The sequence below is a fragment of the Streptomyces sp. NPDC051907 genome, assembly GCF_040681075.1.
Taxonomy (GTDB): Bacteria; Actinomycetota; Actinomycetes; order Streptomycetales; family Streptomycetaceae; genus Streptomyces.
The window spans coordinates 1-57671 of record NZ_JBFAYB010000034.1 but is presented as its reverse complement, the minus strand read 5'-3'; the positions used below and the strand labels follow the sequence as shown (position 1 = coordinate 57671).

Annotated in this window: 44 protein-coding genes and 2 pseudogenes; 31 read left to right on the top strand and 15 right to left on the bottom strand. The window is 72.4% G+C overall.

Going from position 1 to position 57671, the window contains the following annotated elements:
• The first annotated feature begins 543 nt into the window (after positions 1-543).
• The 3 genes and pseudogenes from AB0M39_RS19595 to AB0M39_RS19585 form a co-directional block, all read left to right on the top strand.
• Positions 544-1200 carry a transglycosylase family protein gene (locus tag AB0M39_RS19595; RefSeq protein WP_365365926.1) on the top strand — a complete coding sequence of 219 codons (657 nt, stop codon included), beginning with the start codon at positions 544-546 and terminating at the stop codon, positions 1198-1200.
• Between the two features lie 230 nt (positions 1201-1430).
• Positions 1431-1526, top strand: a pseudogene (locus tag AB0M39_RS19590) (transglycosylase family protein); the annotation flags it as partial.
• Positions 1483-1647: pseudogene (locus AB0M39_RS19585) on the top strand (transglycosylase family protein); the annotation flags it as partial. The pseudogenes AB0M39_RS19590 and AB0M39_RS19585, both read left to right, overlap by 44 nt.
• A gap of 108 nt (positions 1648-1755) precedes the next feature.
• Here the strand turns inward: AB0M39_RS19585 and AB0M39_RS19580 are convergent.
• The 3 genes from AB0M39_RS19580 to AB0M39_RS19570 are packed head-to-tail and all read right to left on the bottom strand — an operon-like array spanning position 1756 to position 5506.
• Positions 1756-2439 (bottom strand): ATP-binding cassette domain-containing protein, encoded by a 684-nt coding sequence (locus AB0M39_RS19580; RefSeq protein WP_365365924.1) that lies wholly within the window; start codon positions 2437-2439, stop codon positions 1756-1758.
• Complete coding sequence (locus tag AB0M39_RS19575) at positions 2436-5069, bottom strand: ATP-binding cassette domain-containing protein (protein WP_365365922.1); 2634 nt, start codon at positions 5067-5069, stop codon at positions 2436-2438. Before AB0M39_RS19575 ends, AB0M39_RS19580 begins: the two co-directional genes overlap by 4 nt.
• On the bottom strand, positions 5057-5506 hold the full coding sequence (locus AB0M39_RS19570) for a hypothetical protein (protein WP_365365920.1): 450 nt from the start codon (positions 5504-5506) through the stop codon (positions 5057-5059). The genes AB0M39_RS19575 and AB0M39_RS19570 overlap by 13 nt, the downstream gene beginning before the upstream one ends.
• 93 nt (positions 5507-5599) lie before the next feature.
• On the opposite strand from AB0M39_RS19570, the gene AB0M39_RS19565 reads away from it, so the two are divergent.
• From AB0M39_RS19565 to AB0M39_RS19545, 5 genes are read left to right on the top strand one after another with little or no spacing between them, the layout of a single operon-like run.
• Positions 5600-6136: a hypothetical protein gene (locus AB0M39_RS19565; RefSeq protein ID WP_365365918.1), complete on the top strand. Its 537-nt coding sequence runs from the start codon at positions 5600-5602 to the stop codon at positions 6134-6136.
• Complete coding sequence (locus AB0M39_RS19560) at positions 6114-7466, top strand: ABC transporter substrate-binding protein (protein ID WP_365365916.1); 1353 nt, start codon at positions 6114-6116, stop codon at positions 7464-7466. Before AB0M39_RS19565 ends, AB0M39_RS19560 begins: the two co-directional genes overlap by 23 nt.
• 56 nt (positions 7467-7522) lie before the next feature.
• Positions 7523-8806 carry a glycosyltransferase family 4 protein gene (locus AB0M39_RS19555; protein ID WP_365365914.1) on the top strand — a complete coding sequence of 428 codons (1284 nt, stop codon included), beginning with the start codon at positions 7523-7525 and terminating at the stop codon, positions 8804-8806.
• Positions 8806-9597 carry a hypothetical protein gene (locus AB0M39_RS19550; RefSeq protein ID WP_365365912.1) on the top strand — a complete coding sequence of 264 codons (792 nt, stop codon included), beginning with the start codon at positions 8806-8808 and terminating at the stop codon, positions 9595-9597. Before AB0M39_RS19555 ends, AB0M39_RS19550 begins: the two co-directional genes overlap by 1 nt.
• A 56-nt stretch (positions 9598-9653) precedes the next feature.
• Positions 9654-10610 (top strand): YafY family protein, encoded by a 957-nt coding sequence (locus tag AB0M39_RS19545; protein ID WP_365365910.1) that lies wholly within the window; start codon positions 9654-9656, stop codon positions 10608-10610.
• On the opposite strand, the gene ctaD is transcribed toward AB0M39_RS19545, so the two are convergent.
• On the bottom strand, positions 10570-12279 hold the full coding sequence (gene ctaD / locus AB0M39_RS19540) for a cytochrome c oxidase subunit I (protein ID WP_365365908.1): 1710 nt from the start codon (positions 12277-12279) through the stop codon (positions 10570-10572). The two genes, AB0M39_RS19545 and ctaD, sit on opposite strands and share 41 nt — an antisense overlap.
• Before the next feature lie 451 nt (positions 12280-12730).
• On the opposite strand from ctaD, the gene AB0M39_RS19535 reads away from it, so the two are divergent.
• Positions 12731-12946: an I78 family peptidase inhibitor gene (locus AB0M39_RS19535; protein ID WP_365365906.1), complete on the top strand. Its 216-nt coding sequence runs from the start codon at positions 12731-12733 to the stop codon at positions 12944-12946.
• Positions 12947-13151: 205 nt separating this feature from the next.
• Here AB0M39_RS19535 and AB0M39_RS19530 read toward each other — a convergent pair whose 3' ends face one another.
• Entirely contained in the window at positions 13152-14135 is a 984-nt protein-coding gene (locus AB0M39_RS19530) for a phosphatase PAP2 family protein (RefSeq protein WP_365365904.1), read from the bottom strand.
• 458 nt (positions 14136-14593) lie between these two features.
• Between AB0M39_RS19530 and AB0M39_RS19525 the strand changes: the two genes are divergently transcribed.
• Both AB0M39_RS19525 and AB0M39_RS19520 read left to right on the top strand, forming a co-directional pair.
• Positions 14594-16297 carry an MFS transporter gene (locus AB0M39_RS19525; protein WP_365365902.1) on the top strand — a complete coding sequence of 568 codons (1704 nt, stop codon included), beginning with the start codon at positions 14594-14596 and terminating at the stop codon, positions 16295-16297.
• Positions 16298-16376: 79 nt separating this feature from the next.
• Positions 16377-17570: an acyl-CoA dehydrogenase family protein gene (locus AB0M39_RS19520; RefSeq protein WP_365365900.1), complete on the top strand. Its 1194-nt coding sequence runs from the start codon at positions 16377-16379 to the stop codon at positions 17568-17570.
• A 62-nt stretch (positions 17571-17632) separates the two neighbouring features.
• On the opposite strand, the gene AB0M39_RS19515 is transcribed toward AB0M39_RS19520, so the two are convergent.
• Positions 17633-18067, bottom strand: coding sequence for a cell division protein SepF (locus AB0M39_RS19515; RefSeq protein ID WP_365365898.1), 435 nt, complete (start codon positions 18065-18067; stop codon positions 17633-17635).
• A gap of 288 nt (positions 18068-18355) precedes the next feature.
• Between AB0M39_RS19515 and AB0M39_RS19510 the strand changes: the two genes are divergently transcribed.
• The 8 genes from AB0M39_RS19510 to AB0M39_RS19475 all read left to right on the top strand — a co-directional run bounded on the left by AB0M39_RS19510 (position 18356) and on the right by AB0M39_RS19475 (position 27156).
• Positions 18356-19567 carry a DUF5685 family protein gene (locus AB0M39_RS19510; protein WP_365365896.1) on the top strand — a complete coding sequence of 404 codons (1212 nt, stop codon included), beginning with the start codon at positions 18356-18358 and terminating at the stop codon, positions 19565-19567.
• A 638-nt stretch (positions 19568-20205) separates the two neighbouring features.
• Positions 20206-20379, top strand: coding sequence for a hypothetical protein (locus tag AB0M39_RS19505; protein WP_365365894.1), 174 nt, complete (start codon positions 20206-20208; stop codon positions 20377-20379).
• On the top strand, positions 20376-22145 hold the full coding sequence (locus AB0M39_RS19500) for an FAD/NAD(P)-binding protein (protein ID WP_365365892.1): 1770 nt from the start codon (positions 20376-20378) through the stop codon (positions 22143-22145). The genes AB0M39_RS19505 and AB0M39_RS19500 overlap by 4 nt, the downstream gene beginning before the upstream one ends.
• 344 nt (positions 22146-22489) lie before the next feature.
• Positions 22490-23560, top strand: coding sequence for an LLM class flavin-dependent oxidoreductase (locus AB0M39_RS19495; RefSeq protein ID WP_365365890.1), 1071 nt, complete (start codon positions 22490-22492; stop codon positions 23558-23560).
• The gene (locus AB0M39_RS19490; RefSeq protein WP_365365888.1) at positions 23557-24885 is read left to right on the top strand and encodes an NtaA/DmoA family FMN-dependent monooxygenase; all 1329 of its coding nucleotides are present in this window, start codon (positions 23557-23559) and stop codon (positions 24883-24885) included. The genes AB0M39_RS19495 and AB0M39_RS19490 overlap by 4 nt, the downstream gene beginning before the upstream one ends.
• 33 nt (positions 24886-24918) lie before the next feature.
• Positions 24919-25311: a hypothetical protein gene (locus AB0M39_RS19485; protein WP_365365886.1), complete on the top strand. Its 393-nt coding sequence runs from the start codon at positions 24919-24921 to the stop codon at positions 25309-25311.
• A gap of 297 nt (positions 25312-25608) precedes the next feature.
• Complete coding sequence (locus tag AB0M39_RS19480) at positions 25609-26508, top strand: S1 family peptidase (protein ID WP_365365884.1); 900 nt, start codon at positions 25609-25611, stop codon at positions 26506-26508.
• A gap of 168 nt (positions 26509-26676) precedes the next feature.
• The gene (locus AB0M39_RS19475; protein ID WP_365365882.1) at positions 26677-27156 is read left to right on the top strand and encodes a hypothetical protein; all 480 of its coding nucleotides are present in this window, start codon (positions 26677-26679) and stop codon (positions 27154-27156) included.
• A gap of 46 nt (positions 27157-27202) precedes the next feature.
• Here AB0M39_RS19475 and AB0M39_RS19470 read toward each other — a convergent pair whose 3' ends face one another.
• Complete coding sequence (locus tag AB0M39_RS19470) at positions 27203-28105, bottom strand: DUF4231 domain-containing protein (RefSeq protein ID WP_365365972.1); 903 nt, start codon at positions 28103-28105, stop codon at positions 27203-27205.
• A gap of 242 nt (positions 28106-28347) precedes the next feature.
• Between AB0M39_RS19470 and fxsA the strand changes: the two genes are divergently transcribed.
• From fxsA to fxsT, 5 genes are all read left to right on the top strand, one after another.
• Positions 28348-28512, top strand: coding sequence for an FxSxx-COOH cyclophane-containing RiPP peptide (fxsA, locus tag AB0M39_RS19465; protein WP_365365880.1), 165 nt, complete (start codon positions 28348-28350; stop codon positions 28510-28512).
• 9 nt (positions 28513-28521) lie between these two features.
• On the top strand, positions 28522-30981 hold the full coding sequence (fxsB, locus tag AB0M39_RS19460) for a radical SAM/SPASM protein FxsB, inactivated metallohydrolase extension form (protein ID WP_365365878.1): 2460 nt from the start codon (positions 28522-28524) through the stop codon (positions 30979-30981).
• A 58-nt stretch (positions 30982-31039) separates the two neighbouring features.
• Positions 31040-31750, top strand: coding sequence for an AAC(3) family N-acetyltransferase (locus AB0M39_RS19455; protein ID WP_365365970.1), 711 nt, complete (start codon positions 31040-31042; stop codon positions 31748-31750).
• Between the two features lie 112 nt (positions 31751-31862).
• Complete coding sequence (locus tag AB0M39_RS19450; RefSeq protein WP_365365876.1) at positions 31863-33197, top strand: TIR-like protein FxsC; 1335 nt, start codon at positions 31863-31865, stop codon at positions 33195-33197.
• Positions 33181-37122, top strand: coding sequence for an FxSxx-COOH system tetratricopeptide repeat protein (gene fxsT, locus AB0M39_RS19445; RefSeq protein ID WP_365365874.1), 3942 nt, complete (start codon positions 33181-33183; stop codon positions 37120-37122). The genes AB0M39_RS19450 and fxsT overlap by 17 nt, the downstream gene beginning before the upstream one ends.
• 51 nt (positions 37123-37173) lie before the next feature.
• Here the strand turns inward: fxsT and AB0M39_RS19440 are convergent, their stop codons facing one another.
• Complete coding sequence (locus tag AB0M39_RS19440; protein WP_365365968.1) at positions 37174-38028, bottom strand: alpha/beta fold hydrolase; 855 nt, start codon at positions 38026-38028, stop codon at positions 37174-37176.
• A 576-nt stretch (positions 38029-38604) separates the two neighbouring features.
• Between AB0M39_RS19440 and AB0M39_RS19435 the strand changes: the two genes are divergently transcribed.
• Positions 38605-39690: a S1 family peptidase gene (locus AB0M39_RS19435; protein ID WP_365365872.1), complete on the top strand. Its 1086-nt coding sequence runs from the start codon at positions 38605-38607 to the stop codon at positions 39688-39690.
• Between the two features lie 160 nt (positions 39691-39850).
• Here the strand turns inward: AB0M39_RS19435 and AB0M39_RS19430 are convergent, their stop codons facing one another.
• Complete coding sequence (locus tag AB0M39_RS19430) at positions 39851-40276, bottom strand: subtilase-type protease inhibitor (protein ID WP_365365870.1); 426 nt, start codon at positions 40274-40276, stop codon at positions 39851-39853.
• A 436-nt stretch (positions 40277-40712) separates the two neighbouring features.
• Positions 40713-41846 carry a DUF3533 domain-containing protein gene (locus tag AB0M39_RS19425; protein WP_365365868.1) on the bottom strand — a complete coding sequence of 378 codons (1134 nt, stop codon included), beginning with the start codon at positions 41844-41846 and terminating at the stop codon, positions 40713-40715.
• Positions 41847-42190: 344 nt separating this feature from the next.
• On the opposite strand from AB0M39_RS19425, the gene dnaE reads away from it, so the two are divergent.
• Positions 42191-45646: a DNA polymerase III subunit alpha gene (gene dnaE, locus AB0M39_RS19420; RefSeq protein ID WP_365365866.1), complete on the top strand. Its 3456-nt coding sequence runs from the start codon at positions 42191-42193 to the stop codon at positions 45644-45646.
• On the top strand, positions 45643-46674 hold the full coding sequence (locus AB0M39_RS19415) for an ImpB/MucB/SamB family protein (protein WP_365365864.1): 1032 nt from the start codon (positions 45643-45645) through the stop codon (positions 46672-46674). The genes dnaE and AB0M39_RS19415 overlap by 4 nt, the downstream gene beginning before the upstream one ends.
• A gap of 330 nt (positions 46675-47004) precedes the next feature.
• Here the strand turns inward: AB0M39_RS19415 and AB0M39_RS19410 are convergent, their stop codons facing one another.
• The 3 genes from AB0M39_RS19410 to AB0M39_RS19400 form a co-directional block, all read right to left on the bottom strand.
• Entirely contained in the window at positions 47005-47277 is a 273-nt protein-coding gene (locus AB0M39_RS19410) for an SHOCT domain-containing protein (protein WP_365365862.1), read from the bottom strand.
• Positions 47278-47361: 84 nt separating this feature from the next.
• Complete coding sequence (locus AB0M39_RS19405) at positions 47362-47835, bottom strand: DUF6325 family protein (protein WP_365365860.1); 474 nt, start codon at positions 47833-47835, stop codon at positions 47362-47364.
• A gap of 229 nt (positions 47836-48064) precedes the next feature.
• Entirely contained in the window at positions 48065-48859 is a 795-nt protein-coding gene (locus AB0M39_RS19400; RefSeq protein WP_365365858.1) for a GAP family protein, read from the bottom strand.
• A gap of 295 nt (positions 48860-49154) precedes the next feature.
• Between AB0M39_RS19400 and AB0M39_RS19395 the strand changes: the two genes are divergently transcribed.
• Positions 49155-50780: an MFS transporter gene (locus AB0M39_RS19395; RefSeq protein ID WP_365365856.1), complete on the top strand. Its 1626-nt coding sequence runs from the start codon at positions 49155-49157 to the stop codon at positions 50778-50780.
• Positions 50781-50789: 9 nt separating this feature from the next.
• Here the strand turns inward: AB0M39_RS19395 and AB0M39_RS19390 are convergent, their stop codons facing one another.
• Positions 50790-52202, bottom strand: a complete 1413-nt coding sequence (locus AB0M39_RS19390; protein ID WP_365365854.1) for a hypothetical protein — start codon at positions 52200-52202, stop codon at positions 50790-50792.
• Positions 52203-52434: 232 nt separating this feature from the next.
• Here AB0M39_RS19390 and AB0M39_RS19385 point away from each other — a divergent pair, with 232 nt between their 5' ends.
• Positions 52435-52833: an SHOCT domain-containing protein gene (locus tag AB0M39_RS19385; protein ID WP_365365852.1), complete on the top strand. Its 399-nt coding sequence runs from the start codon at positions 52435-52437 to the stop codon at positions 52831-52833.
• Between the two features lie 869 nt (positions 52834-53702).
• Here the strand turns inward: AB0M39_RS19385 and AB0M39_RS19380 are convergent.
• Positions 53703-55160, bottom strand: a complete 1458-nt coding sequence (locus tag AB0M39_RS19380) for a DUF2252 domain-containing protein (RefSeq protein ID WP_365365850.1) — start codon at positions 55158-55160, stop codon at positions 53703-53705.
• Positions 55161-55595: 435 nt separating this feature from the next.
• On the opposite strand from AB0M39_RS19380, the gene AB0M39_RS19375 reads away from it, so the two are divergent.
• Entirely contained in the window at positions 55596-56471 is an 876-nt protein-coding gene (locus AB0M39_RS19375) for a hypothetical protein (RefSeq protein ID WP_365365848.1), read from the top strand.
• A 264-nt stretch (positions 56472-56735) separates the two neighbouring features.
• Positions 56736-57623: an alpha/beta fold hydrolase gene (locus tag AB0M39_RS19370; protein WP_365365845.1), complete on the top strand. Its 888-nt coding sequence runs from the start codon at positions 56736-56738 to the stop codon at positions 57621-57623.
• Positions 57624-57671: the final 48 nt, after the last annotated feature.

The window sequence follows — 57671 nt, the reverse complement described above, 5'->3', positions numbered from 1 at the left end:
TGCGTTCGCCGGGCGGGTCCCGGCTGGCAAAGAGTTCAACGGGCGACCTGTGGCGGTAGTCACGCGCGAAGGGGAACGGAATCGAACCGGCCGACGCGAGGGGTGAGACGGGACTCGAAATCGGTAACTCTCTGTCAGTAAGTGCGCAGTGCACGGAAGTTGACGCGGTGAACCGGGTCACAGATCGCGTGAGCGTCAGGTCGACAAATCAGGAAATCAGCGAATCAAGTGGGTGGCCGGAATTGGTCGCTACTGCGAGTAACGGGCAACTGGCCTGGAACGACAGGGGATTGGTCGGTGTCAGCTGGTGTCAGGGGGGTGCGCTCCATAGATTCCTCCGTCGTGTGCACAGAGCACCGCCCGGGACAGCCCGCCCGGGTCGTACGGCGGCGTCATCGCCGTACGGCGGGACAACGAGCACGACGGCCCTGTGACGGGGCCGGCACCACCACCTCAGGCGGGCGGGGCGGAGCGGACGGAGGCGCCGGATGCGCCGATGTCCGCACCGCGGCGAGGGACCCCGGGTCCTTCGAGAGGGATTCGATGTTCACGACCCGTTCTCAGCGCAGGCGTGACACCGCAGCGCTCGTCGGGGCCGCACTGGTGGCCCCGCTGGCTCTGCTCACGGCGACCACGGGCGAGGCCCGGGCAGCCGGCAGCGAGGTATGGGACCGCATCGCCCAGTGCGAGAGCGGCGGCAACTGGCACATCAACACAGGCAACGGCTACTACGGCGGGCTCCAGTTCTCGGGCAGCACGTGGCGTGCCTACGGCGGCGGGGCGTACGCCTCGACCGCCGACAAGGCCTCCAAGGCGCAGCAGATCGCCGTGGCCACCAAGGTCCAGCAGTCCCAGGGGTGGGGCGCGTGGCCGACCTGCTCGGCACGGGCAGGGGCCGCCGGCAGCGCGCCGAAGACGGAGGCGCCCGCGGCGAAGGCCAAGCCCGCGAAGCCGGCCAAGCCCGCCGCGAAGACCCGGGCCGCGAAGCCCGCGGCGCCCGCGAAGGCCCCCGAGCGCGCCTCCGGGCACACCCAGCGGGGCGCCGCGCGCGGCGACGACTACACCGTCCGCTCCGGCGACACCCTCAGCGGCATCGCCGCGGCCCACGGCGCGGACTGGCGAGGCGTCTACGCCGCGAACAAGGCCGTCATCGGCGACGACCCGAATCTCATCGTGCCCGGACAGCGGCTCGCTCTCTGAGGCCATGCCCGCGGCTCCGCCCGGGACGACCGGGTGGGGCCGCGGGCCAGCGTGACGCGATGCCGAAGACCGGCTTCCGGTCGCCGGCCTCCGCCCTCGCTGGGGCGCCGGTGCCCGCAACTGCTGCGGCCCCGACGCCCGTCGGCGCCCACGTGCCTGCCCCAGGCGGCTGAGGCTCCCACCGCGTCGCCGCAGCCGACTGCACGACGAGCGGGTGGCCCTGGAGCCGCATCGCCCAGTGCGACACCGGCGAAGACCGGCGCCTCGACACCGGCAACGGCCATTGCCGCGGACTCCAGTTCCGGCAGAGCACCTGGGCAGCAGTTCCCGCAGAGCACATATGCGGCGTCCGGCGGACTCGCCCACGCGCCGCGCGCGGGCCTCGCCACCCGCGAGCAGCAGACCGCGGTCGCGAGGGAGGTCCTGCGGACCCAGGGCTGGGAGGAGCGGCCCGCCTGCCCCCAGCCCTGCGGGCTCAACGGGCGCGTCCCACCATCCAGCCCGGCGACAGGCTCGCCTCGATCGCCCGACGGCGACGGGACTTGCCGGACCGGCTCACAGCGGCGTCGATTCCGGCCCCCTCGGCGGCCGGAGCTCGGAGGGCTCCCCGCTGAAGACGACGGAGCCCCGCCGCAGCTCATGGACGATCACCGGGGAGCGGCCGCGCCACAGGCTCGGCGGCAGTCTCTGCTCCGCGATCACGACGGCCGCGTCGAGACCGCGCAGCAGGTCGTACGTACGGGCCGCGACGTCGGGGGACATGCCCTGCGTGGGCTCGTCGACGAGGACGACGCGGGCGGGGGAGAGCAGCGCCCGGGAGAGGGCGAGCATGCGCCGTTCGCCTCCGGACAGGGCGCCCGCGCGGCGGGCGAGCAGCGGGCGCAGGGCGGGATAGCCGTCCAGGGCGCGGCCGAACTCCCCGTCCACGGCGGCCAGCTCGAGGTTCTCGGCGACGGTGAGGGCGCCGTACACGGCCCGTAGATCCGGTACGAAGCACAGTCCGCGGCGGGCCCGTTCGTAGGCGTGCAGGCCGCTCACGTCCACGCCGCGCCACACGACGCGCCCGCCGTGCAGCGGCACGGCGCCGGCGAGCGCGCGCAGGGCGGTGGTGCGGCCGGCGCCGTTGCGGCCGAGGAGCACGGTGAGGGCGGCGGCGGGCACGGGGAGCCAGACGCCGTGCAGGGCCTCCAGGGGGCCGTACCGCACGCGGGCGGCGCGGAGCTCGATCTCGACGCTCATCGCAGGATCCGCCCCGCTTCCATCACATGCACGGTGTGCGCGACGCGGGCGACGAGGTCGAGGTCGTGCTCGACGACGAGCACGGCCATCCCGTCCGCGGCGAGCGCGCCGAGGATCCGGGCCAGCGCCTCGGCCTCCACGGCGTCGAGCCCGGCCGCCGGCTCGTCGAGCAGCAGCGTGTGCGGGCCCCCGGCGAGCGCCCGCCCCAACTCGACGCGCCGCAGCGCCCCCGTGGAGAGCCCGGCGGCGGGCGAGAGCCGGACGGGCCCGTCGAGCCCGAGCAGCCGCAGGACGGGCTCGACGGCGGCAAGGTCCCGTCCGCGCCCCTGCTCGGCCCCGATCCGTACGTTCTCCTCCACGGTCAACGAGGGGAAGACCGCGAGCTGCTGAAAGGTCCTCGCGATCCCCATCCTGGTCCGCGTGTGGGCCGGCCGCCGGGTGATGTCGACGCCGTCGAGCTCCACGCGCCCGGCGTCGGGCCGCAGGGTGCCGCACAGGCAGTGGAACAGCGTGGTCTTGCCGGCGCCGTTGGCTCCGACGAGGGCCGTGACCTGGCCGGCGGGCAGGTCGATGTCGACGCCGTCGAGGGCGGTGAAGGCGCCGAACCGCAGCCGCACGGACCGCGCGACGAGCAGGTGCGGGCGGTCGCGGCGAGAGCCGGGCAGCGAGCGCGCGGCGCTCTTGCCGACGACCGCGCGCGCCGGGCTCCGCGCCGTCGCCGACGGCCCGCCCGCCCGCACTGCGTCCTCGCCGCCGCCCCCGTCCTCCCCAGGAGCGGAACCGGCACCCGCGCCGAGTCCCGCCGCGACAGGCCGCGGACGACCGCCGTCCCCCTCCCGCGTGCCGCGCACGCCCAGCGCGGCCAGCGTGCGCTCCAGCGCGTCCGGGAAACGGCCGATCAAGATCGCGAGCAGGCCGATCACCGCCGCCGCCACCCCGCCCCTGGCTCCCGCGTCCAGGCCCACCAGGAGCGCAGCCCCGACCAGCGGCCCCAGGAGGTTGTCGGCGCCCAGCACCACGACCGCCGCGAACCAGAGCAGGCCGCGGACCGGGTCGTACGCCCCCGGGTCGAAGGCGCGCAGGCCCATGCCGAGCAGACCGCCGCCCAGGGCCGCCAGAGCCGCGCCGGTCACGAAGGCCAGCAGCTTGAGCGCGGGGACCGCGACGCCCGCGGCCTGCGCCCCCGCCTCGTGGTCGCGCAGAGCGGCCAGCGCACGCCCCGTACGGCCCCGGCGCAGCGCCGCCACCGCGGCCAGGGCGCAGGCCAGCACCGCCAGTTCCAGCAGATAGAACGCGCGGTCGCCGGTGAGGCCCGCCGGACGGGAGAGCGAGAGCCCTGCCGTCGCGTACGGCTGCGCGAACACGAAACGGCTCACCGCGACCCCCACCGCCAGCGTCGCCAGAGCCAGCGCCAGCCCCTGCCGGCCGATCGCCGGCCATCCCGTGAGCAGGCCCAACGGCGCCACCAGCAGCACCGCGACCGCCAGCGCGGCCAGCTCCGGCAGCCGGGGCAGTCCCGGGAAGCGCCCCGCCGCCAGCAGCGCGGTGAACAGCGCGCCGAGCCCCGCGTACGCCGCCTGCCCCAGCGAGATCTGGCCGCCCCGGCCGGTCACCACGACCAGCGACAGCAGGATCAGAGCCAGCGCCGGCACCTGGATCGACGTATGCAGGTCCGAGCCCGCGAAGCCGAGGGGCAGCAGGAAGAGGATCGCCGCGACCGCCCACGCCCCCAGCGGGATCCGCACCGCCGGGGTCGCCGTCCGCGCGAGCGTGTCCCGCGTCCCCACCCCCGGCAGCACCAGCGCCGCGATCAGCAGCGCCACCACGAACAGATTCGCGCCCACGGCCTGGAGCAGCGGCTCGCCCCACCCGGACGGGTGCAGCCGGGTCAGCTGCGCCTGCGCCACGCCGATCGCCAGCGCGGCGGCCACCGCGACCGCCAGGCTCCGCATCCGGGCGACTACCGCCACCGCGATCACCTCGACGACCAGCAGGGGCAGGCCGTACGGGTCGAGCCGTACGTACGGCGCCAGCAGCACGCCCGTCAGCCCCGCCGTGAACGAGCCGAACGCCCAGCCCGCCGCCGACACCCGGTCCGCGTCGATCCCGCCCAGCGCCGCCAGCGCCCGGTTGTCGACCACCGCGCGCAGCTCCCGCCCGAACCGCGTCCACCGGGTGACCGCGGTGACCAGCGCGGCCAGCGCCAGCACCGCGCCCAGCTGCGCCCAGGGATCGTCCGGCAGCAGCGCCGGTGCGTCCGAGCGCGCCCCGCTGCCCCACACCAGCGCCGCGCCCCCGACCAGCAGCACGAACACCCCGATCGAGGCGACCAGCGCCCGCGTGGGATCCACGTCGCCCACCGCCAGCGGGCGGAAGACCAGCCGGTCGAGGAGCAGCCCGATCGCCGGCGCGACGAGCAGCAGCGTCACCGCCGCGGCGAGCGGCAGCGGCCAGCCCCACTCCACCGCGAACTGCCGCAGCACATAGGCGCAGACCATGGCGATGGCGCCGTGCGCCAGGTTCAGCACCCCCGTCGCCCGGTAGGTGACGATCAGTCCGATCCCGGTGAGCGCGGCGGCGCTGCCGACGGCCAGCCCGGCGAGGGCGAGGTCGTACGTCAGGGACGCCACGGCTCACACACCGGGCAGGGCGCCAGCTCCTCGTCGCCGACGGGCACGGCCTCCGGCTTGCCCGCCACCAGCGGGCAGTCCGGCCGGTGCGCCAGCGTCCCGCCGGGCGTCCGCAGCGGCGGCTCCTGCGAGGAAGGGGCGTTCCAGGAGACCTCGGGACCGGGCTCGTCGGACGGGCGCGATCCGTCCTGCCCCGCCGCCCGTTCGGCCGAAGCGGCCTCGGCGAGCGTCGCCGCCCGTCCGGCCGAGGCGGCGGCGAGCAGCACGGCGCCCGCCACCAGCAGCGCCGCGCCCGGCACGGTGCAGGAGGCGAGGTACGGGATCTGGCGGGCGGCGAACCGCTCGCCCGACACGCCGTACCAGCCGACGACGCAGAGCACGGCGCCGCAGGCCGCAGTCGCGAGCCCGCCCCACCACAGCACTCGCGACGTCTCCATCAGCGCCCCTCCGGCTCTGGCGGTGTTCGGCGATTTCTTGCACTATGCCCTGAACGGACAGACGCTGGAAGCCGACAACCGGTGGTGAGCCAGATGGTCCCTGTCAGGCAACCCCGAACCACGGCGTGGGCTGCCGCCGCGGTCCTGGTGCTCCTTCCCGCAGCCGCGGCCTGCTCGGACGACGGCGGCTCCGGCTCCGCCTCGTCGCCCACGCCGACCGCGACGGCGCCCGCGACGCCGACGACCGGCGCTGCGCCGACCGGGGACGGCCCCGCCGACCCGGCAGCCGCCGAGCAGGAGGTCCGGGAGAACTGGACGACCTTCTTCGACCCCGATGCGTCCACCGAGGACAAGGTCGCGGTGCTGGAGAAGGGCGAGTCCCTGCGACCGCTGCTCGCCGCGTTCGGCGGCGACCGCAACGCCGCGCAGACCTCGGTCGAGGTCACGGACGTGCAGTTCACCTCGCCGACCCAGGCCACGGTGACGTACGACCTGCTGGTCGGCGGCGCCCCGGCACTGCCCGACTCCAAGGGCGCCGCGATCTTCGAGGACGAGACCTGGAAGGTCTCCGTGAAGTCGCTGTGCGCCCTGGTCAAGCTCAGCGGCGATGCGGCCCCGCCGGGCTGCTGAAGCCCTGCTGCTCGCGGCGGCCCTGGCGGGGGCCGGCGCCTGCGGCAGCCGGCTGCCGGAGAGCGCCTTCGAGAGCGCGGCGCCGTCCGGTCAAGGCGGTGCGCGCGAGCCGATCCGCGTCGGCGTCATCGCCAGCGCCACCAGCCCGGTCGGCGGCGCGGCCTTCACCGGCCCCGGCGACGGCGCCAGGGCCTACTTCGACGCCCTCAACGCCCGAGGCGGCATAGCCGGGCGCCGCGTCGAGGCGATCTCCTGCGACGACGGCGGCAGCGGCGTCGGCAACAACGAATGCGTGCACCGACTCGTCGACGAGAAGAAGGTGTTCGCGCTCGTCGCCACCACCGCGCTGGACTACGCGGGCGCGCCCCGGGTCTCCGAGGCCGGCGTCCCCGACGTCGGCGGCCAGCCCATCGGCCCGGCGTACGACACGTACCCGCATCTGTACGGGATCTACGGCAGCCTCGCCCCGCGCGACGGCGGCAAGCCCGGCTGGAACGGCACGCTCTACGGCGGCACCGAGGTCTACCGCTACTTCAAGCGCGAACAGGGCGCCCGCACCGCCGCCGTCGTCTCCTACAACCAGGCGTCCTCCGCCGCGTACGCCCGGCTGATCACCGAGGGCCTGCGGGCCGAGGGCTACCGCGTCGTGGGCGAGCAGGTCGACTTCGCGCTGCCCAACTTCCGCGCGGTCGCCGCCGACCTGCGCCGGCAGGGCGCGGACCTCGTCTTCGACGCCCTGGACACCCATGGCAACGCCCAGCTCTGCGAGGCCATGGACGCCGTCGGCGTACGCGTCACGGCCAAGGTCACCAACGTCCAGAACTGGTCGTCCTCGGTGCCAAAGGACTTCAAGGACGCCCCTGCCTGCCGCAACGCCCTCTGGGCGACCGGGTCCAGCCGCAACTACGACGACGTCGCCAGCCCCGCCGTGAAGGAGTTCCGCGACGCTATGGAGGGCCGGGAGCTGTCCCAGTGGCAGCTGGAGGGCTGGGCCGCCGCCATGTGGTTCTCCGACGCCGCGGCCTCCTGCGCCAAAGAGGCCGAGGACTCGGCCCAGGGCACGAGGGACACCGACGAGTCGACGAGCGCGGAGGCGGGCGGCGACGGCATCACGCGCGCGTGCGTCGAGCGCTACCTCAACCGCCCGGAGCCGTACACCGCCCGCGGACTGCTCCTCCCCGTCTCGTACGAGAAGCTCGCCGAGCCGCCGGCGACCCGCCGCACCTGTCTGTCCGTCGCCCGCTGGCAGGACGGCAGCGGCTGGGTCGCCCAGGGCGGCGACATGACCGAGAACTGCTTCACCGTGCCCCAGATCCCCTATCGGCCTTAGGAGCCAAGTACAGTCCACTCCTGCAGATTCGAAGATCCAGGGGGACGCGGCGGCGTATGCACATCTCATTCCTGCTCCATAACGCGTACGGCATCGGCGGGACGATCCGGACCACGTTCAACCTCGCCCAGACCCTGGCCGAGCGGCACGACGTAGAGATCGTCTCCGTCTTCCGCCACCGCGACGAGCCGACCATGGGCGCCCCCGCGGGCGTCGTCATGAAGCACCTGGTCGACCTCCGCAAGGACAGCCCCGCCTACGACGGCGACGACCCGCAGCACAAGCGCCCCGCCAAGGTCTTCCCGCGCGGCGACGGCCGGCACAAGCAGTACAGCCGCCTCACCGACGCCCGGATCGCCGCCCATCTGGGGTCCCTCGAGGCCGACGTCGTCGTCGGCACCCGCCCCGGGCTCAACGTCCACATCGCCCGCCAGACCCGGCGCGGCCCGGTCCGCGTCGGCCAGGAGCATCTGACCCTCGACAGCCACGGCTACCGGCTGCGCCGCGAGATCGCCCACCGCTACCTCCTCCTCGACGCGGTCACCACCGTCACCGAGGCCGACGCCGGCTCCTATCGCTCCCAGCTGAAGCTGCCCGGCGTGCACATCGAGGCCGTGCCCAACAGCGTGCCCGCCCCCTCCGTCGACCCCGCCGACTCCACCGCCAAGTGGGTCGTGGCCGCGGGCCGGCTGACCCGGGTCAAGCGGTACGACCTGCTGGTGAAGGCGTTCTCCAAGGTGGCCGCCGCCCGCCCCGACTGGCGGCTGCGGATCTACGGCAGCGGCGACGCGACCGGCAACGAGAAGAACGCCCTGCGCGCCCTGATCGAGGAGCGCCAGCTCCACAACCACGTCTTCCTGATGGGCTCGGCGAACCCGCTGGAGCCGGAGTGGGTCAAGGGCTCGATCGCCGCGGTCACCTCCAGCCTGGAGTCCTTCGGCATGACCATCGTCGAGGCGATGCGCTGCGGTCTGCCCGTCGTCTCCACCGACTGCCCGCACGGTCCCGGCGAGATCATCGAGGACGGCGTGGACGGCAGGCTGGTGAAGGTCGGCGACGTCGACGCCATAGCCGACGCCCTGCTCGCCCTGATCGAGGACGACGATCTGCGCCGGCGCACCGGACAGGCGGCGCTCGCCGCGTCGGCGCGCTTCGACCCGGCCCGGATCGCCGAGCGCCACGAGGCCCTGTTCGCCGAGCTCGTCGCCCGGGGCGAGGCCGGACGTTCGCGCAGCGCCCTGAAGGAGGCCTTGCATCGAGGCCGGGGCGCCGTGTACGACGGGGCGTACTCGCTGCGCTATCTGGCCGCAGGGGTGCTCCGGAAGGGCAAGAACAGCTGATGACGACGTCCACCGAACACAAGACGCCCCGGGCCGACTGCATCGCCGACTCAGCCGGCGGCGTCACCTTCGACGTGGCGGGCGCCGGCGCGCCGGACGCCGTGCTGGTGCTCAAGCGGCGCGGCGGCAAGACCGGCGCGGACGAGCTGAGGCTGCCGCTGACCCCGTCGGGCGACGGCACCTCGCGCGCTGTGCTGCCCAGCACGGTGGAGCTGGCCGAGGGCCGCTGGGACGCGTACACCGATCAGGGCGAGGCGCTCGAGCCCGGCATCAGGGATCTGCGGGCGCTGGTGGACCGCGCCCCCGATCTGGACCGGATCGCCGTGCGCATCCCCTACCCGACGGCGGACGGCCGGCTCGCGGTGCGCTGCTGGGTGCGGGCCCCGCACGCCGAGGCGGGCGACATCGTCCTCGCGGCGGAGCAGGGCGCGATGACCGTCCAGGGGCAGCTGTACGGCGTCGAGCTGGGCGAGGGCGCGGTGGCCGAGGCGAGGCTGCGCTCCGGCGACCGGGTGCACCAGGTGCCGGTGACCGGCGAGGGCAGGGCGTTCGGCTTCACCCTGCCGTACCAGGCGCTGGCCGAGCAGCCGGTGGGCAAGGAGCAGCTGTGGGAGCTGTGGCTGCGCCCGGCGGCGGACGCTGCGGGGATAAAGATCTCCCGCATCCTCGACGACGTCTGGGACCGCAAGAGCATCTTCGTCTACCCGAAGCACACGACGGACACCTGCCGGGCGGCGCCCTGCTACACGGGCGACAACGACCTCTGCGTGCGCCTCACCAAGGCGGGCTGACGAGGCGTTGCACTTGAGGACCGTTCTCGTCCTCAATCGCTGGCAGACTCGACGCCATGTTGGAGACCTCGGCAAGACTGCTGCGCCTGCTCTCGCTGCTGCAGGCCCACCGCGAATGGTCCGGCGCCGATCTGGCCGATCGGCTCGGGGTCACCGCGCGGACCGTGCGACGCGACGTCGACCGGCTGCGCGAGCTGGGCTACCCCGTCAACGCCAGCCCCGGCACGGGCGGCGGCTACCAGCTCGGCGCGGGGGCGGAGCTGCCGCCGCTGCTCCTGGACGACGAGGAGGCCGTGGCCGTCGCCGTCGGCCTGCGCACCGCCGCCGGCAACGGCGTCGAGGGCATCGGCGAGTCCTCCGTACGCGCCCTGGCCAAGCTGGAGCAGGTCCTGCCCAGCCGGCTGCGCCGCCGGGTCAGCGCCCTGAACGCCTTCACCGTGCCGATGCTGCGCGCCCCCCGGGCCCAGGTCGACGCCTCCGTGCTGACCGAGCTGGCCAACGCCTGCCGGGACAGCGAGCGGCTGCGCTTCGAGTACCGCGACCACGGCGGCGCCTCCACCCGTCGTACCGTCGAGCCGCACCGCCTGGTCTGCACCGAGTACCGCTGGTATCTGGTCGCCTGGGACCTCGACCGCGCCGACTGGCGTACGTTCCGGGCCGACCGCGTCGTCCCCAAGCCGCCGCACGGCCCGCGCTTCGCCCCGCGCACCCCGCCGGCCGAGGACCTCGCCGCCTATGTCTCCCAGGGCGTGTCCGTCCGCGCCTACGCCGCCGAGGCCGTCGTCCGGCTGAGGACCTCGGCCGAGCAGGCCGCCCAGATCGTCGGCCCCTCCGACGGCGTCCTGGAGCCGATCGACGACACGAGCTGTCTGCTGCGCACCCGAGCCGCGAGCCTGGACGTGATAGTCGTTCACGTCATGCTCATGGGCGTGGACTTCGAGGTGGTCGAGCCGCGGGAGCTGACCGAGCACGTCAGGACGGTCCGGGACCGGCTCTCCCGGGCTCTGGGGTGACCGGCCCCGCGCCGTCCGCCGTCTCCAGCCGCGCCGCGAACTCCGGATGGTGCAGATCGAAGGCGGGCGACTCGGAGCGGATGCGCGGGATGGTGGTGAAGTTGTGGCGCGGCGGCGGACACGATGTCGCCCATTCCAGCGAACGTCCGAAGCCCCAGGGATCGTCCATGTCGACCTTCTCGCCGTACTTCCAGGTCTTCCAGACGTTGTAGAGGAACGGCAGCGTCGACAGTCCCAGAAGGAAGGAGCCGATGGTCGACACGGTGTTCAGCGCCGTGAATCCGTCGGCCGCCAGATAGTCCGCGTACCGCCTCGGCATTCCCTCCGCGCCCAGCCAGTGCTGGACCAGGAACGTGGTGTGGAAGCCGATGAAGAGCGTCCAGAACTGGATCTTGCCGAGCCGTTCGTCGAGCATCTTCCCGGTGAACTTCGGCCACCAGAAGAAGAAGCCGGCGAAGGTCGCGAAGACGACGGTGCCGAAGACGACGTAGTGGAAGTGCGCGACGACGAAGTACGAGTCGGTGACGTGGAAGTCCATCGGCGGCGAGGCCAGGATCACTCCGGTCAGCCCGCCGAACAGGAAGGACACCAGGAAGCCGATCGCCCACAGCATGGGCGTCTCGAAGGAGAGCGAGCCCTTGAGCATCGTCCCGGTCCAGTTGAAGAACTTCACCCCGGTCGGGACCGCGATCAGGAAGGACATGAAGGAGAAGAAGGGCAGCAGCACCGCGCCGGTGGCGAACATATGGTGCGCCCACACGACCACCGACAGCCCGGTGATGGCCATCGTCGCGCCCACCAGCGTCAGATACCCGAAGATCGGCTTCCGGGAGAAGACCGGCAGGATCTCCGTCACGATGCCGAAGAACGGCAGCGCGATGATGTAGACCTCGGGATGGCCGAAGAACCAGAACAGGTGCTGCCACAGCAGCGCCCCGCCGTTCTCCGGCGCGAAGACCACCGAGCCGAACTGCCGGTCGGCCTCCAGCACCAGCAGCGCCGCCGCGAGCACCGGGAAGGCGAACAGCACCAGGATCGATGTGAAGAGCACGTTCCAGGTGAAGACGGGCAGCCGGAACATGGTCATCCCCGGCGCGCGCATTCCGATGATCGTGGTGATGAAGTTGACCGCGCCGAGGATCGTGCCGAAGCCGGAGAGGGCGAGCCCCATGATCCACATGTCGGCGCCGATGCCGGGGGAGCGATCCAGCGAGTTGAGCGGGGCGTACGCGAACCAGCCGAAGCTGGCCGGACCGCTGGGCACGAGCAGCGAGCCCAGCACGATCAGGCCGCCGAAGAGGTAGAGCCAGTACGAGAGCATGTTCAGCCGCGGGAAGGCCACGTCCGGCGAGCCGATCTGCAACGGCATGATCTCGTTGGCGAAGCCGGCGAAGGCCGGGGTCGCGAAGAGCAGCAGCATGATCGTGCCGTGCAGGGTGAAGGCCTGGTTGAACTGGTCGTTGCTGATCAGCTGGAGCCCGGGGCGGGCCAGCTCGGCCCGCATCAGCATGGCCAGCAGACCGGCGACGAGGAAGAAGCCGAACGACGTGATCAGATAGAGATGCCCGATCTTCTTGTGGTCGGTCGTCGTCAGCCAGTCCACGACCACCTGCCCCGGGCTGCGCTCCCGCACCGGGTGGGCCGTCGCCTCCGCGGTCTCCGTACCCATCGCTGCCCCCTCGCTGTCCGCGGCTCGGGCTTCGGTCATCGGGCTTCGGTCATTCGGATCGGGCTCCAGACATGATGCTCGCCGCGGGTCCCCTCCGACAGAGCGCCTTCCCACCGCAGGGGCGAGGGGCCGAGAGTGTGTACGAAGACGCGGGCGGATCCTGTAAGGAACCCGTAAATCTATCGACGTCCCGTCAATTGGCGCGCGGTAACTTCCTGGGACATTTCAGTCGGGAATTGAGCATGTTAGCCATAGCTCTGTACGGCTCTGCGCAATTACCGTGCAGACGAGCGTGAACTGCACGTTCGAGTGACGCGGATCGGGCTAAACGAGTGTCGAGATCCTGTGACAGAAGCGTGACCGGTGAGGTACTCGGGGCTGCTGTCGCATCGTCTTCTTCCGTCGCCGATGTTGCTTCCGTCACGGTCCGCCGCCGCTTACGGTGGGTGGCATGCCTCCCATACCGACACCCCCCGCACAGCCCGACGACGCCCCCGAGTCGTACGTCGGCCTCGTCGCCGACGACGCCGAGCGCCAAGCCCGCGAGCGCGGCTGGACGACCGTCAGAGCGCTGCCGGCGGGCGCGATCATCACCATGGAGTACCTGTCGGGCAGGCTCAACTTCGAGGTCGAGGGCGGCAAGGTCATCCGCTGCTGGCTCGGCTGATGACCTGCTGGGCGCGCGCAGCCGAGGACGGCGTACGCACCCAAAGTCCAGGCATAGGCGCCCTAGGCCCGGATACACGCACTCAAAGCCTGGATATACGACGAAGGCCCCGACACGCTCCGTGTCGGGGCCTTCGTCGTACTTCGTCCCGCTATGCCGTCCGGGGATCGGCCGTCAGGCCGGTCGGTCGCCGGTCAGCCGCCCCTCAGCCACCCGTCACCGGCCGCGAGTGCGGCGGACGGCGGCTGCCGGAGGGAGTGACCGGCGTCCGCTCGGAGTGCACCGCGCGCGGCCGGGGCTGCGCGATATGCGTTCTCGTGGCGGCGGCGCCGGTCCGGGAGCCGCTGCCGGCGGACACCGGCTCGTGGGCCGGACCCTCGGTCCCCGACGGGCCCCGCTGGGGGAACATCGCAGGTCGCGGGCCGCCCGAGGCGACCGGCAGCGAGGGAGCGAGCCGACGGCGCGCACGCCACTGCTCGCGGACCCCGAGGATCCAGGCCTCCGCGCGGCCGATCAGCGGCTCGCACCAGGGCAGCGCGAGCAGGATCAGCAGCCCGGCGGCCCAGCCGAGCAGCACATCGCTCAGCCAGTGCGTACCGAGGTACACGGTGGTCAGTCCGACGCCCAGGGAGACCGTCGCCGACAGGGCCGACAGATAGCGCCGAGCCCGCGGCGTGGTGGCCAGATACGCCAGGATTCCCCAGGTCACGACCGCGTTCGCGGTGTGCCCGGAGGGAAATATATCGCCGCCGGCGTACAGCTCGGCTGATCCGATCTGCGTCGCGTAGTGGGGGCCGAGCCGCCCGAGACCGATCTTGACCGCTCCCACGGTCACGTTGAGCAGTAGCAGCGAGGCGCCCAGAGCGAGCAGGGGCCGCAGGGTGTGCTGGCGCCACGAGCGCCAGCCCAGCCACGCAGCGACCATCACGGCGGTGGGGCCGCGCTGGCCGAGGACCACGAAGTAGTCGAGGAAGGCGTGCAGTTCCGGCCACTGCTGGTAGGGCCGGAACAGCATGATCTTCCAGTCGATGATCACCAGCCACGTCGAGGCAAGCACGGCGACGACGATGGCGAGATAGAACGCCGACGTCCCGCCGAAGAGGGCGAGACGGGTGCGGGTCATCCGCGGGATCTCTATCTTCGGCGGTTCCGGCTCCCGGTCGAGGCGGGCAAAGATGTCGGTACGCACCCAATCGACGTTACAGCGAGTGAGTGACCAGCTAGGCCGATCCAGTACGTTCGTGATGTCGATGTGATGTGGAGTAGGTCTCAGATCCGGATATATTCCCGGCCGGCACGGAAAGCAAGATGACCTTGTCCGCTATTCAGTAGCGCGTCTTCACGGGGTGTTCTTTCCTAGGCGCGGAAATAGTTCACCGCTGTCCCGCACGGAATTTCCCGGCCGTTCAGGGCGGCCCAAGATCGCCTTCGGTCCGACTTCCGTCCGCCTTCCGGCGTACGCCGGGCGTGTCGTACGCCACACCGGCGTGTTCGCCCTGGTGAGAGATCCACCACGCGCCGCCCGCCGGAACTCGCGTACGCTGACGACTCACTCGCCCGTCGATGCCGGACCGCCCTGCGGGACACTGAGCAGCACTGTCCCCGGCTGGCCCGCCGAGCGCGAGGGATTTACTGGGAGGTACGCACATGTCCGGGACGACCACGGCCGGAGCACGGCTTCGTGCCGCCGGCGGCGGTGCCAACCGCTGGGTCGTTCTCTTCGTCCTCTGCGTCAGCCTGCTGCTCGTCGCGCTCGACGCGACCGTGCTGCACGTCGCCGTCCCCTCGGTCACCGAGGATCTGCGCCCCAGCGGCGTCGAGCTGCTGTGGATCGTCGACGCCTATCCGCTCATCTGCGCCGCGCTGCTGATCTTGTTCGGCACGCTCGGCGACCGCGTCGGCCGCCGGCGCGTGCTGCTGATCGGCTACGGCATCTTCGGCGCGGCCTCCGCGCTGGCCGCCCTCGCCACCACCCCCGAGGTCCTGATCGGGGCGCGCGCCCTGCTCGGCGTCGGCGGCGCGATGATCATGCCGGCGACGCTCTCCATACTCCGGGCGGTCTTCCCCGACCGGCGGGAGCGGGCGACGGCGATCGGCATCTGGACCGCGGTCGCCGCGGTCGGCGCCGCCACCGGCCCGGTGCTCGGCGGCTTCCTCGTCCAGCACTTCTGGTGGGGCTCGGTCTTCCTGATCAACATCCCGCTGATGGCGCTGATCCTGCCCGTCGGCCGCTGGCTGCTGCCCGAGTCCCGAGGCGACTCGGACGGTCCCTGGGACGTGCTCGGCGCGCTGATGGCGGCGGCCGGCGTCCTCGGCGTCGTCCTCGGCGTGAAGCGGCTCGGCGCGGGGCACTCGCTGCTGGACGCCGAGACGGCGGTCCCGCTGCTGATCGGCGCCGCGCTGCTCGCCGTGTTCGTACGACGGCAGAGGCGCCGCAGGCATCCGCTGATCGACATGGGGATGTTCTCCCGGGCGGCCTTCTCCACCTCGGTCGGCTGCATCGTCCTCGCCATGCTCGCGCTGGTCGGCCTGGAGCTGATCGCCGTCCAGTACCTCCAGCTGATCCTCGGCCTCAGTCCGCTGGAGACCGGTCTGCGGCTGCTGCCGCTGACCTTCGCCGCGATGGCCGCCGGCGCCACCGGATCCGCCACCCTGCAGCGCGTCGGCCCGCGCCGGATGGTCGGCTGGGGCTTCGTGCTGACCGCCGGCGCCGTGCTGCTGCTGACCCTGATGGGGCAGCACGACCGGCCCCTGCTGCTCACCGCGGGCTTCGTCCTGCTCGGTTACGGGCTGCAGACCACGCTCTTCGCGGCGTACGAGTCGATGCTCAGCGAGGCCCCCGCCCAGCAGGCCGGCGGCGCGGCCGCGATCGGCGAGACCTCGTACCAGCTGGGCGCGGGCATGGGGATCGCCCTGCTCGGCAGCGTGATGAACGCCGCCTACGCGCCCGCTCTCTCCTCCCTCGCGGGCGTGCCCGGCTCGGCGAGCTCGGCGGCGGCCAACTCGCTGGGCGAGGCGTACAAGGTGGCGGACCAGCTCGGCGGCGGGGCCGGCGACGTGCTCCGCAGCACCGCGCGCCACTCCTTCGTGCACGGTCTGCACGTCACGCTCCTGGTCAGCGCGGGCCTGCTGATGCTCGGCGCGGTCGCGGCGCTGCGGCTGCCGAGGGCGATGGAGTGCTCGGGCGACGGCGCGGAGAAGACTGAGCTGGGCGAGGCGAGCGAGACCAGCGACATGGGCGAGAAGGCCGGCAAGGCCGAGAAATGCCCGCCGCCGAGGCGGCCCGACCTCTCGCTCCCGGCGAGCCGCGAGCCCGCCGAGGCGACCGGGTCTGGACGCACGGCACACTGAGCCGTAACGTCAGCCGGAGCCGTAACTACCACTGCTAGTTTTCTGTGTCCGCTGAGTGAGCGCCGCCGGAGGCCAAGCCATGTCCGCACCCTCGAAGCAGCTTCCGCCCTTCGACCCCAGCGACCCCCTCGGCATCGACGATCTGCTCGACCCCGAGGACCTCGCGATCCGCGAGACCGTCCGCAGCTGGGCCGCCGACCGCGTCCTGCCGGACGTCGCCGACTGGTACGAGCGGGGCGAGCTGCCCGCGATCCGCGAGCTGGCCCGCGAGCTCGGCTCCATCGGCGCGCTCGGCATGTCGCTGACGGGCTACGGCTGCGCGGGCGCGACCGCCGTCCAGTACGGACTGGCCTGCCTGGAGCTCGAAGCGGCCGACTCCGGCATCCGCTCCCTCGTCTCCGTCCAGGGCTCGCTCGCGATGTACGCGATCTGGAAGTTCGGCTCCGAGGAGCAGAAGCAGCGCTGGCTGCCCGGCATGGCGTCCGGCGAGATCATCGGCTGCTTCGGCCTGACCGAGCCCGACCACGGCTCCGACCCGGCCGGCATGCGCACCTATGCCAAGCGCGACGGATCCGACTGGGTGCTGAACGGCCGCAAGATGTGGATCACCAACGGCTCGGTGGCCGGGGTCGCCGTCGTCTGGGCCCAGACCGACGAGGGCATCCGCGGCTTCGCCGTGCCGACCGACCTTCCCGGCTTCTCGGCGCCCGAGATCAAGCACAAGTGGTCCCTGCGCGCGAGCGTCACCAGCGAGCTCGTCATGGACGACGTGCGGCTGCCCGCCGACGCGGTGCTGCCGGAGGTCGCCGGGCTGAAGGGTCCGCTGAGCTGTCTGTCGCACGCGCGGTACGGAATCGTGTGGGGCGCCATGGGCGCCGCGCGCTCCAGCTTCGAGTCGGCGCTGTCCTACGCGCGCACGCGCGAGCAGTTCGGCAAGCCCATCGGCGGCTTCCAGCTCACCCAGGCCAAGCTCGCCGACATGGCGGTCGAGCTGCACAAGGGCATCCTGCTCGCCTACCACCTCGGCAGGCGCATGGACGCGGGCAGGCTCCGTCCCGAGCAGGTCAGCTTCGGGAAGCTCAACAACGTGCGGGAGGCGATCGAGATCTGCCGCACCGCGCGCACGATCCTCGGCGCGAACGGGATCTCGCTGGAGTACCCGGTGATGCGGCACGCGACCAACCTCGAGTCGGTGCTCACCTACGAGGGCACCGTCGAGATGCATCAGCTGGTGCTGGGCAAGGCGCTCACCGGCCTGGACGCCTTCCGCTAGACCCGCCGCCGGCCACCGGGCCAGACCTCGGTCTGGCCGGAGACGGCCGGCGAGCTCCTTGCTCAGCTCTGGTTGAAGAAGCCGTCCTGCGTGCGACCTGCCGGCTCCTCGCTGACCACGAGGGTGTCGGCGGGGCTCAGCAGGAAGACCCTGGTGGCGACGCGCTCGATCGAGCCGCGCAGCCCGAAGGTCAGTCCGGCGGCGAAGTCCACCACGCGCTTGGCGTCGGCGGGCTCCATGGCCGTCAGGTTGACGATGACCGGGACGCCGTCCCGGAAGAGCTCGCCGATGGCCCGGGCGTCCCGGAAGCTGTCCGGGGCGACCGTGGCGATGCGGCGGCCCTCCTGCTGGGCGGACTCGGAGGCGACGCGCACCCGCGGGTCGGTGACCCAGGCGTCGCCGGTCTCCGTGCCCTCGGCGTACTCGTCGTCGTAGTAACGCTCGTCGCTGTCCTCGACGAGCCCCAGCCAGGCGCTTGCCTTGCGCACCGAACCCATGGACGCCTCCTTCCGCTCCAGTCCGCTCACTGCGGCCTTAGTCGTTCCGCATCTCTATGGTCGTCCATAATGCGGATCGCGCGCCAAGTGGATAGTCGCCGCGCAGGGGATTCGTGACGGTACTGGTGCAGAACATGTGGCGATTCGTCAAGGTTCTTCCTGGGTGCGGGCCCTCACAGAATGAAAATATGAAAGTCGAGCCAGACGGGTGACCTTGGGGACGTACGGGTGAACCGGATGGCTGGATACGATGCCTTCCGCACCGTAGGAAGCAACGGGGGAATCGTCGTGTTCGGAATAGTCAGGCCCTGCACCCACCGCCTCACGGACGGGCTCAAGACCGAGTGGATGGCCCATCTGTGCGGCCTCTGCCTGGCACTTCGCGCAGACCACGGCCAGTTCGCACGGATCGTCACCAACTACGACGGGCTGATCGTCTCGGTCCTGACGGAGGCTCAGTCCGAGCGCACCCCCTCCTCCCGGCGCACCGCGGGCCCCTGTCCACTGCGCGCCATGCGGACCGCGCCCGTCGCCCGCGGCGAGGGCGCGCGGCTCGCCGCGACGGTCTCGCTGGTGCTCGCGTCCGCGAAGGTCCGGGACCACGTCGCGGACCGGGACGGGGTGTTGGCCCGCAGGCCCATGGCGTCCGCCGCGCGCAAGGTCGCCGCCGGATGGGACAGGGCGGGCGCGCGGGCCGGCGCGGAGCTGGGCTTCGACACGGCCGTGCTGCTGGACGCGGTCGACCGGCAGGCGGGCATCGAGTCGCTGGCCGGGCCGGGCACCTCGCTGCTGACCGTCACCGAGCCGACCGAGACGGCCACCGCCGCGGCCTTCGCCCACACCGCCGTGCTGGCCGGGCGGCCGGAGAACGCGGCTCCGCTGGCCGAGGCCGGAAGGCTCTTCGGGCGCCTCGCGCATCTGCTGGACGCCGTGGAGGACCAGGCGGCCGACGCGGCCGCCGGCGCCTGGAACCCGCTGACCGCGACCGGGACCTCGCTGGCCGAGGCGCGCCGGCTCGCCGACGACGCGGTGCACGGCGTACGGCTCGCCCTGCGCGACGCGCACTTCGTCGACGACAAGCTGGTGCACGTGCTGCTCGCGCACGAGCTGAAGACCTCGGTGGACCGGGCGTTCGGGACGACGACCTGCTCGCACCAGGGATACGGCGGCACACCGCAGAACCCGTACCAGGGCGGCGGCGGCCACGGCCAGGGCCCTTACGGCGGCAACCCTTACGGCGGCAACCCCTACGGCGGAGGCGCTCCGGGCATGCCCGGCGGCCCGGGCGGCCCCGGCGGGATGCCGCCCAGCTTCCACCAGGGGCCGCAGCAGCCGGGCAGGCGCGGATTCTTGGCAGGCTGCGCGGCCTTCGTCGGACTGTGCTGCACCTGCCAGATGTGCTGCGCCAAGAGGTACGAAGGGCCTTGGTCCCGCAAGAAGCGCGAGGGCTGCATCCACAAGTGCGACTGCGACTGCTGCGACTGCGGCTGCGACTGCTGACGCAGCCTCAGCCGCCGCCTTGGCCGCCTCGGCGACAGTCGTAGCCAGCCCTCGGGGTGACTCAGTACGAAGGCGACGCCATGGCGTCTCCAGGGCCATGGGGCATGGGCGCCCGTCGGCGGGCAGGCGGAAGCCGTTAGCCGTCAGCCGTCAGCGGAGCCGGGGCCGGGACAGGCGGCAGCCGCCGAGCGCACGGAAGTCGGGCAGACAGGGGTGACCCGACTTCCGTGCGGATTCCATGCGGACGGCCGGGGCGGGACGGGCGGAGCGAGGGGAGTGGTGCGTTGTGCACGCAGGTGAAGGCGCGAGATGCGAGCAGCCGGCGCGGCAGCGCGCCGACGGGGAAGTCAGGGAAAGGCAGCGAGGTCAGCTCAACAGGACGAGGACCACACTCGACCGAGGTCGATGTGGGAGCGCGTGACCAGCCACTGCTGCGAATGCATGGGCCAAGTGGAACAGGCATCCGATTCCGCGTCAACTGCCCTGAGACATACGGCTCACACTCTGGACAGGCTTGACAGCGAGCCGTGCGCACCGCCTAGCCTCAAGAGGTCGGACCGTGCTGAGGGGCTCGGTCCACGCTGTGTTCCCGGTGAAGGCGTTCCCGTGTTCGATCTCTGCATCCACGGAGCCCTCGTATGGCCGTGCCCACCGAAACCTTTCCTCACCGCAGCCGCCAGCTCGTGCCGCCGCTGCTCGTCGCGACCATCCGGCACACCGTGGCCACCTCGCTGCTCAGCCTCGGCCGGCAGTACGTCGACCGGCACTATGCCGAGCGGTCCTCCGCGCCTGGCACGGCCGGTGCGCGGTGAGGCGGTCCATCGTCGTGGTGGGCGCCGGTCCGCGGGGGACCGGCTTCCTGGAGCGGCTGGCGGCCAACGTCCCCGAGCTCTACGCCGGCCGGCCGCTGGACGTCCACCTGGTGGACCCGCATCCGCCGGGCGGCGGCCGGATCTGGCGGCAGCAGCAGTCGCCGCTGCTGTGGGCGAACTCCATGGCCGAGGACATCACCATGTTCACCGACGACACGGTGCCCCTGGACGGTCCGGTACGGCCGGGCCCCACGCTCGCCCAGTGGGCGGCCCTCGACGGCCGGACCTTTCCCACCCGCCGCCAGCAGGGCGCGTATCTGCGCTGGGTGTACGAGAGCGCGGCGGCCGCGCTCGCGCCGTCCGTCGCCGTCCACGAGCACCGGGCCCGCGCGCTGCGCGTCAGCGGTCCGCGCCAGGGCCGTCAGCGGGTCTGGCTCGAAGGGCGCGCCGAGCCGCTGACCGCCGACGTCGTCGTACTCGCCCTCGGCCATCTCGACGCCGAACCCGGCGACGAGCAGCGCCGGTCGGCGGACTTCGCGCGACGGCACGGGCTGCTGCACCTGCCGTCCGACTTCACCGCCGACAGCGATCTGTCCGCCGTGCCCGCCGGCGAGCCGGTCGTCGTGCGCGGCTTCGGTCTCGCCTTCGTCGATCTGATGGTCCTGCTCACCGAGGGCCGCGGCGGACGGCATGAGAACGGGGAGTACGTCCCCTCCGGCCAAGAGCCCGTGCTGTACGTCGGGTCGCGCCGAGGCGTTCCGTACCACTCCAAGATCGGCTACCGGTGGGAGGGGGAACGGCCGGCGCTGCCCCGTTTCTTCGGCCCGGCCGAGGCGGAGGCGTTACGGCGCCGGTCCCGCGTCGACTTCCAGCGAGACGTCTGGCCGCTGGTCGACAAGGAGCTCGGCTTCGCGCACTACCACCGGCTCTTCACCGTCCACCCCGAGCGCACGGCCGTCGGCTGGGCAGACTTCGAGGAGAAGTACGCGGCCGCCCCGCCCGGCAGCCCCGAACTGTCGGCCCTGGTCGCCGTCTCGGTCCCCGACCCCGCCGACCGCCTCGATCTGGAGGCGCTCGACCGTCCGCTGGACGGGATGCGCTTCTCCTCGTACGACGAGCTCCAGTACGGGCTGCGCGGCTACGTCGCCGCCGACCTCGAGCGCCGCCACGATCCCGCGCACAGCGAGGACCACGCCGTCTTCCTCGCCCTGCTCTCCGTCTACGCGCAGCTGATCCGCCTCGGGGACGTCGGCGGCCGGTGGCACGGCTTCTACAGCTACCTCGCCTCCGGGCCGCCGGGACCCCGGCTGCGCCAACTCCTCGCGCTCTCCCGGGCCGGCGTCGTCCGCTTCCTCGGCGCCGGCGTCACGGTCGAGGCCGACGAGGAGCGGGGCGTGTTCCGGGCGGGCAGCGCCAGTGTGCCCGGTCAGTGGATCGAGGCGCGGGCGCTGGTCGAGGCCCGGCTGCCGGAGCCCTCGCTGGAGCGCACCCGCAGCCCGCTGCTCAGCGCGCTGTACGCGGACGGCGCCGACACGACCCCCACCGGGCTGCTCTCGGTGGACCCCGACGACGGGCGTGTGCTCGAGCACGGCGGCGAGCCGCATCCACGGCGCTTCGCCCTGGGCCCGCCCACCACGGCCGGGGCGGGCGGCGGCTTCACCAGGCCGCGCACGGGCGGGGCGGCGCTCCGGCAGAACGACGCCGCGGCGCGCAGCGCGCTCCTCCTGCTGCGCGACCTCTCCTGTCGCACCCGCCTCAGCGCCTGAGCGCACACGCCCCCTCTCGTCCTCCCGCCCCGCGAAGGAACCCCATGCCGCCCACCGGCGACCATCCGCCCGACCACGCCTCGGTGCTCGGCCCCGAGCCGGTCGGCGAGGTGATCGACAGCCCCAGCGGGAGCGTGCCCGCGCCTTCCTCTCCAAGGTCCTGTGATCCACGCTCCGTTGATCCACCGTCCTGTGATCCACCGTCCTGTGATCCACGGTCCTGTGATCCACGGTCCTGTGATCCACAGCCCCGTTGATCCACGGCCTGCCGAACCCCCCATGCCCCCCGCCCCGCGCCGGCGACCGCCGGACGGGCCGGGTCTCCCGGAAAGGCTCGTACGCACATGCCCGCCACCCGACCACCTCTGCACATCGCCGCCGAGATCGGCGGACCGTCCCGCTTCGACGCCGAGCACTGTCTCGCGCTCGCCCGGCTCGCCGAGGCGGGCCGGCTGGACTTCGTCACCCTCGGCGACTCCTTCGCCAGGCCCGGCCTCGACGCCCTCGCCGTGCTCGCGCGGATCGCGCCCGCGACCGAGCGGATCGGGCTCGTGCCGACCGTGAACACCACCCACACCGAGCCCTTCCACGTCCAGGCCGCCGTGGCCACCCTCGACTGGGTGAGCCGCGGCCGGGCCGGCTGGAACGTCGACGTGTCGACCACCGAGGCCGAGGCCCGGCTTTTCGGCCGCCGGCCCGCCATGGCCCCCGCCGAGGCCTGGCGGGAGGCCGGCGAGGTCGCCGACGTGGCACGGCGGCTGTGGGACAGCTGGGAGGACGACGCCGAGATACGCGACAGATCCACAGGTCGCTTCATCGACCGCGACAAGCTCCACCATGTCGACTTCCAGGGCGCCTCCTTCTCCGTGCGCGGACCGTCCATCGTGCCCAGGCCGCCGCAGGGCCACCCGGTGACCGTCGTCGACGGGACGGGCAGGGCGAGCAGGGAGGCCGCCGCGCGCCACGCCGACGTCGTGCTCATCCGGGCGGCCGGCCCCGAAGAGGCCGCAGCCGCCCGCGCGGACGTGCACCGCAGGGCGCGCGCCCATGGACGCGACCCGCGGGCGCTGCGGGTGCTGGTCTCCCTCGTCGTCGACCTCGGCGAGGCGGAGCCCGCCCCCGAGCCTGGCTTGTACGGCGGGCCGCGGCTCGCCGCCTCGGGCGCGCACTTCAGCGGCGGGCCCGTCGAGCTCGCCGACCTGATCGGCCGGTGGCACGCGGACGGCGCGGTCGACGGGTTCCACCTGGCGCCCATCGCCCCGGGGCGCGACCTGGAGCGGATCGTCAACGGCACCGTCGCGCTGCTCCAGCACCGCGGCCTGTTCCGCACCTTCCATCCGGGCGGCACGCTCCGCGAGCATCTGGGCCTCGCGCGCCCCGCCAACCGCTACGCCCTGACCAGGGGAGCCTCATGACCGTCGCAGGCCCGTCCGGCGGCCGGGGGCCGCTCACCAAGCAGCTCCACCTCGCCGCCCACTTCCCGGGCGTCAACAGCACCACCGTCTGGGCCGATCCGCGCTCGGGCAGCCAGATCGACTTCTCCTCCTTCGAGCGTCTCGCCCGCACCGCCGAGCGCGGTCTGTTCGACTTCTTCTTTCTCGCCGAGGGGCTGCGGCTGCGCGAGCACAAGGGCCGCGTCCACGACCTGGACGTCGTCGGACGGCCCGAGTCGATCACCGTGCTGAGCGCGCTCGCCGCCGTCACCGACCGTCTCGGCCTCGCCGCGACCGTCAACGCCGCCTTCAACGAGCCGTACGAACTCGCCCGCCGCCTCGCCTCCCTCGACCACCTCAGCGGCGGCCGGGCCGCATGGAACGTCGTCACCTCCTCCGACGCCTTCACCGGCGAGAACTTCCGCCGCGGCGGCTACCTCGACCGGGCCGACCGCTACACACGGGCCGCCGAGTTCGTCGGCGCCGCCCGCGCGCTGTGGGACTCCTGGACCCCGGACGGCGCCCCGCGCCCCTTCTCCCACACCGGCCGGCACTTCGCCGTCGAGGGCGAGTTCACCGTTCCGCGCTGCCCGCAGGGTCACCCGGTCGTCATCCAGGCAGGCGACTCCGCGGAGGGCAGGGAGTTCGCCGCGTCCGCCGCGGACGTGGTCTTCACACGGCACGGAACCCTGGAGGCGGGCCGCGCCTTCTACGCCGACGTCAAGGGACGCCTCGCCCGGCACGGCCGGCGGCCCGACGAGCTCAAGGTCATGCCCGGGGTCACCTTCGTCCTCGGCGACAGCGACGCCGAGGCGCAGGAGAAGGCCGCCGAGATCCGCCGCCGGCAGGTCTCCCCGCAGAACGCGATCCTCGCGCTGGAGCTGGTCTGGGGCCGCGACCTGTCCTCGTACGACCCCGACGGCCCGCTGCCCGACGTCGATCCCGACCCGGAGTCGGCCCTCGTCCAGGGCCGGGTCAAGATCGCCGACCCGTTCGAGACCGCGGCCAGGTGGCGGGCGCTGTCCGAGGCGAAGGGGCTGTCGATCCGGCAGACCGTCATCGAGACGACGGCCCGTCAGTCCTTCGTCGGGACCCCGCGGAGCGTCGCCGCGCGGATGGCGGAGTTCGTGGCCGAGGACGCGGCCGACGGCTTCATCCTCGTGCCGCACCTCACCCCGGGCGGCCTCGACGACTTCGTCGACCACGTGGTGCCGCTGCTCCAGGAGCGCGGGGCGTTCCGTACGCAGTACGCCGGCGCGACGCTCCGCTCCCACCTCGGCCTGGCCGAGCCGGTGTGGAAGGGCTGAGCGCATGAGCACGGACGCGGGGGAACGGCGGACATGGCAGAAGCGGGCACGAACACCGCGCCCGCCACGCTCTCGGGCCCGTACGGTCCGCTGTCCCCGCCGGGACCCTCCCCCTGCCTTCGGCGGGAGGTGCCCCCAGGCTCGCCGACGGACCCGGAAGGGCGAATTCCGGCCGTCCCGGGGCGCGGGACCGACGGCGGCGACGAGCCGCTGCTCAGCGCCGGCGCCGCCGACGGCCTGACCGTCGACGGCAAGCCCCTGGTCGGCCATGTCCGCCTCGCGGCCGACCACGGCCGGATCTCCGACGCCCGCGCCGCGCACGGGCGGGCGACGGCTCGTCGTCATGAGGACGTCGAGGCGACGGCGTACGACCCCGCTGAGCGGCGCCCGGGAGCCTCGGGCCGTACCCGGACCGGCGCCAGCTGAGGGCGCGGAACCACGTAGGCCGCTGACCCGTCCCACCGGCGCGGACGAGCACGTCGCAGCATCTGCCGGCCCCGGTGGCGCCAAGCCGCCGGGGCCATGCGGCGTGCAGGCGCTGCGCGGCCGAAAAGGGCCCTTGCGCGGCAAGTTGACGCACCGAATACTCCCGAACAGCGCTTGTCAGGGGCACCGCTTGTCCGGTAATCGAGCATCCGGATCCGGCCGCGGTCTCCTGGCTGCGCCTCACGGGCCCCGAACCCCACAACGGGCGCCCCCGACTTCCCTCGGGAGGAACGACAAGTGAGGATCAAGCGCACCATCCCCCGCAGTGGCGCAGCGAGACGCATGCGTCTGCTCGCCGTCTCCACCGGCCTGATCGCCGCCGCAGCGCTGGCCGTCCCCGCCGCCAACGCCGACTCGACTCAGACCTTCACCGCCGGCCAGCTCTCCGCCGCGAGCGACGCCGTACTCGACGCGGACGTGGCAGGCACCGCCTGGCATATCGACAAGGCGACGAACACCCTCGTCGTCACCGCCGACAGCACCGTCTCCGCAGCCGAGATCGCCGAGATCAAGCAGGAGGCGGGCGCCAACGCCGGCGCCCTGCGCATCGAGCGCACCCCCGGCGCCTTCTCCAAGCTGATCGCCGGCGGCGACGCGATCTACGCCACCAGCTGGCGCTGCTCCCTGGGCTTCAACGTCCGCAGCGGCAGCACGTACTACCTGCTGACCGCCGGCCACTGCACCGACGGCAACCCGCCCTGGTACACCAACTCCTCGCGCACCACGAGCATCGGCCCGACGGCCGGGTCCAGCTTCCCGGGCAACGACTACGGCCTGGTGCGCTACGCCAACACCTCGCTCTCGCACCCGGGCACCGTCGGCAGCGTCGACATCACCAGTGCGGCCAACGCCACCGTCGGCATGTCCGTGACCCGCCGCGGCTCCACCACCGGCACCCACAGCGGCTCGGTCACCGGCCTCAACGCCACCGTCAACTACGGCGGCGGCGACATCGTCTACGGCATGATCCGCACCAACGTCTGCGCCGAGCCGGGCGACAGCGGCGGCCCGCTCTACTCCGGCAGCCGGGCCATCGGCCTGACCTCCGGCGGCAGCGGCAACTGCTCGTCGGGCGGCACGACCTTCTTCCAGCCCGTCACCGAAGCGCTCAGCGCCTACGGAGTCAGCGTCTACTGACGCGCCGGCGCCGCAGCCGGCAGCAGTCGAGCCCTCGTCCCTCTTCCAGGACGGGGGCTCGTCCGTCTTCCAGGACGGGGGCTCGGCGTCGGTCGCCCTTTTGAGTCGCCCTTTTTTTGAGAGGATGTCCAGGCGGTCGGGCGCCGGAGGGACGGGGGTTGCGGATCAGTGGAACGCATCGGAGTGACCGGCCACAGAGGAATCCCTCCCGAGGCACACGCTCATATCCGCGCCGGAATGCGAGCCGCCCTCTGCGGCCACGAGGGCTCGATGGAGGCCCTGACGAGCCTGGCGGCGGGCGCGGACCAGATCTTCGCGGACCTGGCGCTGGCCTGCGGCGCGGACCTGACCGTGGTGATCCCCAGCGACGACTACGAGACGGGCTTCACGGACCCCGGCGAGCTCGCCCGCTACCAGCGCTTCAAGAGTCTGGCCACCAAAGAGGTCCAGCTGGCCTTCCCGTACTCCACCGACGAGGCGTACTACGCGGCGGGCGCGTACATCGCCGACCACTGCGACCGCCTCCTCGCCGTCTGGGACGGCCGCCCGGCCCGCGGCCACGGCGGCACGGGCGACATCGTCCGCTACGCCCGCGGGCTGGGCAGACCGGTGACCGTCATCTGGCGCGCCGGCATCGAACGCCTCTGACGCGCCGCCCGCCCGCGGACCCGATGCGCTGTGCGCGGTCGGAGCCTCAACTGCGGTGCCTGGCCAGCCAGTCCGTGTGCTGCGGAGAGACGATGCGCTCGGTCTCGTACACCGCCGAAGGCCACTCCACATCGCTGACCGACGTCTCCATCGCCGTGTGCATCGTCGCCAGGTCCTCGGCCACCAGGGAGTGGGCCGCGATCAGCGGCTGGTGGCGGCGGATCTCGTGCCAGGCCAGACCGGCCGCCGCCGTCGCCGACAGCAGGCCCTCCACCGGGGGCGAGTCGAGCGCCGAGAAGGCCCGCAGCACCGCGAAGAACAGTGCCAGCAGCGTCAGCAGGCTGATGGAGGCGGACCACACGGCCGTGGCGCGGCGGGAGTTCTCGGTGCTGCGCCGGTACCAGTTGCGCTGCTCGATCAGACGGTCCCTGACATAGGTCTCCTTGCGCACGCCGAACGACTTCGCCCGCAGCTGGCGCATCGGGGCGGTGATCAGCTCGGCGGACGCCGTCTCCTCGTCGCTCGAGCGCGGGTCCTGCCAGCCCACCTTCCTCAGCTCCCGCAGCCCCTCCTCCAGCCGGGCGGCGAACAGGGCGTCCGCGTCGGCGGTATGGGAGTCGAAGGGCGCGCCGTGGACCGCGTACCGCCAGCACATGGATTTGATGAACTCGGCGGCGGAACGGTTGAGCTGCCACTGCGACTTCGCCCGGCGCCGGGACAGGCGGTAGCCGAGCACGAGCACGCCCGCGTAGGCCAACGCGCTGAGTGCGCCCGGCAGTTGGAAGCCGTCCCCGAGCGTCAGGGACGACGGCAGCGCCGCCAGCGCGGCGCCGAGGACGAGCAGCAGAAGCTGGGCGCGGGTGGCGCCGACGGACTCGCGCTGTCTCGTGATCGCTATGGCGTCCGAGCGGTGGAAGAGGTGGGGCAGATCGTTGTTGCGGAAGACCATGCTCTGCAGTGGGCCCGGAAACGCGGTCATGCGCACCCCCGTCTGCGCTTTTGCCTTCACTCTTTAGGCGGAATGGCTTGTTCCGTACTCGGCTGCGAGAATGCCGCGCAACTCTTTCGTTCCATGTCCACGTGCTGAGTTGCTGCGAGTGGCCATGAGAGTAAAGTCGAGCCGCCGGCACCGCAACGGCGCCTGGTATCTGTGTGGTACCTGATCTGGACACAACATCAAGGACGGCCCTCATGACGTTTCAGACCTCTCCTTCCTTCGCGGCGGCGAAGAGGAATCGCGTCCCGCTGGCACAGATCGACGTGCGCGGCGCGGACGCCTCCAAGAAGCTGGCCCGTGTGCTGCCCGCCTCCACTGACCGTAGTGTGCGTGCAGCCACCTTCAACTCCGCGCTCTAGACTGGCGGAATGACTGGACCCCTGGTCCCATTCCGCCAGATCGTATTGAAGGTCCACAGCAGATGTGATCTTGCTTGTGACCATTGCTATATCTACGAACACGCTGATCAGAGCTGGCGCACCCGCCCGAAGGCAATCTCTGACGAAGCGATTTCCTGGACAGCTCTGCGACTGGCCGAGCATGCCAAGAGCCATGCCCTGCCCTCCGTGTCAGTGATCCTGCACGGAGGGGAGCCTCTGCTGGCGGGGCCCGCACGACTGCGACGGATCTGCGAGGAGCTCACCACCGCCCTCGACGAGGTCGCCGAGCTCGACCTGAGGATCCACACCAACGGACTGCAGCTCAGCAGCCGCTACCTCGACCTCTTCAGCGAGTACGACCTGAAGGTCGGCATCTCCCTCGACGGCGACCGCGCCGCCAACGACCGCCACCGCCGCTTCGCCGACGGCCGCACCAGCCACCCGCTCGTCCTGCGCGCCGTCGACCTCCTGCGCGAAGAGCGCTACCGCCACCTCTACCTCGGCCTCCTCTGCACGATCGACGTGGCCAACGACCCGGTCGCCGTGTACGACGCCCTCGCCGAGCTGGCGCCCCCGCGCATCGACTTCCTGCTCCCGCACGCCACCTGGGACGACCCGCCCGCCCGGCCCGACGGGTCGCCCACCGCGTACGCCGACTGGATCCTCGCCGTCTTCGACCGCTGGGACCGCGGCGGCAGGCAGGTCCCCGTACGGCTCTTCGAGTCCGTGCTCTCCACCCTCGGCGGCGGCCCCAGCCTCACCGAGTCCCTCGGCCTGGCCCCCACCGACCTCGTCGTCGTCGAGACCGACGGCGCCCTGGAGCAGGTCGACTCCCTCAAGAGCGCCTACGAGGGCGCGGCCGCCACCGGCTTCGACGTCTACCGCCACTCCTTCGACGAGGTCGCCGCCCACCCCGGCGTCAGGGCCCGCCAGCTGGAGCTCGCCGGGGTCAGCGAGACCTGCCGCACGTGCCCGGTGGTGCGCTCCTGCGGCGGCGGGCTCTACACCCACCGCTACAGCTCCGCGCGCGGCTTCGACAACACCTCCGTCTACTGCGCCGACCTCGAGGCGCTGATCGACGGCATCGAGCGGCGCACCGCCGCCGAGACCGTCTCCCCGGCCGTGACCGACCCCGGCGAGCTGCTCTTCCTCCAGCAGGACCTCACCCGCACCATGCTCGCCGAACTCCACCAGGAGCTCGACGGACTGGGCGGCGACGCCTGGCAGCGCGCCTGGGAGCTCGCCTCCGCCGTCGAGCGGGACTCGGACGGCCTCGACTGGATCTGCGCCCACCCCTACACCCGCACCTGGCTGCACGAGTGCCTGACCGCCCTGCGCGAAGGCCGCCCTGAGGCCGCGCAGCTCGCCCGCCGGCTCTCCGCGTACGTCGCGGCCGCGGCCGTGCGCGGCGGGCTGGACCTCGCCGTCTCCGTGGAGTGCCACGACGGCAGGCTCGTGCTGCCCACGCTCGGCGAGCTGCGCCTGGACGGCGTGGAGTCGCCCTGCGAGGCCGAGGTGCGGGGGAGCGAGAAGGAGTTCCAGGTGCGCGTGGCCGGCCGGGCGCCGTGGCGCCTGCGCGCCGACGAGGCCGCGGACGGCTGGCGGCCCGTGCACCGCCTCGACCTGGACGGCTGGCCGCGGCTCGCGATCGACGACGTCGATCCCCACCGCCGCTGCTTCGCGGCCGAGGCGCTCGATCCGGGGGATCGGCGACCGGGCGAAGCGGCCGAGCGGGCCGCGCTGCTGGGCGAGGCGTGGCAGCTGCTGCGCACGGCCGTCCCCGAGCAGGCCGCCGAACTCGCCGGGTCCCTCACCACGCTGACGCCTCTCGCCTCGTCAGGGCCCCAGGCGGGGCGCCACGGCTACGGCGCGCTCGGACTCGACCTGCGCGCCACGACGCCGAGGGAGCTGGCCCTCGCCCTGCTGAGGGGCTTCTCCCAGGCCAAGCTGCAAGCGCTGTCCGAGGTCGCGGACCTGTACGCGCAGGACGGCTGGTGGCGTCACCGCGCACCGTGGCAGGAGGAGCCCGTGGCCCTCTCCGCACTGCTGGCCGGGGCGTACGAGCGCGTGGCGCTCGCGGCCTTGGAGCCCGGCGGCTGGGCGGACGAAGAGCCCGGGGGCTGGCCGGGCGAAGAGCCCGGGGGCGAGCACGGTACGCGGTCCGGCGCCGAGCCCGGCAGGCAGCCAGGCACCGAGCCCGGTACGCGGTCCGGCGTCGAGCCTGGTACGCAGCCAGGCGGCGAGCCCGGTAGGCAGTCCGGCACCGCGCCCGGCACGCGGCCCGGCACCGAGCCCGGCACGCAGTCCGGCGTCGCGCACGCACGCCAAGCGCTGGCCGCTCTCGAGCGCGCCGCCGAACTGACCGTCACGGGCAGGCATCTGATCGCGAGTCTGGCGGCAGAGCTCGAGGAGCGCACCGACCGCGGGAAACAGGCCCGTCGTGGCTGACTCCGAGCGGAGCGGCCGGCTGGTGCGCGCCCTGAGGGAGCTGGGCGTGGCGGAGGGCATGACGGTCCTCGTCCACGCCTCCCTGCGCTCCACCGGGGTCAACGCCGACGCGCTGCGCGACGCCCTGCTGCACGTCCTCGGCGACGACGGCACCATAGTCGTGCCCGCCTTCACCATGGAGAACTCCGACACCTCCCACTCCTACCTCGCCCGGGTGCGCGGCATGACACCCGAGCAGTCGGCGGCCTTCCGGGCGGAAATGCCGGCCTTCGACCCGGCGCACTCGCGCAGCCAGGGGATGGGCCGGTTGGCCGAGTCCGTGCGGACCGCCGAAGGCGCCGTGCGCAGCGCCCATCCGCAGTCCTCCTTCGCCGCCCTCGGCCGCCGAGCCGCCGAGCTGCTCGCCGGTCATCCGCTGGAATCCCACCTCGGCGACGACTCCCCGCTCGGCGCGCTGTACCGCGCCGAGGCGCAGGTTCTGATGATCAACGTGAATTTCGCCGTGTGCACGGCATTCCATCTCGCCGAATACGCGCGCGATGCGCCAAGGCGCGCCTACCGTTGTGTAGTGCAGCGACCTGACGGGGGTAAGGAATGGGTCGAGTACACCGACGTCGAACTGGACGACAGCGATTTCGACGCGATCGGCGCCGCCTTCCCCGTGGCACGGGAGCAGAAGGGACAACTGGGAGGAAGGCCCGCAAGGAGGTTCTCGATCAAGGACGCGGTCGACCATGCGAAGAGCTGGATGACCGAAAAGCGGTGTTGATTGACTGAACGTCGGGGGGATGGAGCATGGCCGGCTCCGGAATGATTACCTCGCTCGCAGCCATCCGCTGTTGTGGGTGTGCGTGCGGGCGTTCACACAGGACGGGGGTCGTGTGTCAGATTCATCGCAGCGAGCGGCGGACCATAGGCCGTACTTCTTCTTGAGTTATGCGCACACCCCGCGCTACGGCGCCGGCGGACCCGACCCCGACATGTGGGTGGAGCGGCTCTTTAGGGATCTGTGCGGCCATGTAATGGCCATGACCGATCTGCCGGCCGGGGCGCCCGCCGGATTCATGGACCGGGAGATCCGCTCCGGGGAGGGCTGGTCGGAGCGGCTCGGCGAAGTCCTCGCCACCTGCCGGGTGTTCGTGCCCCTGTTCTCGCCGCGGTACTTCGCCAGCGAGATGTGTGGCAAGGAGTGGTACGCCTTCGCCCAGCGGGCCATCTACCACCAGGCCAAGAGCAACAAGCCCGCGGAGGCCATCGTGCCCGCGCTGTGGGTGCCGATGCCGCCGGAGCAACTCCCGGGCCCCGCCGAGCGGTTGCAGTTCAACCACCGGGCGTTCGGCGACCGGTACTGCACCGACGGGCTCTACGGCCTGATCAAGCTCCGGATATTCGCCGAGGAGTACGAGGCGGCGGTCTACGAGCTGGCGAAGCGCATCGTCAGCGTGGCCGACACCACCCGCGTCGGCTCCGGCAGCCCCGTCGACTACCGGCAGGCCCCCAGCGCCTTCGGCAAGCCCACCGGCGGCCCCCGCCCCATGCACGTCACCGTCGCCGCGCCCACCAGCCACGACCTGCCCGACGGACGCGCGCCCGACTACTACGGCAAGCTCTCCCAAGACTGGAATCCGTACCATCCGGAGGCCGCCCGGCCGCTGGCGTACGTCGCCCAGGACCTGGTGCGCTCCCTCAACTACCACGCGACGGTCTCCTCCTTCGACCACGAGACCCCGCCCGACCCCAGCCAGCCGCCCACCCGTCCCGAGATACTGCTCGTCGACCGCTGGGCCCTTCAGGACGAGGAGCGGCGCGAGCGCCTCGCCGCGTTCGACGCGGAGCCGCGCCCCTGGGTGAGCGTCGTCGTCCCCTGGAACCGCGACGACCCCCAGAGCCGAGGCTCGGAGGCCGAACTGGCGGAGAAGCTGGAGAGGACCATGCCCCACCAGATGCGCCAAGGCCGCACCGCCTGCCGGGCCGCCGCGAAGGGCGTGCTCAGCATGGAGGCGTTCGGCCAGCTCCTGCCCCAGGTGGTGGAGGCGGCGGCCCAGGAGTACTTACGGCACGCGGAGGTCTATCCACCCGCCCCGCCCCCCGGCGCCGCGCCCATAGAACGACCACGGCTGCGCGGCCCGATGGCCGAGTACGGCACCACTCGCTACGTCCCGTACACGCGTGAGATCGCCCCGGATGCGGAGGACACGGATGACACCCAGTCGTGACGGACGCATCGTCACCTTCTATTCGTACAAGGGAGGCACGGGCCGCACGATGGCCCTCGCCAACGTGGCGTGGATCCTCGCCGCGAACGGCAAGCGGGTCCTGGCGGTCGACTGGGACCTGGAGGCGCCCGGACTGCACCGCTTCTTCCACCCCTTCCTCGACCCCTCCACTCTCGGCGCCACCACCGGCGTGATCGACCTGATCACCGAGTACGCCTGGGCGGCGACCAGCCCCGAGCCGCGCCGCGACGACTGGCACCTGGACTACGCGCGCATCCAGCCGCACGCCGTCTCCCTCACCCCCGAGAACCTGGGCTGGGAGTTCCCCGAGGGCGGCACGCTCGACTTCGTCTCCGCGGGCAAGCAGAACCGCGAGTACTCCGCCACCGTCTCCACCTTCGACTGGGACAACTTCTACGACCGGCTCGGCGGCGGGCACTTCTTCGACGCGCTCCGCGACGACATGAAGGCCAACTACGACTACGTGCTCATCGACAGCCGTACCGGCCTCAGCGACATCGCCGACATCTGCACCGTGCACCTGCCCGACGTCCTCGTCGACTGCTTCACCCTCAGCGACCAGTCCATCGACGGCGCCGCCTCCGTGGCCCGGCAGATCGCCGAGCGGTACGGCGGCCGCGGCATCAAGATCTTCCCGGTCCCGATGCGGATCGACGAGGGCGAGAAAGAGAAGGCGGACGCCGGCCGCGCCCTGGCCCGGCTGAAGTTCGACCGCTTCCCCAATGGGCTCACGGGCGACGACCTCGTCTCCTACTGGGGCGCGGTGGAGATTCCCTACCGGCCCTTCTACGCGTACGAGGAGACGCTCGCCACGTTCGGCGACGAGGCCGGCCTCAGCAACTCCCTCCTCTCCGCCTTCGAACGGCTCACCGGCGTCGTCACCGAGCAGCAGATCACGCAGATGCCGCAGGTCGGCGAGGAGATCCGGCTGCGGATCAGGGACGCGTTCACCCGTCGCCGCCCGGCCCTGCCCGCCGACCTCTTCCTCAGCTACGTGGCCGAGAACCGGATGTGGGCCGACTGGGCCGAGAGCGTGCTCACCCGGGCCGGCTTCCGCGTGGTGCCCCGCGACGTCTCCGCCGAGCGCGAGAGCGTCGACGCGGACGCGATCGCCGCCGAGAACGCCGCCCGCACGGTCGTGCTGCTCTCCAGCGCCTACCTCAAGTCCGCCCGGGCGGTGGAGGTCTGGACTCGGGCCGCGTCCGAGGACCCGGGCGGCGGACGCCGGCACCTGGTGCCGGTCAGAGTCGGCGACGTCCGGCTCACCACCCCGTACATCGACCGCAACCCCGTCGACCTGTTCCGGCTCGACGAGGTGCACGCCACCGCGGCGCTGCTGCGCGCCCTCGACCGGCCCGTCCAGCTCCCCGACAGCGCCTCGCCGGGACCGCGCTTCCCCGGCACCGTGCCCAAGATCTGGAACGCGCCGCCCCGCAACCCCGGCTTCACCGGCCGCTCGGTCGTGCTCGAGCGGATGCGCGACCAGCTCGGCGGCGGCATGGCCGTCGCCGCGGTGCTCCCGCAGCCGCAGACTCTCTACGGGCTCGGCGGCGTCGGCAAGACCCAGGTGGCGCTGGAGTACGTGCACCGCTTCATGGCGGACTACGACCTCGTCTGGTGGATCTCGGCCGAGCAGCCCGACGACGTGGTCGCCGGCCTCGCCGAGCTCGCCGCCCGGCTCGGCGCGCAGGTCGGCGAGGACATGTCGGCCGCCTCCCAGGAGGCCGTCGACCTGCTGCGGCGCGGCGAGCCGACGCCGCGCTGGCTGCTGGTCTTCGACAACGCCGACGACCCCGAGCAGCTCAAGCGGTTCTTCCCGCCGCAGGGCCCCGGGCACGTCCTGGTCACCTCCCGCAACCAGAGCTGGTCGCAGTACGGAGACGCGCTGCCCGTCGACGTGTTCCTGCGCGAGGAGTCCATCGAGCACCTCCAGCGCCGCGCCCGCGGGCTGAGCGTCGAGGACGCCGACCAGGTCGCCACCGCCGTCGGCGACCTGCCGCTCGCCGTCGAGCAGGCCGCGGCCTGGATCGCCGAGACGGCGACGCCCGTCGCCGCCTACGTCGAGCAGCTCAGGGAGCAGGCCGCGAGCGTCCTCGCCCTCAACCAGCCCGCCGGATACCCCGAGCCGGTCGCCGCGACCTGGAACGTCTCCATCCAGCGGCTCAAGGAGCGCTCGCCCGCCGCGGTGCGCCTGCTCCAGCTCTGCGCCTTCTTCGCGCCCGAGCCGATCTCCGCGAACCTCCTCTACAGCAAGGAGATGATCGACGCGCTCAAGCCGTACGACGCCTCGCTCCAGGAGAAGCTGGTGCTCGGCCGGGTCATCCGGGAGATCGGCCGGTTCGCCCTCGCCAAGGTCGACCAGGTCTCCAACAGCATCCAGGTGCACCGCCTGGTGCAGGCCGTCATCCGGGCCCAGCTGACCGAACAGGAGCAGCAGGACGCACGGCACGCCGTCCACCGGGTCCTGGCCGGCGCGCGGCCCGACGACGACGAGCCGATCGACAACCCCGAGACCTGGCCGCGGTTCGCTGCCATCTGGCCGCATCTGGGCACCTCGGAGGCCCGGCACTGCAAGGAGCCGGAGACCCGCCGGCTGATGATCGACCGCGTGCGCTATCTGTGGAAGCGCGGCGATCTCAACGCGGCCTACGCGCTCGCCAGCGAACTGCGGGAGAGCTGGCGCCAGAAGCTGGGCAACGACGACCTCCAGTACCTCTACCTCCGCTTCCACCTCTCCAACATCCTCCGCTCGCAGGGCCGCTATGTGGAGGCCAAGGACCTGGACGAGGTGACCCTCCAGCGCCAGCAGGAGGTGCTGGGCAGGTCCCATCCGCATACGTACATGACCACCAGCGGTCTCGCGATGGACCTGGGGACGCTGGGCCAGTACGGCAGGGCGATGGAGCTGGCGACCGAGGCACACGAGGGGTTCAGCCAGATCTTCCACGAGTCCCATCCGCGCACCCTCGCCGCCGCCAACAACCTGGCGCTCAACCTGCGCATGGTCGGCCAGTACGCCCGGGCGCGCGAGATCGACCAGGAGGTCTTCGACCGGCGGACCGAGGTGCTCGGCCCGGATCATCCGTACACCCTCTCCTCCGCCACCTCGCTCTCCCGCGACCTGCGCGAAGTCGGTAGGTACGAGGACTCGGTGGCGCTGCTCAGCCGCACCTACGAGAGCTACAAGGACACCCTCGGCCGGACCTTCCCGGGGACCCTGGCCACGGCCAAGAGCCTCGCGGTCTCGCTGCGCCGGGCGGGCAAGCTGGAGGACGCGCGGCGGCTGACGACCGCGACGCGCAACCGCTACCGCGCCAAGTACACCTCGGCCAACCCGGACTCGCTGGCCTGCGACCTCAACCTGGCCGCCGACCTGTTCGCCGCCGGGGAGCCGGTCGCGGCGCGCGATCTGGCGCAGGAGGTCGTCGACCAGTACATGAAGGTGCCGGGGGACCGGCATCCGTACACCCTCGCCGCCATCAACAACCTCGGCATCTTCCAGTGGGGCTGCGGCGCGCCCGAGGCCGCGGAGCAGCTGCTGGTGAAGGTGGTCCGCACGCTGCGGGAGGTCCTGGGCGAGAGCCATCCGCACGCCCTGTACAGCACCATCAACCTGGCCAACGCGCTCGCCGACCTCGGCGGGCTCGAGGAGGCGCTGGAGATCGAGCAGCGCACGACGGCCCGGCTGCGGGACGTGCTCGGCGCGCACCACCCCGAGGCGCTGGGCGTCGCCTCCAACATGGCCGTCACGCTGGGCCTGCTGGGCCGCAAGGACGAGTCGGCGCAGCTGCGGGCGGAGACGGTGGAGGAGCTGACGCGTCAGCTGGGGGAGGAGCACGCGCTGACCAGGCTGGCGCGGGACGAGCGCAGGATGCACCGGGACCTGGAGCCGCTCGCGGTCTAGGCGTCCGGCGGGGTCTGGGCGTCCGGCGGGTCCGGGCGCCCGGGGCCCGGTCTAGGCGTCCAGCAGCCAGGTGAGGATCCGCGGGAGCGCGTGGAGCGCGTCGAAGTGCGCGGCGGCCGGCTCCAGCACGGCCGTCACGCCCGGGATGCGCTCCGCGAGCCAGCGGGAGTGGCCGACCGGCGAGAAGACGTCCTTCTCCCCGTGCCACAGCATCACCGGGCTCTTGATGTCCGCCGGCTCGAAGCCCCAGGGGCTGCAGAAGGCGAGCGCGTCGTCGATCCATCCGTACGCCGAGGTCCGCAGCGCCTCCTGGTAGTTGCGCAGCAGCATGGACCGGACGCCCGCGTCCGAGACGACCATCCGGTCGGAGTCGGTCAGCTCTCTGCGCAGATCGTTCAGCAGCCGGACGGGGTCCTTGCGGATCTCGGCCGAGCGGAGGATGAACCGTTCGGTGAGACCGATCGGGTCGACGGAGGCGCTGGTGTACTCCATGACGTTGGACGCGGCCATGCCCTCGAACCAGTCCAGACCGTCCGCGTCCATGGGCGCGAGCGTCACGAGCGCGGCCGCGCGGGTGACCCGGTCGGGCATCAGGGCCGCGCAGGCCAGGGCGTGCGGCGCGCCGCCCGAGCGGCCCACCACGGCGAACCGCTCCAGGCCCAGCTCGTCGGCGATCGCCCGGACGTCCTGGGCCACGTCGGCGACCGTGCGTCCCGCGAGCCGGTCCGAGCCGCCGTAGCCGGGACGGTCGTAGGCGATCAGCTGGGTGCCGCGCTGGTACAGCACCATGCCCCGCGGCGCCGGGCCCAGCCGGCTGCCGGGCGTGCCGTGCAGCAGGAAGACCGGCCTGCCGCGTGGATCCCCCAGACGCTCCACCATCAGATGCCGCCCGTCCGTCGCGCGCACCCGACGTCGCACCCCGGCGCCCCCTTCGTCGTACGTGCCCTCTGCGGCCATGGTGAGCCTGGAATTCCCCACGGGTTCGATGATTACCCATCAGGGCGCTCACGGGGCATCCCTTTGACGTCAATTGGCGACCGAGGCCTGGGCGAGGTCCCGACGAGGACCGGTGAGGTCCCGGCGAGGACCGGCGGCCGTCCCGGCGAGGCCCGGCGGCCGTGCCGGCGAGGTCCGGGCGAGGCTCGGTGAGGCCCCGACGAGGACCGGTGGGGTCCGGACGAGGCTCCGGCGACCGTGGCGAGCGTCGCCGAGACGGCGGCCGGAGGCGGCCCAGTAGAGAGATCAAGACAGGACTAGTCCTTACACACCGCCGACCGCATGATCGCGCGCGGTGTTCGCAATCCGAAACCAGCCCATGTCCGCGCACTCTGTGAAGACGCTGTGAACGCAACCGCGTTGTCGTGTGACCGTCCTGAAGTCGACCTTGTGTGTTACCCGTCGGTCTCGGAATAGTGGGCGCCTCATCCTCCGTGTCAGGGCACCCCACTTGCCCGTGACGCGGCCCCCACAGGAGGTCGAACTTTGAAGCACCGGCGCATACCCAGAAGGAAAGCGACGATGGCGGCAGGCGCGGCCGTCGCGATCGTGGCCGCGGGCGTCACCTTCCAGAGTGCGAACGCCAGTGACAACACCGAGCAGTTCACCCCCAAGACGCTGTCGGTGTCCGCGGCCGGGAGCCTCGCGGTCTCCCTCCGCGCCGATCTGGGCTCGGACGAGGCCGGCGTGTACTACGACGCCAAGGCCAAGGCCCTCGTCGTCAACGTCGTGGACGAGGACGCGGCCAAGACCGTGCGCGAGGCCGGCGGCAAGGCCCGTGTCGTGGAGAACACCCTCGCCGAGCTGAAGAGCGCCCGCACGGCGCTCACCGACAAGGCGACCATTCCGGGCACCTCCTGGGCCACCGACCCGGTCAGCAACAAGGTGATCGTCACCGCCGACCGCACGGTCGAGGGCGCCGAGCTGGCCAAGCTCACCAAGGTGGTCGAGGGCCTCGGCGCGAAGGCCGAGCTGAAGAAGTCGGCCGGGGAGTTCAAGCCCTTCGTCTCGGGCGGCGACGCCATCCACTCCGGCGGCGGACGCTGTTCGCTCGGCTTCAACGTCGTCAAGGACGGCGAGCCGCACTTCATCACCGCCGGCCACTGCGGCAAGTCCGGCAGCGAGTGGTCCGACTCCGAGGGCGGCGCGGCCATCGGCACGATGGTCGACTCGCAGTTCCCGGGCAACGACTTCGCCCTGGTCAAGTACAGCGGCGACACCGCGCACGCGAGCGAGGTGAACCTCTACAACGGCAGCGCGCAGGCCATCGCCAAGGCGGGCGAGGCCACCGTCGGCATGAAGGTGCAGCGCAGCGGCTCGACCACGCAGGTCCACGACGGCGAGGTCACCGGCCTCGACGCCACCGTGAACTACGGCAACGGCGACGTCGTCGAGGGGCTCATCCAGACCAACGTCTGCGCCGAGCCGGGCGACAGCGGCGGCTCGCTCTTCGCGGGCGACGCCGCGATCGGCCTGACCTCGGGCGGCAGCGGCGACTGCACCGCGGGCGGCGAGACGTTCTTCCAGCCGGTGACGGAGGCGCTCTCGACCTTCGGCGCCGAGATCGGCTGATCGCGTCGACAGCCTGACACAGACGAGGCCCCCGGACGGTGACGACCGTCCGGGGGTCTCTTGGCGCTGCCGCGGCCGGAGCCTCCCGGGTCTCCCGGGTGTTCCCGGTGGCTCGGCGGCGCAGCGGCGCGGTGGCTCGGCAGCGCGATGGCGCGGTGGCTCAGAAGGAGAACGTCCGGCCCTTGCCGTCCGTCATCGCGCAGGGGTTGCCGAAGGTGTGCTCGTACGAGACGCGGCGGCCGTCCCATACTCCGTCGGCCGTGACGGTGATCGGGTTCCACTCCCTGGTACACACCCGGTTCGAGGGCGCCTCGGTCACGATGGCGAAGTTCCCCTGGGCGGCGCGCAGTTCGGAGCAGGCGCCGGCCGGGTCGGGGTGGGTGCCGCTCGGGGTCGGCGTGCAGTTCAGCGTCACGGCTCGCTGGACCGTGGCCGTCGCGGCGTCGGCGCCCTTGCCGACGGTGAGCACCAGCGCGGAGGGCGCGTACAGGCTTTGCGGCTGTGCAGGCTGGGCGCCGGCCGTTGTAGCCAATCCGCCCAGGCTGATGGCTATGCCCAGCGTGATTCCCCCAGTGATGAACCGCATTACGAACACTCCCTTGCTCGACGTTTCGGATAGCGGACGAGAGTCTTGCTCAAGCGGACTACGGACGCACATCCTGCGATCACATCTGGTCACTGGTTGAAAGCTGTGAGTAGTGGCGTGAAGTCGTGCGACGGAGGTCACTCGGGAACCGTAAGTGGGCGTGCGGTCAGCGAGGATCCGGGTGTGACAGCGGGGGCGCGCGGCTGGAACACCCCCTGTGCGGCGGCGGAACGGCGGCCACCGCGGCGCGCGGCAGTGACAGCAATGGCCTGAAGTCTGGGGAAATCTGCGCGCAATGAGGTCGCAACGGGGTCGCAATGGATGCGCAATGTGTCCGCTGAAGCGCGGCCGTCAGGGTGGAGTGGGGGCGAGGAGGGGGCGGAGGGGGGCATACGACGGCGTATGCGCGGTCGTGCGCGGGCGCACATGAGCCGTTTCAGCCGGTGGGCTCCGTGCGCGCCCCGCCCGGCGCCCCCGCACTGCCCGTTCCACCCGGCGCCCCTGTCCCGCCCGGCGACTCCGCCCTGCCCCGCGCCCCCGTCCCGCGCAGTCGGAGCATGCCGCACAGCAGCGTGATCAACGCCCCGCCCACCGCCCATGCCGCGAGCACCAGCATCGGGCCGCCCGCGCCGTTCCCCCGGAAGTAGGCGATCGAGCGCGCCGCGAACGTGCCCGCGCCCGGCGGCAGCGCCGGCCCGATGGCCCGCCAGAACGGCGGCAGCAGCGGATATGGATACGCCCCGCCCGCACTCGGATTGCCGAGGACCACCACCAGCAGGATCGCCAGGCCGATGCCGACGACGCCCGCGAGCCCCTGCAGCGCGAGCGTGATCGCCCCGACCGTGAAGACCAGCAGCGCGCCCAGACCCCCTAGGGCCAGGACGCTGCCGGGCAGCGCGTCCAGGACCGGCCCCGCGATCACCGCGCCGAGCAGCCCCGCCACGAGGGAGTACAGAAGCAGCACCCCGAGCCTGATCAGGGCGCGCGCCGTGTTCGCCGGCCGGGCGCCCGCGCTGATCGCGAGGATCGCCGCGCACAGATAGCCGCCCACGCACCACCCCACCACCAGGTAGAACGAGGAGAGCCCCCGGGCGTCGCCCGGCGCGTCCGGGACCACGTCCACGATCGTCAGCCTGCGCTGCTGCGCGGCCTCCGCCCGCCCGACGACCGCGGCCAGGGCCTGCGACAGGGAGGCCCCCGAGGCGCTGGCGACCAGCAGTCTGTCGACGGAGCCCCGCGGGTCGACGATCAGGGCCCCGTCGACGTCGCGGTTCTCGATCTGCCGTACCGCCGTCGCCTGGTCGGCGACGGCGCGCGGGTCGAGCGGATCGCCCGGCAGTTCGGAGAGCCGCCGCACGGCCTGGTCGGCGACCTGCGCCGAGGGCGCGGCGACGGCCAGCGGGATCTCGTGCGGCGTCGGCTTGTGGAAGGCCCCGATGTACGACGTGATGAAGGCGAGCTGGAGCGCCAGCACGCCGATGACCAGGACCGCCGCCCGGACGGTCACCGCGTCCTTGACCTCGTCGAGGAAGCCGGGGCCCTGGTGAGGGGTGTCCTGTGTCTGGGTCATGGCCCCACGCTCCGGCGCGCCCGGTGCTCGCGCAGGCGGGCGTGGGCCGAACGGGCGACGAGATCGCGGCCCGGGGCGACGGCTCGCTCGGCCGGGGTGACGAACGCCATCGCGGCGGACCTTCGCGGGCGTCTGCGCGGAGCGGTCGCTCTCAACTCCGTTGCAGGGGAGCGGACATGGTCGCGGGGCGCGTGTTCCGGCCAGCCGGTCCGAACACCCTTTATCGATCAGGTGTACGAATTAGGTCGCTGACCGGGGATGATGAGGCTAGGGTAATCGAACGGGCGTACGATGAATGTATCGGGCGAATGGCTGAAAAAGGGGTGGAGTGATGGAGGTGCGGCATGGCGGGGTACGCCCATCTGCACGTCGCATCCGGTTACTCGGCCCGCTACGGCGCCGCCCACCCGGAGCACCTCGTCCGGCGGGCGGCTGAGCGCGGCATGACGGCGCTCGCGCTCACCGACCGGGACACGGTCACCGGCGCCGTGCGGTTCGCACAGGCCTGCGCCGAGACCGGCGTCCGACCGGTCTTCGGCGTCGATCTGGCGGTGGAGGCCCTCGCGCCGCCCCCTCCGGCACAGCGGCGCCGCACCCCGGCACGCGGCGGAGCGCACGTCGTCGAGCCGCCGCTGCGGTTCGTGCTGCTCGCACAAGGCCGCGCCGGATGGGCGCGGCTGTGCCGCATCACCTCGGCCGCGCACGTCGGCACCGCGAGCGGGGCCGCGCCGGTGGTGGCGCCATGGGAGGCGCTGCGCGAGTTCGGCGGTCCCGGCCTGATCGTGCTGCTCGGACCGCTCTCGGAACCGGTGCGGGCGCTGTCGGCGGGCCGGGAGGACGTCGCGGCGAAGCTGCTGGCCCCCTGGAAGGAGGTCTTCGGGGCGGGAGTCCGGCTGGAGGCCGCCCTGCACGGGCAGCCCGGCACCGGGCCTGGATCGCTGCGGCTGGCCGCCCGCACCCTGGCGCTCGCCGACCGCACCCGCACCACCGCCGTGCTCTCCAACGCCGTCCGCTACGCCGACCCCGAGCAGCACCGGCTTGCCGACGTCCTCGACGCCGCGCGGCTGCTGCGGCCCATCGACCGGCGCCGCCTCGACACCGGGCAGCGCTGGCTCAAGGACGAGCGGGCGATGGCGGACGTCGCGCGGCGGATCGCCGAATGCGCGGGCGCCGACACCCGGCGGGCGCGCCGCCTGCTGGCGGACACCGCCGCCACGGCCGCCGCGTGCACCGTCGACCCGGCGGCGGACCTCGGGCTCGGCACGCCGCACTTCCCGGAGCCGGAGGCGCTCGGCGCCGAGCCCGGCGCGGACGGTGCGGCCCGGCTGCTGCGCCGGCAGTGCGAGGCCGGACTGACCCGACGCGGCCTGGACCGCGACCGGGCCGCGCTCGACCGGCTGGACGACGAGCTCGACGTGATCTCCACGCTGCGCTACGACTCGTACTTCCTCGCCGTCGGCCAAGTCGTGGCCGACATCCGCGAGCTGGGCATCCGGGTCGCGGCCCGCGGCTCGGGCGCCGGGTCGATGGTCTGCCACGCGCTGGGCGTCGCCACCGCCAACCCCCTCGACCACCGTCTGCTGTTCGAACGCTTTCTGAGCGTGCGCCGGGCCTCGCTGCCCGACATCGACATCGACGTGGAGTCCGCCCGACGGCTGGAGTGCTACGACGCGATCTTCGACCGGTTCGGCAAGGAGCGGGTGGCGGTCACCGCGATGCCCGAGACCTACCGGGCCCGCCGGGCCCTGCGGGACGCCGGCCTCGCGCTGGGGATCGCGCCGGCGGACGTCGACCGGATCGCCAAGAGCTTCCCGCACCTGCGCGCCTGCGACATCACCAGCGCGCTCGCCGAACTGCCCGAGCTTCGGCCGCTGGCGGCCGAGGCGGAACGGTACGGGCCGCTGTGGGAGCTCGCCGAGGGCCTCGACTCCCTGGTCCACGGCATGGCCATGCACCCGTGCGGAGTGGTCGTCAGCGACGCGACGCTCCTGGACCGGCTGCCGGTGCAGCCCACTCCGCAGGGCGACTACCCGATGGCGATGGCGGCGAAGGAGGAGATCGAGGCGCTGGGCAACATCAAGCTGGACGTCCTGGGCGTCCGGATGCAGTCCGCGATGGCCCACGCCGTCGTCGAGATCGAGCGCACGACCGGCAGCCGCATCGACCTGGACGACCCGCGGCAGGTGCCGCTCGACGACGTCTTCGCGTTCAAGCTCATCCAGGAGAGCCAGACCCTGGGCCTGTTCCAGCTCGAGTCGCCCGGTCAGCAGGATCTCCTGTCCCGGCTCCAGCCGCGCGACCCGCAGGACGTCATCGCCGACATCAGCCTCTTCCGCCCCGGACCGGTCGCCGGCGGCATGCCCGAGCGGTACATCGCCGCACGCCACGGCGGCGCGCCGGCCTACGCCCACAAGGATCTCGCGCCGGTCCTCGCCGACACCTACGGCGTGACCATCTGGCACGAGCAGATCATCGAGACGCTGCATGTGATGACCGGCTGCGACTACGCCCTGGCGGAGATCGCCCGGCGGGCGCTCGGCGACAAGGACCGGCTGCCCGGGATCAGGGACTGGTTCCACCGTCTGGCGCACGCGCGCGGCTACCCGGCCGCCGTCCGCGACGAGGTGTGGAAGACCGTCGAGGCCTTCGGCGCGTACGGCTTCTGCCGCGCCCACGCGGTCGCGTTCGCCGTGCCCGCCCTGCAGAGCGCCTGGCTCAAGGCGCACTATCCGGCGTTCCTGCTGGCCGGCCTCCTCGAACACGACCCCGGCATGTGGCCCAAGCGCGTCCTCGTCTCCGACGCCCGCCGCCGCGGCGTGCCGGTGCTGCCTGTTGAGATCAACCACTCCCGCGTGAAGCACACCGTGGAGAAGGCCGACGGCGACCAGTGGGGCGTACGTCTCGCCCTCTCCGCCGTGCACGGCATCAGCGAGGAGGAGTGCGCGCGGATCGAGGAGGGCCAGCCGTACGGATCGCTGTCGGACTTCTGGCAGCGGGCCCGCCCCAGCCGGCCGGTCGCCGAGCGTCTCGCGGAGATCGGCGCCCTGGGCTCCCTCCACGACGGGCGCCTCACACGGCGCGATCTGCTGCTGCAGATCGCCGAGCTGCACCGGCAGTCCCGTACCCGGTCCGCGAGCAAGGGCCAACTGCCCTTCGACACGAGCGCCGTCGGCGGAGCCGAGCCGAGCGGACTGCCGGAGATGACCGGACGCGAAGCCCTGAGCGCGGAGCTGAGCACGCTCGGCATCGACGTCTCCAAGCATCTGATGGAGCACCACCACCGGCTGCTGCGGGAGATCGGCGCGACCGACGCGGCCCACCTGGCCGGCCTGCGCGCCGGTCAGCAGGTCCTCGTCGCCGGCGTCCGGGCCTCCACCCAGACCCCGCCGATCGCCAGCGGCAAGCGCGTCATCTTCGTCACCCTGGAGGACGGCTCCGGCCTGGTCGACCTGGCGTTCTTCGAGGACTCCCACCCGGCCTGCGCGCACACCGTCTTCCACAGCGGACTGCTGCTGGTCCGGGGCACGGTCCAGGTGCGCGGCACCCGCCGCACCATCGTGGGAACCATGGCCTGGGACCTGGACCGGATCGCCGCCGCCCGCCGCGACGACGGCCCCGAGGCCGCGCTCGCCCTGCTCGGCGCCGACCACCCGCAGCCGACCCCCGCACAGCCGCGGCGCACTCTGGCCAACGGCACCACAGGCGCCCAACTCCACCCGTACGCCGACCTCCAGCCCGCCGGCAGCCGCTCGGCCGACCTGAAGAAGCTCGGCTACACCAGCCCGGGGAGCGCGGGATGACCACACGCCGACGGCATATCGCCCACCTCCATCTGCACGCCGCGCTGAGCGAGGACCAGTACGCCGATGTCATCGAGCTGATGTCCGGCATCACCCCCCACGTCCAGGCGATCCCGCCCGACGCCGTCCAGCTCGACCTGACCTCGGCGCTCAGATACTTCGACGTCACCCCGTACGACCTGGTCCAGCTGGCGAAGCTCCGGCTGCTGGCCCTGTACGGCATCGAGAGCAGCGCGGGACTCGCGGGCAACCGCATGCTGGCCACCATGGCGGCCGACGCCTCCGCGCCGGGCCGCACCACCTGGGTCCCCGCCGAACGGGCCGCCGACTGGCTGCGCTCCCGCCCGGTCGTCGCGCTGCCCGGGATCGGCCGTGCGACCGAGGCGACGCTCGGCAGACACGGTCTGCACACCATCGGCCAGATCGCCGACGTGCCCCCGGCGACCCTGCAACGCCTGCTCGGCGCAGGCCTGGCCCGGCTGCTGGCCGAACGCGCCCGCGGCCACGATCCCCGCGCGGTCACCCCGCTGGAGTCGGCGGCCCACCTGAGCGCCGACCTGGTGCTGGAGCGGGACTGCCTCGACCCGGCGCGGCATCACCAGGCGGTCCTGGGACTCGCCGACCAGATCGGCGGGCGCCTGCGCACCGAGAGGCAGGTCGCCAGTCGGCTCACCCTCACGGTGCGGTACGCCGACCGCAGCTCGACCACGCGTACGCGCACCCTGCCCGAGCCCACCGACCACTCGCCCGCGCTGGTCACGGCCGCCCTCGGCCTGCTGGGCGGCCTCGGACTCCAACGGGCCAGAGTCCGCGCCTTCGTGATCCGCGCCGACGACCTGTCGCCGGCCGACAGGGCTTACCGCCAGCTCTTCCTGGACCCCGACGCCGAACGCGCCCGGGCCGCCGAAGCCGCCTCGGACCGGGCCCGCCGCCGCTTCGGGCCGGGGGCCGTGCACCCCGCGGCACTGGCGGACGGCCGACGCGGCCGGGGTGCACAGCGACCGGGCCGGACCCTGGCGATGAGCTGACGTCGTCGAGCTGACGTCGTCTGCGACGGACGCGCTCTCGGTCTCGGGGGCCTGGGGGGCGTGCGTCGGCTCGGTCTGGTCTCGGCGTCGGGGCGCGCCTCGAGTCGCGGTCTGGTTCGGCCTTGGTCTGGCTTTCGGCCGCGGTCGGGTTCTCGGCGTCGGGTTCCGGCCTCGGCCGCGGTCTGGTCTCGGCCTCGGGGCTCGCCTCGGCTCGGTCTGGCTTCGGTCTCGGGGCGCCTCGGCCGCGGTCTGGTTTCGGCCGCGGTCGGGTTCTCGGTGTCCGGGTTCCGCCCCGCCCTCGGCCGCATGCTTCGGCCTCGGGTTCCGGCGTCAGCTGAGCAGCTGGCGCTTCTGCTCGGCGAACTCCTCCTCGGTCAGCACGCCCTGCGCCTTGAGGTCGCCGAGCTCCTTGAGCTGGTCGATCTTGCTCCGCATGTCGTCGTCCGGGGCCGCGGGCGGCGGGGGAGGCGCCGCCTGCGGCTGCGCCTCGGCGTCCTGCTGCGCCCATCGGCCCGCCTGCCGACGGGACACTCGATTGGACACCGCGGTGGCGGTGCCGGCGACGACGGCGGTGCGGGCGACGCCGCGAAGAAGTCCGGGCATGGTGCTCATCTCCAGGCTGGGCGGGAACGCGGTGCGCACCCGCCCGGGAGGGGAGGGCCGACGGAACGGGCTGGGCGCCCGCCGTCACCCTCCGGCGGGCGGATCCGGCAGGGCGTCCAGCGAGGCGAGCAGCGCCGGGACGGGAATCCTCCCGGCCGCCACGAGCTGTGCTCCGCCGCGCCGCAGGGCGCGGGCGAAGGGCGCCGCCCAGGTGTTCTCGTACACGATGATCCCGGCCGAGTTCCCGGGTTCGAGCGCGACGCCGGCGTCGGCGACGTCGCTCTGGTCCAGCAGACCGGAAGAGGCCCCCTCGAAGACGGCGAGCCCGGCCTCGTCGCCGAAGTCCTGGAGCTCCACGGCCGCCACCGAGCCGTCCTCGTCCTTGCGGATGAAGACGAGGTCGAGGATGCGGATGATGCCCCGATCGACGAGATCGACCAGGAGGGGAAGTCCTTCGCCGGTCATACGGTTGCCTGGGAACTCGACCACGATGTAGTCGACGGGACCCATGTCGTCGATGCCGCCGATCCCGTTCTGCTCCTCGACTTCGCTGCTCATGGCCGCTCCTGTCGGAAAGAGGGGGGCGGCGTCGTGCCGCCTCGCTGGTCCGCGGGCGGTGGCTCCCGGCGCACGGTGGGCGAGGAGCGGACGTCGCCTACGCCCATTGCAGCACTGCGCCGGTGCCTTCGCATGTCCGGCGTGTCCGGCGCCGGAGTGCCCGTACTGCGCCTGGCCGGTGCGCCCGGACTTCGTCTGTCCGGGCGGTCGGCGGGACGTGCCGGGACGGTCAGCTCGTCAGCTGGTAGATGCTCTTCCCGGTCAGCCACAGGCCGAGCACCAGGCAGAGGATCACGATCGCCTGCTGCTGATGGTCCTCCAGCCAGGCGCGCAGCCGCATCAGCCGAGCCTGGGCGGCCTCGGGGGCGAGCACGAGGTGCAGCTCGGCGGCGATCAGGCTGGCGCTGGCGAGGATGCAGAAGCCGAACAGGGCCAGAAAGGAGGCCAGATGCGAGGTGTTCGCCTCGACCACGGTCGCCGCGGCCGCCCCTACCATGCCCCACGGCTGGAGCAGCACGGCCAGACCGGCCGCCGCCCAGGCCGACCGGTCGTCCAGGCTGGCGGTCATCTTGGAGGTTCTCCCTCGGGGCGGGGCGCCGTCCGACCGGCGAGGGTCCTGCGTCGGGGCGCCGTCCTGCCGGCGGGGGTCTTGCGTCGGGGCGTCGTCCTGCCGGCCGGGGGCCTGGGCCGTGTTGGCGCGCTGGGCCGCCCTCGCCCGCATCAGGCGGTGGCGGTGCAGCCCGTAGCCCACCAGCAGCAGACCGAAGACCAGCTTGGCCGCCAGTCCGGCCACGCCGGGCGGGGAGCGGGGCGACGGGGGCTCGCCGTCGGTCAGTACGAGGACGAGCGCGATCACGGCGACCAGGCAGGCGAGCCAGGCCATGATGAAGGCCAGCCCCTTCCACACGCCCCCGGCCGACGACACGACGAGGACGAACGCCATGATGGGCAGCGGGTAGAGGGTGATGGCCAGCGCAATCAGCAAGAGGTCGAGGACCATGACGACCCAATCGTGTGACGACATACGACGCTACGCACTGGCGCGGCCCTCCACACCTTCTGCCCCGCCGGTCGCTGCTCCGTCCGAGACCGCCGGCGCAGGACCCCCGGGCGCGCCGCTCGCGGTGGCCGACCGGACGCCGCCGTAGCCGTAGCCGTAGCCGTACGCCTGCTCTGTCGCACACGTCCGGCCGTCCGCCGCGTAACCGGCCCCGGCCCTCCACCTGCCGCTGCCGCTCCTCCTCCACCACCCCCGCCAGTCGGCTGACCCGACCGGCGGGGCGGCGAACGGCCTCGCACCGCGGTGGAAGGCTGCGTCCATGACTGGCGAGGCGCGCACGGCCGAGAAGGGCGGAGAGGCGGGAACCGTCCTGCTGACGCTGGCGGCCGGACAGTTTCTGATGGCCCTCGACAGCTCGGTGATGAACGTGTCGATCGCCACGGTGGCCGAGGACGTCGGGACCACGGTGAGCGGCCTCCAAGGCGCGATCACGGCCTACACGCTGGTGATGGCGATGCTCATGATCAGCGGCGGCAAGGTCGGGGCGCTGATCGGCCGCAAACGGGCGTTCATGATCGGCTGCGTCGTCTACGGCTGCGGATCCCTCACCACGGCGCTCGCCCCGAACCTGCCGGTGCTCCTGGTCGGCTGGTCGTTCCTGGAGGGCGTGGGAGCGGCGCTGATCCTGCCCGCGATCGTGGCGCTGGTGGCCTCGAACTTCGCCGTGGAGCGCCGGCCGGCGGCCTACGGCCTGGTCGCAGCCGCGGGAGCGGTGGCGATCGCGGTCGGGCCGCTCGTCGGCGGTGCGGCGACGACGTTCTTCTCCTGGCGCTGGGTGTTCGCGGGGGAAGTCCTCGTGGTGCTCGGCATCCTGGTGCTGGCCCGCCGGGTCGCCGACGCGCCCCCCGGCCGCAGACCGCGCATCGACGTCGTCGGCGCGGTCATGTCCGCCGTGGGGATCGGGCTGTTCGTGTTCGCCGTGCTGCGCACGAGCGAATGGGGCTGGTTCCTGCCCAAGACCGGCGGGCCCTCCTGGTTCTCCCTCTCGCCCGTCGTCTGGCTGATGCTGGCGGGACTCCTGCTGATCTGGCTCTTCTTCCGCTGGGAGGAACGGCTCGTGGCGCGGGGCGAGGAACCGCTCGTCGACCCGGCGCTGCTGCGCAACCGTCAGCTCACCGGCGGGCTGACGATGTTCCTCTTCCAGTACCTCGTGATGATGGGCGTGTTCTTCGTCGTCCCGCTCTATCTGTCCGTGGCGCTCGGCCTGTCCGCGGTGAAGACCGGCGCGCTGATCCTGCCGCTCTCCGTGACCCTGCTCGCCGCCGCGATCGGGATCCCCAAGCTCCGGCCGAACGCCTCGCCGCGGCGCGTGGTGCGGCTCGGAGTCCTGGCGATGCTCGCCGGCGCCCTCGTCCTGCTGGCCGCCTTGGACGCGGACTCGGGCCCGGGCGTCGTCACCGTCCCGCTGCTGCTGATCGGACTGGGCATCGGGGCGATGGCCTCCCAACTCGGGGCGGTCACCGTGTCGGCGGTCCCGGACGAGCAGGCCGCGGAAGTCGGCGGAGTCCAGAACACCGTCACCAACCTCGGCGCGTCCATCGGCACCGCGCTCGCCGGGTCCCTCCTCATCGCCGTGCTGACGGCGTCGTTCCTCGCCAACATCGAGGAGAGCCCGGCGATCCCGGCCGAGGTCAGCAGCCAGGCGAGCACCCATCTCACCGGAGGCGCTCCGTTCCTGTCGGACGCGCAGCTCGACGCTGCCCTCGACGAGGCGGGCGCGGACTCGGAGCTGACGGAGGCCGCACTGGAGGCGAACGCCGACGCCCGCGTCGACGGCCTGCGCGCCGCACTCGCCATCCTCGCCGTGGCCGCGCTGGTCTCGCTCTTCTTCACTCAGCGCATCCCCGCGAAGCAGCCCTCGGCGACACCCCGTAGCCCTGCCTGAGCAGGGGTTCTACGCGGGACTCCGCCCGTCCTTCCCGGTCGCGCCCGTCGAATCCGTCCCGTTCGACTCCGTCCCCTTCGTCGAATCGGTCCCGTTCCTCGAATCCGTCCCGTTCCTCGAATCGGTCCCGTCCCTCGAATCGGTCGCGTTCGTCGTCTTGGTCGTGTCCTCGGCGAGGAACTCCATCACCGCGAGCGCGAAGAGCAGCGCGAGGGCGAGGCCGAAGACGACCCAGCCGGTGGGGTAGGACCACAGGACGTACGTGACGACGGCGGCCGCCACCAGGATCCAGGTGATCCAGGTGCGGTGCCGGGCGACGAAGGGGCCGACCGGTCCGGTGCGCATGCCCACGCGGTCGGCCGTGGCGCGGGTCGCCGCGATGCCGGAGTGCCACATCGCGCGGACCGTCGTGGCCGCCTTGCCGGGGCCGGAGAGCCAGGCGGCGAGGGCGAGCACCAGGCCGAGGACCACGACCATGCGGATCGAGGTGCGCAGCAGGCGGATCATGCCGTCGTAGATGGAGGCCGCCGCGGGCTGGGAGACGGTGTCGGGGAGGGCGTTGAGGTAGACCGTGCGGAAGACCGTCAGGCCGACGGCGAGGACGAGCGCGGCGGCGGCGAAGCCCAGGGCCGCCGCGACGAGGGTGCGCCGCTTGTGGGCGGAGATGAGGACGCCGGCCGCGGCGAGCAGGACGGCGAGGATGGGCAGCCACAGACCGGCGAGCTCCAGGAGCCGGAAGGCGGTCTTGACCTTGCCGATGTTGTCGGCCCGGACGATGGTGAAGTCGGTGTGGACCTCGGGGATCTTGCTGGCCACGCTGAGGCCGGCGTCCACGAGCCGGGTCTTGACCTGCTCGATCACCGGGGCGAGGTCGAGCGTCACCGAGTCGTTTTCGATCTTTACGGCGCCGTCGCCGCTGCCGGTCAGGGCCTTGACGAGCGCGGTGTGGATCGTGCGGTTGGCGTTCGTCCAGATCTGCTCGAAGGCTTCCGAGGACACGACGTCCTCCGCCTTGTCGTGGACGAAGCTGCGCACCGCGCTCTGCAGCGAGTCGCCCAGTTTGCCCAGCGCCTTCTCCAGCAGCGGCCGTTGCTCGGGCGCCACGCCCTCGAGCAGGGCGGGGACGTCGATGTGCTGCATGACGGCGTCCGTGGCCCGGTTCGCGACGGCTGCCTGGACGTCGGCGTCGGAGGCGAGCGGGGCGACGGTGGCGACGTAGCGGTCGGTGTCTCCCACGATGTCGGACGTCCAGGCGGCGACGAGGCCCAGCGGCGCGAGCACACAGCCGATGATGATGAGCAGCGCGGACAGCAGGGAGCGCAGTCGGTGCCGCGGCGCGGGCCGCTTGGCCGCCTCCGTCTCCAGCGCGGCGATTCTGGCCCGCAGCGCGGACAGTTCGTCTTGGGGCACGTCGTCCGGCATCGCTGGCCTCCCACGGGTTCTGCCTCAGCCAAACCCGTCCAGCCCGGCCGGACGACCTGGGGCGATCCGATCGGGTGAGGCCGCTCGCCGTGGAGCCGCTCGCTGTGGGGCTGGGGTCTCAGCCCGCTCAGCCCTCTCAGCGCGGTGGCCGGGGGCCGTTCGACATGCGGAACGCGGCGCCCGCGCCAATACTGTTGATCATGGGCATCGCGCCCGCGCAAGGGAGGCTTCGATGGACGACTACCCCCTTCTGAACGTCTTCTGGACCATGCTCTGGTTCTTCCTGTGGATCATGTGGCTGTTCCTGCTCTTCAGGGTCGTCACGGACATCTTCCGGGACCACGATCTGAGCGGCTGGGGCAAGGCAGGGTGGTTGATCTTCTGCATTCTGCTGCCCTTCCTCGGCGTGCTGGTCTACATCATTGCTCGCGGCAAGAGCATGGGGATGCGGGACATCAAGCAGGCCAAGGAGAACGAGGCGGCGTTCCAGGACTACATCCGCCAAGCGGCCGGGACGACTCCGGCCGGCGGGGGCAACGTCGACGAACTGGCCAGACTCAGCGACCTGAAGGAAAAGGGCGCGCTCACCGAGGACGAGTTCCAGAAGGCCAAGCAGAAGCTGCTGGCCTGACAGCCCTGCCGTAGCCCCTTGCCCACGGACCTGTGAGCAGGGGGCACGGGCATGGCCCAGCGAGGCCCGACCGAGCGGTCGCCGCGGCGGCTCGGTCACCGACGGGGTTCGGTCCCCCCGGACGCGGTTGGTCCGCGCCCGGGGGATCCATGTGCAGGGCCAACCCGTGCGATGTTTACGGCGCGTGGCGGCAGCGGCCTTGCTCACGCGACGCGTGGCCGCAGCGGGCGAGGAGTTGCCCCTGGCCTCTGGCCGCAGCGTGTGAAGTAGTCGCCCCCGGCCTGACGGCCGCAGCGATGTTCACGCGGCTCGCTGGCCGCAGCGGCTGTGCTCACGCCGCCGCGGTTTGGGTACCCGACGCGGTTGGCCTTGCGCCCGGGGGACCCGTGCGCAGGGGGCCAACCCGTGCGACGTTCCTGGCGCATGGCGGCAGCGGCCGGAAACGGTCGCCCCCCGGCCCGTGGTCGCAGTGGGCGAAGCGATCGCCCCCGGCTCGATGGCCGCAGTGACCGTGCTCAGGCCACCGCGGCGCGTCGCCGCGGTTCGGTCCCCGACGCGGTTCGTCCGCGTCGGGGGGACACGTGCGCGGGGGCCAAACCATGCGACGTTCCTGCCCGTGGCCACAGCGGCCGAAGCAGACCCCCGGCCAGTGGCCGCAGCGGCGAAGCGGTCGCCCCTGCCCCGCGGGCGCAGCGACCGTGCTCACGCGGCCCGATGGCCGCAGCAGGCGATCAGTCGTCCCTGGCCCGTGGCCGTAGCGGCGAAGCAGTCGTCCCTCGGCCCGTGGCCGCACCGGCCGTGCTCCCGCCGCCCGATGGCCGCAGCAGCCGACGCAGTCGCCCCCCGCCCGAAATCCGCCGCCGCCGTGCTCACGCCGCCGCAGCAGTCACCTGGCCCACCGCGGCCGCGTTCACCAACTCCCGGTGGTCGCGTTCGTTCTGGTCGGCGTAGCTCTCCGCGAACTCCGCCAGCGCCCGTTCGAATACGTCGCCCGCGCCGAGGTACGCGGCGATGGCGATCCGGTCCCCGGAGCGCGCGTGTGCGCGGGCCAGCGTGGTGCCGCACACCTCGCCGAAGACCCTCATGCCGCGCGGCGGCATCTGCGAGGGCTCGGCGATCGCCTTCCAGTCGCGCAGCTGGCGTACGTAGAAGTCCCGCTGGCGGCCGTCGATCCCCTGCACCCGCCGCCAGCCGAGGAAGATGTCCCCGGAGGCCTGCATCAGGCGCTGGCCGGCCACCACCCGCTCGCCCTGCATGGCGTACTCGCTTGCGCCGGCGTGCGCGGCGAGCACCGACTCGCCGGCCTCCTTGGCCTGGAGGATCAACGGGTCCTCGCCGTCGCGGCCGAGCAGCAGGACGACCCAGCAGCGCGTGCCGACGCTGCCGACGCCCACCACCTTGCGCGCCATGTCGACCACCCTGAACTGCTTGAGAAGGTGCCGGCGGTCCGACGGGAGGGTCTGCTGGTAGCCGTCGATCAGGCCGAGGATCCGCTCCTCGAGCGCCCCGCGCTCGTTGTCCGGCAGCAGGTCGGCGAGCGGCACGATCAGGGGCGGCTCGGCGATGAACCGGTGTTCGCCGCCGACGACCCGGGTGAGCTTCCCGAAGGCCTGCAGGCTGTCGCGCCCGCGCGCCTTCTCCAGCTGCGCGGACAGGTTCCGGCGGCCGCGCTTGTGCAGCGCGTCGGCCGCGATGGCCTGGAGCTGGGCCGCGTCGGCCTTGGCGTACCAGACCTCGAGGTTGCGCATGGCGGCGAAGCGGCGCATCTGCTCGCGGTAGGACCGCACCGCCGACTGAACGATCTTGGCTCGCTCGCGGTCCGTGAAGCCGTTCTCCCGCCCCGCGATGACCAGGCTCGTCGCCAGCCGCTTGACGTCCCACTCGAACGGCCCAGGCAGCGTCTCGTCGAAGTCGTTGATGTCGAACAGCAGGTTCCGCTCCGCTGATCCCATCAGGCGGAAGTTCAGCATGTGCGCGTCGCCGCACAGCTGGGCCCGCAGGCCGGAGTCCGGCGTGGCGCCCAGGTCGCCGGCCATGATCGCGGCGGCGCCCCGGTAGAAGCGGAAGGGGGACTCCGACATCCGCGCGTAGCGGATCGGAATCAGTTCCTGCACCCGCGTCGCCGACTGCTCCTCGACGACGTCCACCGGGTTCGGCCGGTCGCGGGGCGGGTCGAACTCCGCGTGCCCCGAGCGGGGCGCCTGCTTGCGGGCCGCTCGTCCGCGGGCGGCCCGCTCCTCGGGTGTGAGCCGCTGCCCGGTCTGCTGCCCGGTCTGCTGCTCGCTCCGCTGCTCGCTCCGCGCCTTCTTCGCCGCAGTCCTCGTCATTCCGACCTCCTGCCCATACTGCCTCCGCGCCGGACGGCGGTGGAGAGGCGCACGGCCCACGTCGTAGTCCCCCTCCCTCCATGCTGCGCGCCGCAGCGCCGATGCGCGCGCCTCCGGTCCCGGCCTCGGCCCCTGCCGCCGGCGCGCCCGGCCTGCTCGTCGCCGTACCGGCCTGCCCGTGCGGCGGTCGCCCCGCGTCCCGAGTCGAAGCGCCTCCCATGCCCCCTTCCGGGTGCCTCCCGGGCCCCGTCCCGTGCCCCCGTACCCCTCCCGCCGCCCTCCCCGCACCCCTCCCGTGTCGAAGCGACAGGGCGCACAAATCTCGCATTACGCTCGCGATGTCACCGAGCTCTGCGACCCGAGGAGGGCACGACGGCAGCCGTCGACCGCGAGCGCGTCAAGAGAACGCTGACGTTCTGGCTCCGTCCGGCCTTCATGCTGCGCGTCGTCAACCGCTTCCAGAAGGTCGTCGGCTTCGACCGCTCGATGGCCCTGTCCTCCAGCGCGCTGACCGCGCTGATCCCGCTCGCGGTCCTCGCCGGCTCCCTGCCGCACATCGGGGGCGACGACGTCGCGGACGAGATCGTCAACCGGTACGGCCTGACCGGGGGCGGGGCCGAGGCGGTCAGACAGCTGTTCGCGTCCACTGACGACGCGAGCACCAGCGTGGGCATCCTCGGGGCCCTGTTCCTGATGCTTTCGGTGCTCAGCTTCACGCGGGCAATGCAGCGCCTGTTCGAGCAGACCTGGGAGCTCAAGCCGCTCAGCGTGCGCAACACGCTGAACGGCCTGGTGTGGATCGTCGGACTCGCCGTCTACCTGGTGGTCACCGGCTGGCTCGGCGCGGCTCTCAGCGGGCGCTTCGGTCTGACGGCCGCGCTGTTCCAGGCGCCGCTGACGGCGGTCTTCCTCGTCCTGACCGGCCGCAGGCTCTCCGCCAAGCGGCTCGTCTGGCAGGACCTGCTGCCCTTCGCGGTCATCACCGCCGTCGCCGCAGGGTTCTACTCGGTCGGCGCGGCGGTCTACCTGCCGCATCTGTTCAGCTCCTACGCCACGCGGTACGGACCGGTGGGCGCGGTCTTCGCGATGATCTCGGCGCTCTTCGGGGCCATGCTCGTGCTCGTCGCCTCGGCGGCGCTCGGGCGGGAGGTGGGCGACGAGCTCGGCCGGATCCGCCTCGGGCAGCGCCCTGCCGACGACGAGGTCCGGCGGCAGTGGCACAACGTGGTCGGCCAGATGCGATCGCGCTGGCAGTCGGCCCGGGAGCAGCTCTCGCCTCGCCGCGACCCGGGCGGCCGCAAGCGCCGCTGAGCGCGGGCGGGGGGCCGTCGACGGCCGCGAGCGGCGGTACGGGGACGGGCCGACGAAGGAGGCTCTCGGTCCGCTTGCCGCACGGCCGTCGGGGGAGTGCGGCAGGGGGATCGCACGCGAACTGCCCTGTAGTGCATGCCGGTTGACGCAGGCTCAGTTTTTACCGACGCGTAACTTCCCTGCGGTGGTTACTCGTGCGTAGGTTGGCGTCAGTACAGCGAATCCAGCCATCGCTACTCCCTTGAGCCGCAAGGAGACAGCTCGATGCTGCCTTGGAAACGTGCAATGAGACCCCTGGCCGCCCTGCTGTTGGCGGTCGCCGCCGCCCTCACCCCCACAGCCGCCGCGTACGCCGATTCGGCCGCGGCGGCCAAGACTGCCTCATCCGCTCCGAGCAGTGGATGGAACAACTACTCCTGTAAACCGTCTACAGCCCACCCCCGCCCCGTGGTCCTGGTCCACGGAACCCTCGGGAACTCCATCGACAACTGGCTCGCCCTCGCCCCGTACCTGGTGAATCGCGGTTACTGCGTCTTCTCCCTCGACTACGGCCAGCTCCCCGGCGTGCCCTTCTTCCACGGCCTCGGCCCGATCGAGAAGTCGGCCGAGCAGCTCGACGCGTACGTCGACAGGGTGCTCGCCGCGACGGGCGCGTCCGAAGCCGACCTCGTCGGCCACTCCCAGGGCGGCATGATGCCGCGCTACTACCTCAAGTTCCTGGGAGGGGCGGACAAGGTGAACGCGCTGGTCGGCCTCGCCCCCGACAACCACGGCACGACGCTGGGCGGCCTCGCCAAGCTGCTGCCGTTCTTCCCCGGCGCTGAGAAGCTCCTCAGCGCCGCCACCCCGGGGATCGCCGACCAGGTGGCCGGCTCCCCCTTCCTGACCAAGCTCAACGCCGGCGGAGACACCGTGCCCGGCGTGCAGTACACCGTCATCGCGACCCGCTACGACGAGGTGGTCACTCCGTACCGCTCGCAGTATCTGAGCGGGCCGAACGTGAAGAACGTCCTGCTCCAGGACCTGTGCGCGGTCGACCTGTCGGAGCATCTGGCGATAGGGCTGTTCGACCGGATCGCGTACCACGAGGTGGCGAACGCGCTTGACCCGGCGCATGCGAAGCGGACGAACTGTCTGTCGGTCTTCGACTGACGGACGGGGAGACGAGACGACTGTGGTCCGCTCCGCCGGTCTGCGGCG

What these genes read in the sequence shown, in the direction of transcription:
- AB0M39_RS19415 (WP_365365864.1), top strand. Translation starts at nt 45,643, where the DNA reads ATGACCACACGCCGACGGCATATCGCCCACCTCCATCTGCACGCCGCG.
- AB0M39_RS19555 (WP_365365914.1), top strand. Translation starts at nt 7,523, where the DNA reads ATGCACATCTCATTCCTGCTCCATAACGCGTACGGCATCGGCGGGACG.
- AB0M39_RS19545 (WP_365365910.1), top strand. Translation starts at nt 9,654, where the DNA reads ATGTTGGAGACCTCGGCAAGACTGCTGCGCCTGCTCTCGCTGCTGCAG.
- AB0M39_RS19515 (WP_365365898.1), bottom strand. Translation starts at nt 18,067, where the DNA reads ATGGGTTCGGTGCGCAAGGCAAGCGCCTGGCTGGGGCTCGTCGAGGAC.
- AB0M39_RS19560 (WP_365365916.1), top strand. Translation starts at nt 6,114, where the DNA reads ATGCGGCCCCGCCGGGCTGCTGAAGCCCTGCTGCTCGCGGCGGCCCTG.
- AB0M39_RS19425 (WP_365365868.1), bottom strand. Translation starts at nt 41,846, where the DNA reads ATGACCCAGACACAGGACACCCCTCACCAGGGCCCCGGCTTCCTCGAC.
- AB0M39_RS19470 (WP_365365972.1), bottom strand. Translation starts at nt 28,105, where the DNA reads ATGGTCTTCCGCAACAACGATCTGCCCCACCTCTTCCACCGCTCGGAC.
- AB0M39_RS19550 (WP_365365912.1), top strand. Translation starts at nt 8,806, where the DNA reads ATGACGACGTCCACCGAACACAAGACGCCCCGGGCCGACTGCATCGCC.
- AB0M39_RS19375 (WP_365365848.1), top strand. Translation starts at nt 55,596, where the DNA reads ATGCTGCGCGTCGTCAACCGCTTCCAGAAGGTCGTCGGCTTCGACCGC.
- AB0M39_RS19495 (WP_365365890.1), top strand. Translation starts at nt 22,490, where the DNA reads ATGCCCGCCACCCGACCACCTCTGCACATCGCCGCCGAGATCGGCGGA.
- AB0M39_RS19430 (WP_365365870.1), bottom strand. Translation starts at nt 40,276, where the DNA reads ATGCGGTTCATCACTGGGGGAATCACGCTGGGCATAGCCATCAGCCTG.
- AB0M39_RS19520 (WP_365365900.1), top strand. Translation starts at nt 16,377, where the DNA reads ATGTCCGCACCCTCGAAGCAGCTTCCGCCCTTCGACCCCAGCGACCCC.
- AB0M39_RS19490 (WP_365365888.1), top strand. Translation starts at nt 23,557, where the DNA reads ATGACCGTCGCAGGCCCGTCCGGCGGCCGGGGGCCGCTCACCAAGCAG.
- AB0M39_RS19400 (WP_365365858.1), bottom strand. Translation starts at nt 48,859, where the DNA reads ATGTCGTCACACGATTGGGTCGTCATGGTCCTCGACCTCTTGCTGATT.
- AB0M39_RS19410 (WP_365365862.1), bottom strand. Translation starts at nt 47,277, where the DNA reads ATGCCCGGACTTCTTCGCGGCGTCGCCCGCACCGCCGTCGTCGCCGGC.
- ctaD (WP_365365908.1), bottom strand. Translation starts at nt 12,279, where the DNA reads ATGGGTACGGAGACCGCGGAGGCGACGGCCCACCCGGTGCGGGAGCGC.
- AB0M39_RS19485 (WP_365365886.1), top strand. Translation starts at nt 24,919, where the DNA reads ATGGCAGAAGCGGGCACGAACACCGCGCCCGCCACGCTCTCGGGCCCG.
- AB0M39_RS19570 (WP_365365920.1), bottom strand. Translation starts at nt 5,506, where the DNA reads ATGGAGACGTCGCGAGTGCTGTGGTGGGGCGGGCTCGCGACTGCGGCC.
- AB0M39_RS19380 (WP_365365850.1), bottom strand. Translation starts at nt 55,160, where the DNA reads ATGACGAGGACTGCGGCGAAGAAGGCGCGGAGCGAGCAGCGGAGCGAG.
- AB0M39_RS19390 (WP_365365854.1), bottom strand. Translation starts at nt 52,202, where the DNA reads ATGCCGGACGACGTGCCCCAAGACGAACTGTCCGCGCTGCGGGCCAGA.
- AB0M39_RS19405 (WP_365365860.1), bottom strand. Translation starts at nt 47,835, where the DNA reads ATGAGCAGCGAAGTCGAGGAGCAGAACGGGATCGGCGGCATCGACGAC.
- AB0M39_RS19595 (WP_365365926.1), top strand. Translation starts at nt 544, where the DNA reads ATGTTCACGACCCGTTCTCAGCGCAGGCGTGACACCGCAGCGCTCGTC.
- AB0M39_RS19455 (WP_365365970.1), top strand. Translation starts at nt 31,040, where the DNA reads ATGACGGTCCTCGTCCACGCCTCCCTGCGCTCCACCGGGGTCAACGCC.
- dnaE (WP_365365866.1), top strand. Translation starts at nt 42,191, where the DNA reads ATGGCGGGGTACGCCCATCTGCACGTCGCATCCGGTTACTCGGCCCGC.
- fxsT (WP_365365874.1), top strand. Translation starts at nt 33,181, where the DNA reads ATGACACCCAGTCGTGACGGACGCATCGTCACCTTCTATTCGTACAAG.
- fxsA (WP_365365880.1), top strand. Translation starts at nt 28,348, where the DNA reads ATGACGTTTCAGACCTCTCCTTCCTTCGCGGCGGCGAAGAGGAATCGC.
- AB0M39_RS19395 (WP_365365856.1), top strand. Translation starts at nt 49,155, where the DNA reads ATGACTGGCGAGGCGCGCACGGCCGAGAAGGGCGGAGAGGCGGGAACC.
- AB0M39_RS19565 (WP_365365918.1), top strand. Translation starts at nt 5,600, where the DNA reads ATGGTCCCTGTCAGGCAACCCCGAACCACGGCGTGGGCTGCCGCCGCG.
- AB0M39_RS19505 (WP_365365894.1), top strand. Translation starts at nt 20,206, where the DNA reads ATGGCCGTGCCCACCGAAACCTTTCCTCACCGCAGCCGCCAGCTCGTG.
- AB0M39_RS19385 (WP_365365852.1), top strand. Translation starts at nt 52,435, where the DNA reads ATGGACGACTACCCCCTTCTGAACGTCTTCTGGACCATGCTCTGGTTC.
- AB0M39_RS19525 (WP_365365902.1), top strand. Translation starts at nt 14,594, where the DNA reads ATGTCCGGGACGACCACGGCCGGAGCACGGCTTCGTGCCGCCGGCGGC.
- AB0M39_RS19370 (WP_365365845.1), top strand. Translation starts at nt 56,736, where the DNA reads ATGCTGCCTTGGAAACGTGCAATGAGACCCCTGGCCGCCCTGCTGTTG.
- fxsB (WP_365365878.1), top strand. Translation starts at nt 28,522, where the DNA reads ATGACTGGACCCCTGGTCCCATTCCGCCAGATCGTATTGAAGGTCCAC.
- AB0M39_RS19535 (WP_365365906.1), top strand. Translation starts at nt 12,731, where the DNA reads ATGCCTCCCATACCGACACCCCCCGCACAGCCCGACGACGCCCCCGAG.
- AB0M39_RS19580 (WP_365365924.1), bottom strand. Translation starts at nt 2,439, where the DNA reads ATGAGCGTCGAGATCGAGCTCCGCGCCGCCCGCGTGCGGTACGGCCCC.